Here is a 56,059-nt window from a genome sequence, read left to right as displayed (position 1 = left end):
CGATGTTCTGTATCTGGACACGGAGCCCGGCACCCTCGACGTTCGGCTGCGCGACGTCGACGAGCTGGCCGACGACGTTGGGCATCCGGACCTGCGCAGGCCCCGAACCGAGCGTGATGCGAACCTGCGAGTCGGCGTTCATGCTCACGCCCGAGGACGGGTTCTGCTCGATGACCTTGTCGAGGTTCTCCGGCGTCGACGGCGCACGGGCGACGGTGGGATCGAGTTCGAGGCCCACCTCGTTCAAGGCGTCTGCCGCCTCCTGTTGCGTTCGTCCGGTCAGTCGCGGCACCTGCACCTGCTGCGGGCCCGAGGAGACATCGAGCTGAATGTCTCCCGGTGATTCGGTCTGTGACCCTGCGGCCGGGTTGGTGCCTATCGCCGAACCCTCGGGGACCGACGCATCCGGCCTCTCCTGCACGGTGACGCGTAGTCCGACGTTCTCGAGTTCCCGCTGGGCCTCGTCCGCGACGAGTCCGGCGACGGACGGCACGGTGACGGACGTGGGCTCCGCTCCGGGACCGAGGGACCACAGGAATGCTCCGACGATCGCGACGACGATGATCGACGCCGCGGAAACGAGGGCGATCTTGAGTCCGCGACGGCTTTTGGGTTCGTCCTCGCGTTCGGCGTGCCTCGACGCACGGGGTGCGGCGGCTGCGGCCGGTTTGTCCGCGCCGGAGAAGTCTGCCTGCCGGGAGTCGACCGATCCGAGGATCGTGGTGCGGTCCTCGTCGTTCATGACCATCGGGGCGCTCGGGCGTTGACCTCCGAGGACACGGACCAGGTCGGTACGCATCTCGGCGGCGCTCTGGTAGCGGTTGGCGGGGTTCTTGGCCATCGCCTTGAGGATGATCGAGTCGAGTTCGCGCGGCACGGTGTCGTTGACCAACGACGGCAGCTGAGGATCCTCGCGCACGTGCTGGTAGGCGACGGCGACCGGTGAATCACCCTTGAACGGCGGTTCGCCGGTGAGGATCTCGAACAGCACACATCCGAGCGAGTAGACGTCCGATCGAGCGTCGACCTGTTCGCCGCGGGCCTGCTCGGGTGAGAGATATTGAGCGGTCCCGATGACGGCGGCGGTCTGGGTCATCGGCGACGACGAATCGGCGATGGCACGCGCGATGCCGAAGTCCATCACCTTCACGGCGCCCGCGTTGTTGATCATGATGTTCGCGGGTTTGACGTCGCGGTGCACGATTCCGTTGCGGTGGCTGAAATCGAGTGCAGCACAGACGTCGGCGATGACCTCCATGGCCCGACGCGGCGCCATGGGTCCCTCGGCGCGCACGATGTCGCGCAGGGTGTCGCCGTCGACGTACTCCATGACAATGAACGGGAGCGGTCCGGCCTCGGTCTCGGCCTCGCCGGTGTCGTACACGGCGACGATGGCGGGGTGGTTCAGGGCGGCCGCGTTCTGGGCTTCACGTCGGAAGCGTAGGTAGAACGTGGGGTCGCGAGCGAGATCGGCGCGCAGGACCTTGATGGCGACGTCGCGATCCAGCCGAGTGTCACGTGCCAGATGAACCTCGGACATGCCGCCGAAACCGAGTATCTCGCCCAGCTCGTAGCGAGAGGACAGCGTACGGGGAGTCGTCATTGTTGTCCTCGAGGATCTTGCTGGAATGGAATCTCGATCAGCGGCCGTCTCGTCGTCGTCTGCGTCGGCTCGGCCGTGGTCGTCGTGGTTTCCTCGGTGGTCGTCGGCGCCTCGGTGGTGGTCGTCGTCGTGGTCGTCGTGGTTTCTTCGGTGGTGGTTTCTTCCGTGGTCGTCGTCGGTTCGGTGGTTGTGGTCGTGGTGGTGGTCGGCTGCGTGGTCGTGGTGGTCGGCGGCACGAACGGAGTCGGCGTGTCGTCCCTGCCCCCGGTCAACAGCACGTAACCGCCGATGAGGATGGCCAGCAGCAGCAGTCCGGCGCCGCCCCAGGCGAGGGCCTTCTGCGCCGACGACATTCCGGTGGACTCGGGGACTGCGGCGGCTGCCGTTCCGGTGACCGGTCCGCGGTACTCGCGCTGCGATGTCGGCATCATCTGGGTGCTCGACGGCGGCGCCGCAGGGCTGGGTACGACGCCCGGCATCATGACCCGGCCGGTGCCCGTACCGCGGGAGTTTCCGGGTGCGGGCGGGCGACGACCTGCGCGGACCGCCGCGACGGCGTCGGCGAACTCGCCACCGTTGGCGTAGCGCGCGGCGGGGTCCTTGACCATCGTGATCTCGATGAGTTCGCGTACGGCAGGGGGCAGGTCGAGCGGCATGGGTGCCGGCGTCTCGCGGACGTGCTTCATGGCCACGGTCAGGGCGCCGTCGCCCACGAACGGCCGCGTGCCCGCGAGTACTTCGTATCCGACGACTCCGAGCGAGTAGACGTCGGAAGCCGAGGTGGCCTCTTCGCCGAGTGCCTGTTCGGGGGCGATGTACTGCGCTGTGCCCATGACCATTCCGGTCTTGGTGACCGGCGACGCGTCCACCGCTTTCGCGATGCCGAAGTCGGTGATCTTGACCTGCCCGGTGGGGGTGATCAGGATGTTGCCCGGCTTGACGTCGCGGTGGACGACGCCTGCGGTGTGCGCGATCTGCAGGGAGCGGCCGGTCTGCTCGAGCATGTCGAGGGCATGGCCGAGCGGCAACCGGGACATCCGGCCCAACACCGCGTTCAGCGGCTCACCGTTGACCAGTTCCATCACCAGGTAGGCCAGTGATTCGCCCGCGCCGTCGCGGGTCTCGCCGTAGTCGTAGACCCCGGCGATTCCGGGGTAGTTCAGCTGCGCGGTGGTGCGCGCCTCGAACCTGAAGCGCTGCAGGAATTCCGGGTCCTCGGAGAACTCCGCCTTGAGTACCTTGACCGCCACTCGGCGATCCAGGCGGTTGTCCATCGCCTCCCACACCTGACCCATACCGCCGGTGGCGATCAGGCGCAGCAGTCGGTAGCGCTGGGCGATGACAGCCCCGTTGCTCAATGGCACCGTACGTTCACCTCCCCTGCAATGCGGCTGCGATGACGGCTCGCCCGATGGGGGCGGCCACGGATCCACCGGTTGCGGCGAGAGCTCGGTCGCCGCCGTCCTCGACGATGACGGCGATGGCGACCTTGGGGTCGTCGGCAGGTGCGAATCCGATGTACCACGCGTGCGGTGGGGTGTTGCGCGGGTCGGAACCATGTTCTGCGGTACCGGTTTTCGACGCGATCTGGACGCCGGGGATCTTGCCTTCGCCGCTGGTGTTGTTCTCGGAGCCGATCATCAGATCGGTCAGCGTCGCCGCGGTCGCCGAGCTGATCGCCTCGCCCATGGCCTTGGGCTGGTAGCTCGAGAGGTCCGACAGGTCGGGAGATTGCAGCTGCTGCACCAGGTTCGGGGCCATACGCACGCCGCCGTTGGCGACGGTGGCGGCGATGACGGCGTCCTGCAGCGGGGTCAGCGCCACGTCGCGCTGGCCGATGCTGGATTGGCCGAGCGCGGCGTCGTCGTCGATGGGCCCGATGGTGCTGTCGGCGACGGTGAGCGGAATGGTCGAGTCCTCACCGATGCCGAATGCCGCGGAGGTCTCACGCATCCTGTCGACCCCGGTGTCGATGCCGAGCTCGACGAAGGCGGTGTTGCACGAGCGTGCGAACGCTTCGCGCAGGGTTGCCGTCTGGCCACCGCCGCACGTCGACCCGTTGTAGTTCTCCAGTGTCGTCGATGTCCCCGGCAACGTGATGTTCGACGCGGCCGTGAGTTGATCGTCCGGTGTCGCGCCCGCTTCGAGTGCGGCTGCGGTGGTGATCACCTTGAACGTCGATCCGGGTGGGTAGGTCTGCGAGATCGCCCGGTTGACCATCGGCTTCTCGGGATCGTTGCTCAGGTTCTCCCACGCTTCGGTGGTGGTGCTGCCGTCGTGGCTGGCCAACAGGTTCGGGTCGTAGCTGGGGGTGCTGGCCATGGCCAGGATGTTGCCGGTGGCGGGGTCGAGGGCCACTACCGAACCGGTGTATCCCTTGGCGGTCAGCTGGTCGTACGCGACCTGCTGAACGACGGGGTCGATGGTGGTGACGACGTTGCCGCCGCGGGGATCTCGGCCCGAGATGAGGTCGAACAGGCGTCCGCCGAAGAGCCGGTCGTCGGATCCGTTGAGGACGGGATCCTCGGCGCGTTCGAGGCCACTGCTCGAGTACAGCATCGAGTAGTAGCCGGTGATCGGCGCGTTGGCCTGCGGGCTGGCGGGGGAGATCGAATTCTGCGGGTAGGTGCGCAGGTACTTGTAGCGGTCGTCGGTCGGGACCGAGGACGCGAGTACCTGGCCGCCTGCCGAGATCTGACCGCGCTGGCGCGAGTACTCGTCGAGCAGTACTCGCGAATTCCTGGGGTCGGTGCGCAGATCGTCGGCCTTGATGACCTGGAGGTAGGTGGCGTTGGCGAGCAACGCAACGACCATGACCATCACGGCGATGGAGACGCGGCGCAGGGGAGTGTTCATGCGCGCTTCACCATCTCGGTGGGTGCCTCCGCGATGGGCGCTGCGGGAGCGGGCTTCTTCTTGGGCGTTGCCGGCTCACGGGCTGCGTCGGAGATCTTGATCAGCAGCGCGAGGAGCAGGTAGTTGGCGAGAAGCGACGATCCTCCGTAGGACAGATACGGCGTGGTGAGGCCGGTCAGTGGGATGAGTTTGGTGACGCCGCCGACGACGACGAACAGCTGGATGGCAATGGTGAACGACAGACCTGCGGCCAGCAGTTTGCCGAAGCTGTCGCGGACGGCCAGCGCGGTACGCAAGCCGCGAATGATGAACAGCAAGTACAGGATCAGGACCGCGGTCAGGCCGATGAGGCCGAGTTCCTCTCCGACCGTCGCGATGATGAAATCGGTCTTGGCGAACGGAACCTGGGACGGGCGACCGCTGCCGAGCCCGGTGCCGGCCAACCCGCCCGTGGCGAAGCTGAACATGGACTGGACGATCTGGTAGCCGGTGTCGTTGTAGTCGTCGAACGGGTGCAGCCAGGTGTCGGTGCGGATCTTGACGTGGCCGAACACCTGATACGCGAACAGGAATCCGACGAGCAACAGCCCGAATCCGATGATCAACCAGCCGACGCGTTCGGTGGCGATGTAGATCATCACCAGGACGGTTCCGAAGATCAGCAGCGACGTACCGAGGTCCTTCTCGAACACGAGTACGCCGACCGAGACGATCCAGACGACCAGGATCGGCCCCAGATCGCGTGCCCGTGGGAAGTCCATTCCGAGGAAGTGCTTGCCGGCGACGGTGAACAGTTCGCGCTTGGCCACCAGCAGTGAAGCGAAGAAGACGAGCAGCAGGATCTTCGCGAACTCACCGGGCTGAATGCTGAAGCCGGGTAGTCGGATCCAGATCTTCGATCCGTTGACCTCGGAGAATGCCGACGGCAGCATGGCCGGGATGGCCAGGAGCACCAGTCCGGCGAGTCCGACGGTGTAGCCGTAGCGAGCCAGGGTGCGGTAATCGCGCAGCAGCACCAGCAGAGCGACGAACCCGGCGATGGCCAGCGTCGTCCACAGCACCTGCTGGTTGGCATCGGGCGACGGAATGGGGTTGCCGAGATACTGGGCCTGCTGCTCGTCGGCCAGATCGAGGCGATGAATGAGCACCAGACCGAGTCCGTTGAGCAACGCCACGATCGGCAACAGCAACGGATCCGCGTAGGGAGCGAAACGGCGTACCGCCAGGTGCGCCACCGTCATCAGCGCGAGATACGCCACCGCGTACTTCGCCAGATCCCAGGTGATGGTCTGTTCCTGACTGGCTTCGACCAGAACCAAGGAGATCGTGGTGATCAGAACGGCAGCGCCGAGCAACAGCAGTTCGATGCCGCGTCGGTTGGATTGAACCGGCGCGGGCGCGAACCCTTCGGGCGGACTCGGAAAGGATCCTCCCGCGGACGGATTGGAACTCATCGAGTACCGGTCCTGCAGTTCTGACCGGGAATTTGCGGAACCGTCGGTGTCGGCACCGCTGTGGTGGTCGGTGCTGCCTCAGGAGTGGGTTCGACCGTGGGCGGCAGCGGGGCGGCGGGCGGCGGGATGATCGCCGTCGGAGTCGGTTCGACGGTCGTGGTCACGACCGGCTCGGTCTCGCAGACCTGAAGCAGGTCCCCGGAGGCCAACCGCTCGACCTGACCGCGCGCATCGTCGAGAGATCCCGACGGCAACCCGGCCGTGACCTGCTCACGTGCAGCAGGCAGAAGATCGTCGATCTCGAACGGAACACAGTCCGCCGGGGCGGCATCCGGCGCGGTCAACGTGACGGCTCCGTCGTCGTCGAGGCAGCCGATCAGTTCGACGCTCTGCAGCGAGTACCCCAGCACCGAGCCGGGCAGCCCGCGCAGCACGGTCACCTTGCTGTTGTCGGCACCGACGTAGTAATTGCCCTTGATGATCGAATTGGCCACCACTGCACCGATTCCGGCGAGAACGACCAGGGTCAGGGCAATGAGTGTCCAGCGCAGCTTGTGCGATTTCTTCTCCGGTGCGACAACCGGAGCGGTGACGCGCTTGGGCGTCGTACGGGGGGGACGCATCGCTGCGGCGCGCCCTGCTGCGGTGTTGGGCGGAGGGGCGTCCTCTTCGTCTTCGGTGCTGGCGGCACCGCCGAGGATGGGGTGGCTCTGTCCGTAGTCGAGGTCGATCACATCGGCGACGACGACCGTCACGTTGTCGGGCCCGCCACTGCGAAGCGCGAGTTCGATCAGTCGGTCGGCGCAGGGTCCCGTCTCGCCCTCGTTCAGAGTGTTCTCGATGGTTTCGTCGCTCACGACGTCCGAGAGGCCGTCGGAGCACAGCAGATATCGATCGCCTGCGCGCACTTCCCGAACGGTGAGCGTCGGCTCGATCTCGTTGCCGGTGAGGGCACGCATGATCAAGGACCGTTGCGGGTGTGTGTGCGCCTGCTCGGCGGTGATGCGGCCTTCGTCGACGAGAGACTGAACGAAGGTGTCGTCTCGGGTGATCTGGGTGAGCGAGCCGTCGCGCAGCATGTACGCGCGCGAATCGCCGATGTGTACCAGTCCGATTCGCTTGCCCGCGAACAGGATTGCGGTCAGTGTGGTCCCCATGCCGTCGAGCTCGGGTTCGTCCTCGACCTGATCTGCGATGGACGCGTTGCCTTCGCGGGTGGCCGCCTCGAGCTTGCCCAGCAGATCCTCGCCGGGCTCGTCGTCGTCGAGATGAGCCAATGCCGCGATCATCAACTGCGAGGCCACTTCACCGGCGGCGTGACCGCCCATGCCGTCGGCCAACGCCAGTAGGCGAGCCCCGGCGTACACGGAGTCCTCGTTGTTGGATCGAACCAGACCGCGATCACTGCGGGCGGCATAGCGAAGGACGAGGGTCACGGGCGCAACTCGATCACGGTCTTGCCGACGCGGACAGGGGTTCCCAGGGGGACGCGAACGGCGGTGGTCACCTTCGCGCGGTCGAGGTAGGTGCCGTTGGTCGAGCCGAGGTCTTCGACGTACCAATCTCCGCCGCGGGGCGAGATGCGCGCATGCCGCGTCGACGAGTAGTCGTCTGTCAGAACGAGAGTGGAGTCGTCCGCTCGCCCGATGAGGACGGGCTGCGTGCCCAGCGATATGCGCGTTCCGGCGAGACCGCCCTGGGTCACCACGAGGTACTTGGCCACCTTCTGCTTGTTGAACGACGGGAGAACTTTCGAGCCGCCGGAGTAGCGAGGAGGCACTCGCATGCCTGCGGCCGCATAGATGTCACTGCGCAAGGTGCGAAGGACGGCCCAGACGAAGAACCACAGCAAGAGCAGGAAGCCCGCCCTTGTCAGTTGCAGAATCAATCCCTGCACGACGATTCACCTCCTCCTTCGCAATCGACCCGTGTTCCGCACACGCGCAAAGTCGCGGCGCGGCAGACATGGTTGCCTCGCAGCATCATAGGGTGAAGCAGCTCGTGTCGACGACATACGGGTGGACGAGAGTGCGAGTCGAACCCCCACCCGAGCCCACGTCGATCGTCAGACGATCCGAACCAGAATTTCGGAGTGACCGGCCCGAATGACGTCGCCGTCGGCCAACTGCCAGTCCTGCACCGGAGCGCCGTTGACGGTGGTGCCGTTGGTGGAACCGAGGTCGGAGAGCATGGCCACGCGGCCGTCCCACCGGATCTCGATGTGTCGACGCGAGACACCGGTGTCGGGGAGCCGGAACTGTGCATCCTGGCCACGGCCGATGATGTTCTGACCGTCACGGAGCTGGAAGTAGCGGCCGCTGCCGTCCTCCAGTTGCAGCGTGGCGGCGAGCGCCTGGCTCCGCCCTGCGTACGAGGCGGGCTGGTCGTATCCGTAACCGTCCCCGCGGTCGCCCGCACCCTGCGGATAGCCACGGCCGTAGGCGGCCGGCGCAGGCGGGTAGTCGTAGCCGGGCTGCTGGTAGCCGGGCTGTTGATATCCGGCGGCCTGAGGCTCGGCATACCGGCCGGCCGGGTCGTTGTACGCCTGCTCCTGGTAGGGGGCCTCGGAGTACGCGGCACCCTGCTCGGCGGCGTTGTAGTCGTAGCCCTGGCCGTTGTAGCCCTGCGCGTTGTAGGCCTGCGCGTCGTATGCCTGGCCGTCGTACCCCTGCGCGTCGTAACCCTGGGCACCGTAACCCTGATCCTGGCCGCCGGGCGCGCCGTAGGCGTTGGGGTCGTAGCCCTGTTCCTGGCCGGCCGCGCTGTACGCCTGACCCTGCTCGGGGTACGACTGCTCGTCGTAGCCACCGTTGTACGGCTGCTGGTCGTAGCGCGGATCGTGATCGGCAGGCGCGTAAGCCTGGGCGTCGTACCCGTTCTGCTCACGTGCGGGGTAGCGCGGATCCTGGCCACCGGCGTAACCGTTGCGCGTGCGCGGATCGGGACGATGGCCGTCCGCGGGATCGCGCTGCGGGTCGTAGCCTGGGTTCTGCGTCATGTGGCCGGCTCCTGGTATCGACATCGGTGGGGCAGACGGTCGCTGCGTAGCTGAAGGGACGGGACTGGGTGCCGGCGGAGCCGATACGTTCTTCGGGGCCGAGGCACCCTGCTGCGCGTTGCGGCCAGCAGTCGCCGATCGTCCCACATCGGGATCGACCGAGCCACTGGCACGGAACTGTCCGGTGTGCAGGGTGGGCGACGGCTCGAATCGAACCACCACGTCGCCGTAGGTCTGCCAGCCTTGATCGCGGATGTAATCGCCGAGATGGCGTGAGAACGCCTTGACCGTGAGTTCTCGGTCGCCGGCGAGCTCGTCGTGGTCCGAGCTGTTGATGGTGATGACGTAGCTGTTGGGTGCCAGCAGATGCCCGCCGTCCAGGGGCCGAACCAGATCCGACGCTTCCTGCTGGAGCGCTGCCTCCACCTCCGCCGGTACGACGCCTCCGCCGAACACGCGGGCGAAGACGTCGCCGACAGCGCCTTGGAGCTTGCGTTCGAAACGTTGAACGATGCCCATCGTGACCCCTCCTCTCACTGTGTTCTTCCACCGTGTGGTGCCTGCTGGTGTGCAGGACGCGACGGCCGCGTGTCATCACGAAGTCGCGCTGCAAGCATGATATACGGTGCCGCCGACGGGGACTGCCCGCCGCGGTCGGCTCCCGGCTGCCCGACGCGGCGATTTTCGAGCGCGGCATGGTGCGTGTTAGTGTTCTCGCCGTTACCCGGGCGGGTGGCGGAATGGCAGACGCGCTGGCTTCAGGTGCCAGTGTCCTTCGGGACGTGGGGGTTCAAGTCCCCCTCCGCCCACCACACTGGCCGCAGCTGATTCGATCGCTGCGGCCAGTAGTTTCTTCCGGGTCGGTTTCTTCGCGGCCCGTTCCTCGAATCGTCCTACAGGCGTGTGATTCTCGGCCGATGTCGGCCGGGTGGTCCAGTACCCGGTCTCGATGGCGTCTCGTGTACGAGAATTCGCAGGTGAAAGCCCATAATAGGCTTACCTTATTTGCGGGGGCACCCAGGTGCTGACTTATCGTTCGTAGTTGGATCGGCCTCACCACGGCCGGATCCGTCGAGACCCTCACTTTTCTACCATGAGCTCACCCGCTCGTGCAGGGGAAAGCGTCGACGATCGACAGGTGCTGCTTCAACGGCGAGGACGCACCGCAGGCCGTTCGTGCAGCCGGTTACACCACACCGTCGCCGACGAGTATCAAGGCTGGACTTATCCGAAGGCTAGGTATGAAGCACACTCCGGGCCCGCAAGGCCTCTACGATCCCGTCAACGAACACGACTCCTGTGGTGTCGCGTTCGTGGTGGACATGCACGGTCGACGCAGTCGCGACATCGTCGAGAAGGCGATCACCGCACTGGTCAACCTCGAGCACCGCGGTGCTGCCGGCTCCGAACCGAACACCGGTGACGGTGCGGGCATTCTGATCCAGGTTCCGGACGCGTTCTTCCGCGCCGTCGTAGATTTCGAGCTCCCCGCTGCCGGCGCGTACGCGACCGGTGTCGCGTTCCTTCCCCAGGGCCGCAGCGATGCCGCGCGTGCCTGCGAGGGTGTCGAGCGCATCGTCGAGAGCGAGGGCCTGTCGGTTCTGGGTTGGCGTGAGGTCCCCACCGACGACTCCTCCCTCGGAGCTCTGGCGCGCGACGCGATGCCGACCTTCCGTCAGCTGTTCCTCGCGGCCCCCGACGCGTCGGTCACCGACCTCGACCTCGAGCGGCGCGCGTTCGTCATCCGCAAGCGCGTCGAGCACGAGCTGGGCGAAGAGGGCGCGGGCAAGGACGGCCCCGGCCGCGAAACCGTGTACTTCCCGTCGCTGTCCTCGCAGACGTTCGTCTACAAGGGCATGCTGACGACGCCTCAGCTCAAGGGCTTCTACTTGGACCTGCAGGACGAGCGTGTGGAAAGCGCACTGGGACTTGTGCATTCGCGCTTCTCCACCAACACGTTCCCGTCGTGGCCGCTGGCACATCCGTTCCGCCGCGTCGCCCACAACGGCGAGATCAACACCGCCACCGGCAACGAGAACTGGATGCGCGCCCGCGAGGCACTCATCACCTCCGACGTGTTCGGTGGCTCCGAGGCTCTCGAGAAGATCTTCCCCGTGGTCACCCACGGCGCAAGTGACACAGCACGTTTCGACGAGGTGCTCGAGCTGTTGCACCTCGGCGGCCGCAGCCTGCCCCACGCCGTGCTGATGATGATTCCCGAGGCCTGGGAGCGGCACGAGTCCATGGACCCCGCACGTCGGGCGTTCTACAAGTACCACTCCTCGTTGATGGAGCCCTGGGACGGACCGGCCTCGGTGTGCTTCACCGACGGCACCGTCATCGGCGCGGTTCTCGACCGCAACGGCCTGCGCCCGAGCCGGCTGTGGGTCACCGACGACGGTCTGGTCGTCATGGCCTCCGAGGTCGGCGTGCTCGACATCGATCCGTCGAAGGTCGTCCGCAAGGTTCGCCTGCAGCCGGGCCGCATGTTCCTGGTGGACACCGCGCAGGGCCGCATCGTCTCCGACGACGAGATCAAGGACGAGCTCGCCGCCGAGCATCCGTACCAGCAGTGGCTCGACGAGGGCCTGACCTCGATCGACGACCTGCCCGAGCGTCCGCACGTGCACATGCCGCACGACCGCGTGCTCATCCGTCAGCAGATCTTCGGGTACACCACCGAGGAATTGAACGTGCTGGTCTCGCCGATGGCGAAGTCCGGTGCCGAGGCCATCGGTTCCATGGGTACCGATACCCCGATCGCCGTGCTGTCGGCTCGCCCGCGGATGCTGTTCGACTACTTCTCGCAGCTGTTCGCGCAGGTCACCAACCCGCCACTCGACGCCATCCGCGAGGAGATCGTCACCAGCCTCGGCGGCACCATCGGACCCGAGGGCGATCTGCTCAACCCGGGTGCCGACGGCTGCAAGCAGATCGTGCTTCCGCAGCCCATCCTGCACAACGACGACCTCGCCAAGCTCGTCCACATCAACGACGAGGGCACGCAGGAAGAGCTGCGCTCGGTGGTCGTGCGCGGTCTCTACCCGGTGTCCGAGGGTGGTGAGGGCCTCCGAAAGTCGTTGGAGGCCATCCGCGCTCAGGTGTCCGCTGCCATCTCGGGCGGCGCGCGGATCATCGTGCTCTCGGACCGTGAGTCCAGCGAGAAGCTCGCTCCGATTCCGTCGCTGCTGCTCACCTCGGCAGTGCACCATCACCTCGTCCGCGAGAAGACCCGAACCAAGGTCGGTCTGATCATCGAGGCCGGTGACGCCCGCGAGGTGCACCACATGGCTCTGCTCATCGGATTCGGTGCGGCAGCGGTCAACCCGTACATGGCGTTCGAGTCGATCGAGGACATGATCGAGCGCGGTGCCCTCACCGACATCGAGTTCGACAAGGCCGTCGCCAACTACATCAAGGCCGCGGGCAAGGGTGTACTCAAGGTGATGTCCAAGATGGGCATCTCGACCCTCGCGTCGTACACCGGAGCCCAGCTGTTCCAGGTCATCGGCCTCTCGCAGGAACTGGTCGACGAGTACTTCACCGGCCTCAACAGCCACCTCGGCGGTATCGATCTCGATCAGGTCGCCGACGACGTCGCAGCGCGGCACGCGGTGGCGTACCTGGACAACCGTCAGGAGCGTGCGCACCGCGAGCTCGAAACCGGCGGTGAGTACCAGTGGCGTCGCGAAGGGGAGTACCACCTCTTCAACCCGGACACGGTGTTCAAGCTGCAGCACTCCACTCGCACCGGTCAGTACGACATCTTCAAGGAATACACGAAGATGGTCGACGACCAGTCCGAGCGCCTCGCGTCGCTGCGCGGTCTGTTCCGCTTCAAGACCGAAGAGCGACAGGCTATTTCGATCGACGAGGTCGAGCCGGCCAGCGAGATCGTCAAGCGTTTCTCGACCGGCGCGATGAGCTACGGCTCCATCTCGGCCGAGGCGCACGAGACCCTCGCCATCGCGATGAACCGTCTCGGCGGGCGCTCGAACTCAGGTGAGGGCGGCGAGGACGTCTCGCGGTTCGAGCCGGACGAGAACGGCGATTGGCGACGCAGTGCCATCAAGCAGGTCGCGTCGGGACGTTTCGGCGTCACCTCGCACTACCTGACCAACTGCACCGACATCCAGATCAAGATGGCGCAGGGAGCCAAGCCCGGTGAGGGTGGCCAGCTTCCGGCGCACAAGGTGTACCCGTGGGTCGCCGAGGTTCGGCATTCGACGCCCGGCGTCGGCCTGATCTCGCCGCCGCCGCACCACGACATCTACTCCATCGAGGATCTCGCGCAGCTGATCCACGACCTCAAGAACGCCAACCCGCAGGCCCGCATTCACGTGAAGCTGGTCTCCGAGGTCGGCGTCGGAACGGTCGCCGCCGGTGTGTCCAAGGCGCACGCCGACGTGGTGCTCATCTCGGGCCACGACGGCGGCACCGGCGCGACGCCGCTGACGTCGGTCAAGCACGCGGGTGGACCGTGGGAGCTCGGGTTGGCCGAAACGCAGCAGACGTTGCTGCTCAACGGGCTTCGCGATCGGATCGTCGTGCAGGTGGACGGTCAGCTCAAGACCGGCCGCGACGTCATGGTGGCCGCTCTGCTCGGCGGCGAGGAGTTCGGTTTCGCCACCGCTCCGCTCGTCGTCTCGGGCTGCATCATGATGCGCGTGTGCCACCTCGACACCTGCCCCGTCGGTGTTGCAACCCAGAATCCGTTGCTGCGCAAGCGTTTCGCGGGCAAGCCGGAGTTCGTCGAGAACTTCTTCATGTTCATCGCCGAAGAGGTTCGCGAGCTCATGGCCGAGCTCGGGTTCCGTACGCTCGACGAGGCCGTCGGTCAGGTGGGTCTGCTGGACACCACCGCGGCCAAGGAGCATTGGAAGGCGTCGAAGCTGGATCTGGCACCGATCCTCGAAGAGGTCGAGTCGGCGTTCATGAACCAGAATCTCTACAACACCGGCGTCCAGGATCACGGTCTCGACAAGGCGCTCGATCAGCAGCTCATCTCGGCCAGCCGCAATGCGTTGGACAGGGGTGAGAAGGTCGCGTTCGAGTCCAAGATCACCAACGTCAACCGCACCGTCGGCACGATGCTGGGGCACGAGGTCACCAAGGCGTACGGCGGCGTCGGTCTGCCGGACGACACCATCGAGATCACCTTCACCGGCTCGGCCGGCAACAGTTTCGGTGCGTTCGTGCCCTCCGGTATGACGCTCCGACTCAACGGCGATGCCAACGACTTCGTCGGCAAGGGACTCTCCGGTGGACATCTGGTGTTGCGTCCGTCGCTGAATGCTCCGAAGGGATTCGTCGCCGAGGACAACATCATCGGTGGCAACGTGTTCCTGTTCGGTGCCACCAGCGGTGAGGCTCTCATCCGCGGCGTCGTCGGCGAGCGTTTCGCCGTTCGTAACTCCGGTGCCGTCGCCGTCGTCGAAGGCGTCGGAGATCACGGCTGCGAGTACATGACCGGCGGCAAGGTCGTCATCCTCGGCTCGACGGGCCGCAACTTCGGTGCCGGTATGTCCGGCGGAGTCGCGTTCGTCTTCGATCCGAACAAGACGTTCGAGGCCAACCTCAATACCGAGCTGGTCGACATCGAGGAGCTCGAAGGTGACGAGTTCACCTGGCTGAAGGACATCGTCACCCGCCATCAGGAGCAGACCGGCTCCGAGGTGGCCGAGCGGATCCTCGCGGATTGGTCACAGCAGGTGAACCATTTCGTGAAGGTCATGCCTCGCGACTACAAGAAGGTACTGCTGGCCATTTCCGAAGCCGAGAAGAACGGCGCGGACGTGGACGAAGCGATCATGGAGGCAGCTCGTGGGTGACCCACAGGGATTTCTGAAGAACACGGTCCGCGAAGTGCCGAAGCGGCGCCCCGTCGACCTGCGCCTGATGGACTGGAAAGAGGTCTACGAGGACTTCTCGAAGGACACCTTGCGCACGCAGGCCAGTCGATGCATGGACTGCGGTATTCCGTTCTGCCACAACGGCTGCCCGCTGGGTAACCTGATTCCCGAGTGGAACGACCTGGTGTTCAAGGACCGCTGGCGCGACAGCATCGATCGACTGCACGCCACCAACAACTTCCCGGAATTCACCGGTCGGTTGTGCCCCGCCCCGTGCGAGGCAGCGTGTGTCCTGGGCATCAATCAGGATCCGGTCACCATCAAGCAGGTCGAGGTCGAGATCATCGACAAGGCCTTCGAAGAGGGCTGGGTCACGCCGGTCTACCCGACGCACCTGACCGGCAAGACCGTCGCCGTCGTCGGCTCCGGACCCGCGGGACTCGCTGCAGCGCAGCAGCTCACCCGCGCCGGGCACACCGTCACGGTGTTCGAGCGGGCAGATCGCATCGGCGGATTGCTGCGCTACGGCATCCCCGAGTTCAAGATGGAGAAGCGCCACATCGACCGTCGCCTGGCGCAGATGGAGGCCGAGGGCACCGTCTTCCGCACCGGTGTCGATGTGGGCGTCGACATCTCGGCCGACGAACTGCGGGAGCAGTTCGATGCCGTGGTCCTCTCCGGCGGTGCCACCGCATGGCGCGACCTGCCCATCGAGGGCCGCGAGCTCGACGGCATCTACCAGGCCATGGAGTTCCTGCCGCACGCCAACCGCGTCCAGCAGGGCGACTTCGCCGCGCCGCCGGTGAGCGCCGAGGGCAAGAAGGTCGTCATCATCGGCGGCGGCGACACCGGGGCCGACTGCCTCGGTACCTCGCACCGTCAGGGCGCAGAAAGCGTCCACCAGTTCGAGATCATGGCCCGCCCGCCCGAGGAGCGTGCGACGTCCACCCCGTGGCCGACGTACCCACTGATGTACCGGGTGGCCTCGGCCCACGAAGAGGGTGGCGAACGCGTCTTCTCGGTCAACACCGAGCGTTTCGTCGGCGAGGACGGCAAGGTCACCGCACTCGAGGCCTGTGAGGTCGAGTTCAAGGCGGGCAAGTTCGAGAAGGTCGAGGGCAGTGAATTCACCCTCGAAGCCGATCTGGTTCTGCTCGCCATGGGATTCGTCGGACCGGAGAAGGGCGGCCTGCTGACCGACCTGGGTGTCGACTTCAACCAGCGCGGCAACGTCGAGCGCACCAACGAGTGGGTCACCAACGTCCCCGGCGTGTTCGTGGCCGGCGACATGGGCCGCGGCCAGTCGCTCATCGTGTGGGCCATCGCCGAGGGCCGCTCCTGCGCGGCCGCCGTCGACACCTTCCTGCAGGGAGCAACGGCGCTGCCGGCGCCGATCGTGCCCACTCAGGCACCGCAGCGGTAAGTCGCGTTTCTCCGCCGAGCTCGAAGTTGTGGACGGATCGAGGTCCGATTCCGTCCACAACTTCGAGTTCGTCTGCTGTCCGCTGCCATTCGACACACGGTTACGTCCGTTAACCATGTAGGCATCTGATGGTCACAGGCCGCTGTCATTGTGGTGATCGAACAACGAAGCGCGTTCGACCACCAGTGAGGCCCCCTCCCATGAGTGTCAAGAAGATCTGCGCCGGTATCGGCGTCGCTGCAGCTGTTGCATCCGGAATCGTCGTCGGAACGGCATCGCCCGCCGCCGCAGACCCGGCCGATTGTCCGGCGATGTACGTCGTGGCCATTCCGGGCACCTGGGAGACCAGCTCGGGTGCGGCCCCCAAGCCGGGCATGCTGACCGACGTCACCGATCGTCTCGGTGGCGACATCCGCACCGACTACGTCTCGTATCCCGCGACCGCGTTCCCATGGGAGGGCGAGGTGTACGGGCAATCGCGTGCCGAAGCCGTCGCCAACGCGGGCGGCATGCTCGAGGCCATGGTGAATCGCTGTGGCGCAACAAAACTCGGCATCATCGGGTACAGCCAGGGTGCCGACGCGGCGGGCGATCTCGCCGCGGCCATCGGCACCGGAGTGGGCGTGGTGCCCGCGGACAAGGTGGTCGCCGTGGGGCTGATCTCCGACCCGAAGCGCTCCGATACCGACGCTCTCGTGGGACCCGCCGTGGTCGGAACCGGGGTCGGTGGACCCCGCGTCGGTGGATTCGGCTACGTCAGCCCCGTGGTGCGGACGTTCTGTGCCGTCGGCGACCTGTACTGCTCGACGCCCAAGGACGATTACGTCGCGCGGCTGGCCGGCTTCTTGGCCGTCTCGTCCAACCCCGCGCCGAACGTCGCCGATCAGTACTCGCAGGAAGCGCAGTCCCTGATCGCGGACCTCGCCGCGGCCGGTGGTCTGCCGGTGTTGCAGGGCCAGCTCACCGACCAGGCGAACGCTCAGCGTCAGCGTGAGATCGAGGCGTTCTACCGTTCGGGTATCCACCAGGAGTACCAGAGCTACGACGTCGGGGGCGGCCAGTCCGCGACTCGGTGGTTGGCGCGCTACCTCGCCGACGCGGTCTGACGGCGTAGCAGCACGAAAACCGCCACAGCGCTGACGGCCATCAGACCGGCGCTCCAGCCGGCCGCGAGGTTGAAGCCGTCGACGAACGACGAGTTCGCGACGGTGGTCAGTTGCGAGGCGAACGGCTCGGGCAGGTAGTCCGCGACGGCGACGGCACCGCCTATGGTTTCTCGTGCGGGGTCCGCTATCTCGGCAGGGGTGCCCGCGGGGATGGCGTCGTCCATGCGGTGCCGGTAGACGGTGCTGCCGATCGTGCCGAGGATCGCGATACCCACGGCGCCGCCCAGTTCGGCTCCGGTTTCCGAGAGTGCCGATGCGGCACCGGCCTTTTCGGGTGCCGCGGCGGTCAGGACGATGTCGGAGTTGAGCGTCGACGCCGCGCCGATGCCGAACGTCAGCAGAGCCATCCCGGTCAGGAGTAAGGGTAGGCCCGAGTTGCTGGTGACGAAGACCATTGCCACACAACCGAATCCGATGAAAGCCAGGCCGCAGGCGATGATGGTGCCCGTATGGATGACCTTACTCATCGTCGGTGCCAACACAGCTCCGGTCGCTGCAGCCGCGGCGGGAATCAACAACCACAATCCGGCCTCGAGCGGCCCGAGCCCGACTACCAGCTGGAGATACTGCGCGGCGAACAGGCTGAAGCCGGTCATCGCGAAGATCACCAGGAACTGCACGACGACGGCTGCACTGAAGGCACGTTCGGCGAACAGCGTGACGTCGATCAAAGGGTGTGCTGCCTTCCGTTGCCGGACGACGAACACTGCACCGAGCGTCAGCCCGACGAGCGCGGTGACGATCGTTGCCGCGTCGATCCCCTCCTGTGCGCCGTGTTTGATGGCGAACACGATCGAGAGCATCGAGGAGATAGCGAGAATCACGCTGATGGGATCGAACTTCCCGGGGTCGGAGTCCTTGAACTCGGGGACCAGAAACGGGGCGGCGACGAAAAGTACCACCATGATCGGAATGTTGATCAGGAACACCGAGCCCCACCAGAAGTGTTCGAGCAGAACACCGCCGATGACAGGGCCCACTGCTGCTCCACCGGCGAAGCCGGCAGTCCACAGGCCGATGGCTTCCTTTCGCTGAGTGGGGTCGTGAAACATGTTGCGGATCAACGACAGTGTGCTCGGCGCAATGGTGGCTCCGCCGATTCCCAGCAGAGCGCGCGCCGCGAGCAGCATCTCGGGAGAGGTGGAGAACGTCGCGGCCAGAGACGCCACTCCGAACACGATGGCACCGATCATGAGCAGGGTGCGCCTGCCGATGCGATCGCCCAGCGAGCCCATGGTGATCAGTAGGCCGGCAAGCAGAAATCCGTAGATGTCGAGAATCCACAACGACTGATTGCTGGTGGGTTCGAGATCGGCCGTCATGAACGGCAGGGCCAGGTACAACACCGACATGTCCATCGACACGACGAGAATCGGCACCACCAGCACTGCGAGGCCGAGCCACTCCTTACCGGTGGCGCGCTGGTCGGTTGCCGTCTGGCTCACTGTGGTTTCCCTTCCCGAATGGACACCTCAGCTTAGGGGGATCGAGAGTACGTTCGGTGAAGAAACATGTCTCTCGCCGAACGAAGGAAAAATCACCTCATGACCAACGATCTGAAGGTAGTCGCGACGATCATCGCCAAGCCGGATGCCATCGACGCCGTGCGCGACGGCCTCTCCGCTCTGGTTGCCGAATCGCGGAAGGAAGACGGCAACCTCTCGTACGAGCTGTTCGAGTCCGCGATCGAGCCGGGAACCTTCATCACCGTCGAGGTGTGGAAGTCGCAGGAGGACCTCGACGGTCACATGCAGACTCCGCACCTGCAGCAGGCGCTAAGCGAGTTCGGGGCCCACCTCGCGGCTGCGCCCGCCATTCATCCCCTCCGGCCGGTCGGCTGACTCACCCCGCACGCTTGCGTACACGAGTGCCGACACGATGAGCAGGGCCATCGTGGCACCGATCGCGAGCCAGCCGGTCCCGCTCATCTCGCCCGACGCGATGACGCGGGCTCCGGCGGCGGTGTAGCTCATGGGCATGAAGGCGGCGAGATCGCCCCAGATCGGTGCCGTCGACGCGTATGCGAAGCCACAGACGACGACCTGCACCGCGAGCACGGCGACGTTGACGATCTGGCCGATCACGGCACCGAGCACCCGTTGGATCGCTCCCGCTGCTGCGAGGTAGGCCGCAGCCGAGACGATCAGGAACGCACCCGCTCCCAGGACCGGCCCGAGGGCGGCGTCGGTGGCGAAAGCGAACGCAACGGCGGCGCTGATGCCCACTGCGGCGACCGCTGCGACGACGGCGAGCCAGCGAGGCTTGCTGTCCCTGCCCAGAACCCGCACGAGACTGACGCACCCGAGAGCACCGAGCGCGACCAGGGCAGCGATCAGATACGGGGTGGGACCGGTTCCGGTGCTCGACGACGTGGCCGCGATGTTCTGGTCCGACGCTGCGTCCTCGGTAGCGGCAGCGGTTCCCTGCGGAAGTGCCGCGGAGGCGTCGCGCACATTGGTGGCGATGCCGTTGACGATTCCCTCGACCGGTTCGACCGACGTCACGAGCTGATCGGTGCCGGCCTTGAGCTGCTGGCCGCCGTCGTCGAGTTGGCCCAGTCCGTCACGCAACTGCACGGTCGCGTCGCCGAGTTGGGCGGTGGCTCCGAGGAACTGACTGTTGGGGTCGTTGAGTTCGGAGGACAGCTGCTGAGCACCGCTCTTGAGGGTCTGCAGCTGGGCGAGGGTGTCGGGCCCGAAAGCCTGCGTGTTCAGAGTGTCGATGACCCCGCGGATCTCACCGGAGATGGCGTCCGATCCCGGGTGCGGGAATCGATCGACCTGGTCAGCGGTGGCGGCGAGTTTGGCGGTGAAATCGGCCTGCAGAGCGCCGAAGCCAGCGAGCTGATCGACGACCTGGTCGACGCCACCGCTGATCTGCGACGCGCCGTCCCCGAGCTGCCCGATGCCGTCGCGGTACTGCCCGAATCCATCGGCGAGCTGAATGGTTCCGTCGTGCGCCTGGGTGATGCCGTCGGCGAGCTGCCCGACGCCGTCGTTGAGCTGCGTTCCGCCGTCGGTCAGCTGGCCGATACCGCTGGAGAGGAACGTGATGGGCAGCGATGCGCTGTTGAGGCTGCTCCTGGCCGCGGCCAGGGGATCGGCCGTCTGCTGGTCCGCTGCCGGTGCCTGCTCGGTGTCGGCGACGACGGTGGTGGTTGCCGCGGACTCGCCACCGAGGTCGTAGCCGGTGCCCAGTGCAAATGCACCTACCGCTACCAGAGGAAACGCCAGCGCAGTGAGAGCAACGGCAGGACGTCGGAAGATACGCAATTCACCCATGATGAGTTCGAGGCTAACCGCACGGTGCAGCGTCGCCGACCAGTCGACGACCGGCGACGCGCTATTTTGTGCCCTCGACCTGGGAGTTTAAGAGGTCTCTGTGGATTACCGATTGCGGGGCAGCAGGTCCCACACGTGCTCGGTTTCGTTCACCGAGGAGACCGACCTCGCGCCGCTGCGCGAGAACAGCACCCGCGTCACCGAGCAGTAGTCGATCGGGAAGCCGAGCACCTTCGGGGTCTGCAGAATGTCCTGCAGCAGGATGTTGATCACGCCGCCGTGAGCGAACAGCGCCACGGTGTCGGTGTGTGCGCTCGCCGAGACGACATCGGCGACACCGTCCAGAACTCGCCGGCGAAACGCCTGCTCGTCGACCTGCTCCGGGAGATACCCGGCCTTGATGCGATCGAATGCCTCACGGAATTCGGTCTTGGCCGACTCGATCGGAACGTAGCCGCCGAAGTCGCGATCGTATTCGGTCAGGCGATCGTCGGGCTCGACGGTCAGACCGAGCCGATCGGCCAGAGGCTGCGCGGTCTGGACGGCGCGTAGCTGCGAGCTCGAGACGACTCGCGAGATCGGGAACCGGGCGACGGCACCCGGCACTCGCTGGGACTGTTCGACGCCGAGTTCGGCCAGAGCGGGATCGGCCGAGGTCTCCGACCGTTGCGGGAGGGCATGCCGCACCAGAACCAATTGCATCGACTCACCTAATCACGAGTGTTCTGCCGCTGCGCAGCACCATCGATCGAAATGCCGCCACCTGACGCGGCGAATCGGCCCGCGGATCCCACACCATGCCGATTCGCCTGCGCGCGGCCGGTTGGGTGAGTCCGATGTCCACGGTTCCGCCCTCACCGCCGTGCGCGCGTATTCGCGGCAGAATGGCGATACCGAGACCGGCCCCGACGAGTCCGCGCACCGTGTGGGTGTCCTGACCCTCGAAGGCGATGCGCGGGCTGAAGCCGGCGTCCGCCCACAACTCGTCGCAGATCGAGCGCATCCCGAAGCCGTGGCCCATCGCGATGTAGTTCTCGTCGGCCGTGTCGGCCAGATCGACCGACCTGCGCGTGGCCAGCCGATGATCGGCCGGAACCACCAGCATCAGCCGCTCGTCGTAGAGCTGGAACGAATTGTGCTCGGTGTGTTCGGCGCTGAGAGAGACGAACGCCAGGTCGGAGACCCCGTCGGCGAGACGGTCGAGGCAGCGTGCCCGGGCACCCTGGTCCAGATCGAACGTGACGGCCGGGTGGTCGACGCGGAACTGGCGGATCAGCGCCGGTACGACGTCCTCGCCCAGGGTGTTCTGAAACGCCACCGCGATACGGCCGCGGGCTCTGGCGTCGTGCTCGGTCATGGCGTCGATGCCGGCGTCGATGTCGCTCAACGCCCGCTGGAGATAAGGAATGAGCACTCGGCCGGTGCTGGTGAGCACGATCCCGCGGCCGCGTCGTTCCACGATGTCGACGCCCAGAATTGCCGAGGCGCGGGCGACCTGCCGACTGACGGTGGGCTGTGGGACGCCCAGCACGTGCGCGGCGTCGGTGATGTGTTCGGTGTCGGCCACTGCGACGAGAGTCGGTAGCAGCGGCAGGAGTTCGATCGTTTCACGACGCATTCCCGAATCATATCGCCGGTGTATCGGTTTGCCCGGTCTCATGCATTGGACGAATATCGTGAGCGCTTCTAACGTGATCTGCATGACCACGACGCAGCCCGAGGTGCTCGGATGGGAGGGACACCCCAGGGGATCGCGCGAATACCGCCGGCTCGTGCTGGCACTGCTGTTCGCCGGAGTCGCAACGTTCGCTCAGCTCTATTCGGTGCAGGGCATCCTGCCCCTCATCGCCGCCAATCTCGACATCACGCCGTCGCAGTCCTCGCTCGCGGTCGGGCTCGCGACGGTCGGCGTTGCGGTGTCCGTAATTCCCTGGTCGGTGGCGGCCGACCGCATCGGTCGTGTTCGGGCCATGACGGCGTCGATCCTCACCGCCACGACGTTGGGTCTGCTGGTTCCGCTCGCGCCGTCGCTCGAAGTGCTCTTGGTGATTCGATTCTTCGAAGGTGCTGCACTGGGCGGTCTTCCGGCCATCGCCATCGCGTACCTCAGCGAAGAGATCCATCACAAGCACACAGCCCTGGCCGCGGCGACCTACGTGTCCGGTACGACGCTCGGCGGACTGCTCGGCCGCATCGTCGCGGGACCCGTTGCGGAATACACCAACTGGCGGATCGGCACGTTGACCGTGTCGATGATCGCTGCGTTGGCCGCAGCACTGTTCGTCTGGCTCGCACCGAAGCCGCGAACGACGCTCGTGGACAGCCAAATTCGTGACCTACCCGGACGGCTGTGGGTGAACCTGCGCGAGCCGGGGATGGCGGCACTCTACGGCCAGGGATTTCTGCTGATGGGCGGCTTCGTCGCGATCTACAACTACCTCGGATTTCGTTTGGAGGCCGTGCCTTTCGGACTCCCGCAGTCTCTGATCAGCCTGATCTTCGTGGCGTACCTCAGCGGTACCGTGTCCTCACGGGTAGCGGGCAATCTCGCGACGAAGCACGGCAGATCGGTGGTGCTCGCCGGATCCACCGCCACGATGATCGCCGGAGTTGCCCTGACGATGGCGTCGAATCTCGCCGTCATTCTGACCGGCTTGGTGATCCTGACCATGGGATTCTTTGCCGCCCACGCCATCGCGTCGGGATGGACCGGACAACGAGCCGTCCACGGCCGAGCCCAGGCGACATCGCTGTACAACCTCTTCTACTACGGCGGATCCTCCGTCGTCGGCTGGATCGGCGGCGTCGTCTTCCAATCCCAGGGATGGAACGCGTTGGCGCTGTTCGTCATTGCGTTGGCAGTGATCGCAGGCGTATGGGCCGCGTGCATGAACGGCCGATTGGCGAAGCCGGTATCAGTAGGTTGACGTGTTTGCGGCAGCGAGGGCAAAAATGACGATCGCACCCACGATGACGACGAAGAGCGCGATCGAGACGTAACCCACGATCAGGCCCGCCGTCGCAAAACCCGATCCGCCTTCGCCGGTGCGCTTGATCTGACCGCGCGAGATGTGGCCACACACCACCGCGCACACCGACGCAATCAACGGAATGAACGTCAGACCGAGAATCGCCAACACGAGTGACACGATCGCCAACGTGTTGGTGGACGCCGGAGCCTGATACCCGCCGGCATACGGCGCATTCCCGTACTGCGAATACTGTTGCTGCGGGTTCGGGTACTGGGGGTTCGGGTTCTGATAGGGCGGGTACTGCTGCCCGCCGTACGGCTGATCCTTGTTCGCTGCGTCGAACGGATCGTTGCTCTCACCCTGCGGATAGCCCATGGCGGGAGTGTGGCACCTGGAGACAGCAGTCCGCAACCGCTCTCCCTCGGCGCTACGTGCCGAGCTTGCCCCACCCCACATAGGCGTCGACAGTGACGTATCCGGTCACGCGCGGCTGATCCCGAACCGGATACGGATCGCCGGTGTAATGCGTCGAGATGCGGTCGATGTCGACCAGATCGGGATCGTCCTGCAACTCGATCGAACCGTGCACCGTCACATGGGTGTACCAACTGGCCTCGTCCAACACCGAAATCGAGACCTTCGGATTCGCCTTGATGTGCTCGAGACGCTTCCGCGACGCATCGAAATTGAGCACGACCTTCCCGTCCTCCCACAGATACCACGTGGGTGCGGTGATCGGCGTTCCATCTGCACGAACCACCGCCATGACCGCGGGATTGGCCTTCTTCAGCAATTCGACAGCGGCATCGGGCAACGGAGGCTTGGGCATACGACAACAGTACGACTCGACCCCCGCCTTGGGTCCCGAATCGCCCCACAGCGTCCCCCGGAGTCCACTCGATGTGCCATTGACTGCCGAAAAGGCCACTCAATGTCACATCGAGTGCACTGGGGTGAAGGGTGTGCACTCGAGAATCGGGTGCATCCGGTGTGGATCGGCGGGCGACTACAGGTTGGGGAGTTTGACTACCTGTCCGGCGTAGGAGAGTCCGGCACCGAAGGCGAGCAGCAGTGCTGTGTCTCCTGCTTTTGCTTTGCCGGTGCGCAGTAGTTCTTCCATGGCCAGGGGGATCGAGGCTGCCGAGGTGTTGCCGGTTTCGGCGATGTCGTTGGCGACGGGTGTGTCCTCGTTCAGGTTCAGGCTCTTGGCGAGGAGTTCGGTGATGCGGCTGTTGGCCTGGTGGGGGATGAAGGCGTGCAATTCGTCGGTTTTGATGCCCGCGACGTCGAGGACGCGCTGCGCGGCTTTGCCCATCTCGAAGGCGGCCCAGCGGAAGACGGAGATTCCGTTCATCCGGATCCAGGGGCGCTCGAGGCCTTCTTCGGTGATGTAGTCGTACCAGTCGGTGGTCTGGACGATGGCGTCGGATTGCGAGCCGTCGGAGCCCCAGACGGCGGGTCCGATCTCGGTTTCGTCGCTCTGGCCGACGACCACGGCACCGGCGCCGTCGGCGAAGATGAAGCGGGTGGTGCGGTCGTAGGGGTCGGTGGTGACGCTGAGCTGTTCTGCACCGATGACGAGGACGTACTTGGACGTTCCGGCCTTGACCAGGTCCGATGCGACGGCGAGGGAGTAGCAGAAGCCTGCGCAGCCGGCGCAGATGTCGAATGCGGCCGGCCCCTTGGTGCCGAGTCCGTGCGCTACTTTTGCAGCTGCTTGGGGTGTGAGTTCGAGATGCGTCGAGGTGGCGACGATGACGGTGTCGACTTGGTCGGCGGTGATTCCGCTGGCTTCGAGGGCCTTACGACCTGCCGCGATGGACATCTCGACGACGTTTTCCTTGGGATCGGCGAAGCGCCGGTTCTTGATTCCGGACCGCGTCTGGATCCACTCGTCGCTCGAGTCGATGAATTCACAGATCTCGTCGTTGGTCACGACTCTCTCGGGGCGGTGAACGCCGAGTCCGAGTAGTTTCGACTGTCGTCCCTGCGTCGTGCTGATCGCACCCATCTTCAATTTCCTCTCGTGCTACCGCGCCATCGCCGAGCTTCGGCTCGGGTCTTGGGCTACGGGCTCGGTGACACACGTTACGTGCGTCGCCTCGAGGAGTTCACACCAGTTCGGTGATGAGGGCTGCGACCTCGGCGGGCTTGTCGATCATGGCGTGGTGGTGGGCGGGCATGACGACAGTGAAGTCGGCCCGCAGATACGCGGCCAGCTTGCGTTGAGTCTTGATCCATCGCTTGCCCCACGGGGAGGGTCGTCCGGTGTGGGCTGCGGCGACGATGACCGGAACGACGAGGGGCGAACGCTTCCGCATTCTGTTCAGTTCGGCGGCGAGGTCCGGGTAGACGACGTCCTCCACCAGGGCGGCGGCGAGGTAGGTGGGTCGTCGATAGATGTCGTCGACCCAGTCGAACGTCTCCTGCGGTGTGCCGTCGGGCGGTGTCGCCTGATTGAGGACGCGTCGCACACGCGGTCCGACCAGCTTCTGCAGGCCGGTCTTGCTGAGCGCGGTGGCGATGACGTGGGCAGCCTCGACGCGCACGACGGTCGGGACGAAGCGTCTGGGGTCGGATTCGGCGCTGGAATCGAGCAACAGAATTCCGCGGGTGCGCGACGGGTACAGCCGGGCCACAGCTTCTGCGTAGAAGCCGGCTATCGAATGACCTACCACGACGGCCGGGTCGGTGACTCCGAGTGCGTCGAGGACACCGATGATTCGGTCTGCCTCCCCGCGGACGGTGGGTGTGGCACCGGCGGGCAAGGGGTCGCTGAGTCCGAAGCCGGGGCGGTCGAGAACGACCACGTGATGGTGGGCGCTCAGGATGTCGACGGTGTCGTTCCAGTCGAACCAGTTACTGCCGAGGCCTCCGCACAGGACGACCGTGGGGCCGGTTCCGCGTACGAACAGATGCAGACGTTGCCCGTCCACCTCGACGTACTGACCGGGAGGATGTTTCACGGGAAACAACGCACTGCGTTCGGCTCGATCCCCGCTGTCCATGTTTGGTACTCCACGATGCTCTACCGACCTGTCGACTGTTTCACGCTCCAGTTTCCATCATTTTCCCCGTTTTGCACACTCGTGTGCGTGGATCGGTCACGAGGGAAGGTCATTGACGCGGCTTGGCCAGGGGGAACGCGAGCGTTTCCCGAATGCTGCCACCGGTGATGAGCATGACGACCCGGTCGACTCCCATGCCGAGACCGCCGGTCGGCGGCATCCCGTGCTCGAGTGCTTGCAGAAAATCCTCGTCCAGGCTCATCGCTTCCTCGTCACCGCCGGCCGCCAACAGCGACTGTTCGGTGAGGCGCTGTCGCTGATCGACAGGGTCGGTCAGCTCGCTGTACGCGGTACCCAGCTCCACACCCCACGCGACGAGATCCCACTTCTCGGCGACGCCCGGAATGCTCCGATGCGGCCTCGTCAACGGCGACATCGACGTCGGGAAGTCCTTGTAGAAAGTGGGGAATTCGGTGTAGTCCTCGACGAGATGTTCGTACATTCCCTGCGCGACGGCCCCAGCATCCCAGGTCTTCTCGTACGGAATGTCGTTCTCGTCGCACAGGCGTTGCAGCTCCTCCAGAGGAGTCGCCGGTTCGACGGGCACTCCCAACTTCTCGGCGACGGCACCGTGCAACGTCTTGACCGGCCATTCGCCGGAGATGTCGATCTCGATCATTTCTCCGTTCGGGCCGTCCGGGCGCAGGATGATCTCGCGTCCGTGCGCGGCAACGGCTGCTCGCTGAATCAGCTCGCGGCACAACACCATTGCGCGTTCGTAGTCGCTGTGGGCCTCGTAGGCCTCGAGGATCGTGAACTCGGGGTTGTGCTTGAAGTCCGCGCCTTCGTTGCGGAACACGCGGCCGATCTCGAACACCTTCTCCATGCCTCCGACACACAGGCGTTTGAGATAGAGCTCCGGTGCGATCCGCAGGTAGAGGTCGAGGTTGTAGGCATTGATGTGGGTGACGAACGGTGCTGCGTTGGCACCGCCGTGAACCTGCTGCAGAATCGGTGTCTCGACCTCCATGTATCCGCGCTCGCCGAGCGAATCACGAAGTGACTTCACGACATTGGATCGGGCGATCATCAGTGCACGAGCATCGCGATTGATCGCCAGATCGACGTAGCGTTGCCGCACCCGAGCTTCCGGGTCGGTGAGTCCGCGATACTTGTCCGGCAGTGGATGCAAGCACTTGGCATTCATTCGCCAGTCCGTCGCGAGCAGCGACAGCTCCCCACGCTTGCTGCGGCCGATCGCGCCACTGACCTCGATGAGATCGCCGAGGTCGAAATCGGCGTCGAAGTTCTCGATCGAATCCCCGACGCGATCGCGGTCGAAGAGAACCTGGATATCGGCCGACCAGTCACGCACCACAGCGAATACGACACCGCCGTAGTCGCGAATCCGCAGGATGCGTCCGGCAATTCGTACCGTTGTGCCCTGCGGCGAGGCCACCGCCGCCTCGACCGTATGCGTCGGGGGATAGGCGACGGGATAGCCCTCGGTGCCCTCGCGTTCGAGACGATCGAGTTTCGACATGCGTACGCGCACCTGGTCGGGACGCTTACGGCCCGGTGTCGGCTCGTCCGGGACGCTGTCGGGGCCGCTGCCGTCGGGATGAATGTCGTCGGCGTCGGCCAGAGCCGCGGGCACCGCAACGTGAGAACCGGTGTGCTTCGAGGCGCGTCGGAACGTCGGCAGGGTCAAGAAGCCCTCGGCGATGGCCGACGCCACGCCGACCTTGGGCAACACCCGATTGTCGGCGAAGCAGAGGTAGCGCGGCTCCCATTCCGGAAGGTACTTCACGTTCGAGCGATACAGGGCCTCGAGCTGCCACCACCGAGAGAAGAACACCAGCACGCTGCGCCAGATTCGCAACACCGGCCCGGCACCGATCCGGCTGCCCTCCTCGAACGCCGCGCGGAACACCGCGAAGTTCAGCGAGATCTTGCCGACCCCGAAATGATCGGCGCTGGTGGCGAGCTCGGTCACCATCAGTTCGATCACCCCGTTGGGCGACGCCGGATCACGACGCATCAGATCCAAGGACACACCGGTGCGACCCCACGGCACCAGCGAGAGAACGCCGATCACCTTCTCGCCCTGAACTGCCTGCACCAGAAGACAATCGCCGTCGAGCGGATCACCCAGTCGACCCAACGCCATCGAGAACCCACGCTCGGTTTCGGTATCGCGCCACGCATCCGCGCAGGCAATGATCTCCGACATCTCCTCCGACGAAATGTCACGATGACGACGCACGGTGACCACGACACCCGCTTTACGAGCCCGGTTGACCGCCTGACGCACGGGGCGCATCTCGCGTCCATTGAGGTTGAAATCCTTGGTTTTCAGGATTGCTTCGTCGCCGAGTTCGAGGACACTAAGTCCGGCCCGCTTGTACGCGGTCGCGCCGATCTCGCTGGCGCCCATGACAGCTGGGGTCCAGCCGTATTTCTCGGCCAGGTCCAACCATTCCGAGATCGCATGCGGCCACGCCTCGGGATTTCCGATCGGGTCACCACTGGCCAGACACACGCCGACCTCGACTCGATACGTCACCGCCGCCTTACCGCTGGTGGCGAAGATGACGCCCTTGTCGCGCCGAGTGGCGAAGTAGCCGAGGGAATCGTCGGCACCCCATTTGTCGAGCAGGCCACGCAGCGCGGACTCGTCGCGACCGGTGAGCGCGTTGCTCGACCGCTGCGACCGAAACAACGTGACGACAGCCCCCAACAACGCCAACGCTCCGAACAGCCCGAGGGCCGTGTTCACGATGCCGTTCGGCCTGCCGTCGAACTGCTCGTTGTCCACCGTCGCCAACGCCGTCACGCGATTGAACGCCCACAGGAACGTCTGACTCTCCGGCAACGATCCGGGGAACAGCGCAACCAGCGCCCACCCGACCACCGTCCCGACGGCCGCGCCGAGCACGAGCACCCCGAGTGCCTTCCACACCGCACCACGACGCACCCGCGTGTAGAACTCCTTGCGCGCGGCGATCAACACCCCCGTCACCACAACATGGACAGCCAGCGCAATCCACGAACTGACGCTCTTGTCCGTGATCCCCTCGACCACATTGGTGATCGCCAACAACACCAGATAGATCGTCAGCAACCACCACGCAATGCGCTTACGACTCGCCAACGCCGCCGCCAACAAACCGACCACCAGCGCCCACGACAAACTCGTATCGGGAGCATCGAAGTAATAGCTGTCGACGTACTCACGCGGAACGTGAATCAGGAAACGAAGAGTCGGCGACAGACTCCACAGAAACAACAACACCGCGAACACACCGAGCACCAGCCCCGCAATATGCGGAACCTCACTCAAACGACCGCGCTCGGGTGGCACGAACGACCGCGGAACCATGGACCCGGACCGCTCCGAGGAAACTGCTGTCGCCGTCATATCTCACTCCCGAAGTCAGAATGCACTTGCACCGTAGACGGTATCCCCGCCAAGGCGAGTCAGGTGCCCATTGCCCGCACCCCCGCCCACTCAATGTGACGTTCAGTGGCCTTTTCGACAGTCGATGTCACATCGAGTGGACATCGGGTCGGTTGCGGGCGGCGGATCTTCGGGTGCGTTGGATCTCGATACGACGTCGCCTCGGCGGCGCGTGGGTGAAAAGTTCGTCCACAGGGCGTGAGTTATCCACAGGGCAGTTCGTTTCCCGTCGTCGCGGCGGATTCGGGGTGCGCGGACTGTGCATCATCATGGCCATGAAGCGGGGTGGAGCACGAGTCGATGCGAAGGTGATCGCGGCTGCGTCGGATCGCGGCTTCATGAGGACAGCGCACTTACTCGAGCTCGGGGTGGCGTCGAAGACCATCGTTCGACGCACCCAGCCGGACGGCAGCTGGTCACGGGCGTTACCTGGGTTGGTGTTCTTGAAGAATCGTTCGCTGACGCCGATTGAACGAGCCACCGCGGTTGCGATCTACTGCGGAAAGGATGCTCTCATCAGCGGTCGGGCAGGGCTGGCGTTGCATGGATTGGGCACGTCGGGTTCGTTGGAGGAGACGTTCGCACTGATTCCCGAGCCGCAACATCGCAAGTCCGTGGGCTTCGCTGTCGTGGAGCGGACGTGGCGAATGCCGACGGCGGAAATCAAGTCGGGACTTCGCGTCGCCCCGATCGTTCGGTGTCTGTGCGATGCAGTTCGACGGATGAAGAATGCCGAGCAGTGCATGGCGTTGATTGCCGGTGTCGTGCAGCGAGGTGCGGCCACCGTGGACGCGATCATGAAGGAACTGAACGCCGGTAGTACGCGGGGAACTGCGATGCCACGTCGAGTTCTGAGGGAACTGGCTGCAGGTGCGCACTCGGTGGCGGAGGCTCAGGCCCAGAAGCTGTACGCGCGCAGCGGACTTCCGACGATGCAGCACAACGTGGCTGTCCACGACGAGCAGGGCAGGTTCCTGCTGATAGCCGACAACTGGCTCGACGATGTCGCGTTGGATTGGGAGATCGATTCGCTCGAATACCATCTCTCGCCCGCGGCGCACAGGGCGACGGTGGCGCGTCGGGAACGAGCGCAGAATGCCGGCCTCATCGTGGTGACACATCTGCCGAGCGATATTCGGGAGGACCCGGAACGCGTTCTGTCCGACCTTCGTGCGCGTTACGAGCAGGCCAAGGCGCGACCGCGACCGAATGTCACGGTCCGACCGCGAGCGGATCAGGCTCGTAGTCGCTCGGGTTGATACACCCACACCATGTGCTTGCCGGTCTCGGACGTAGCTGCGATCGGCCGATGCTCGATCCTGTCCAGCACGAATCCAAGCCTCTTGGGTACGGCCTGGCTCCGGAGATTCGCTGCGTCACACTGAATTTCGACTCGATTGATTCCGTCCAGCCTTGAGGCCTCCCGTATGAGGGCGGCGACGGCCTCGCTGATCATCCCACGTCCCTCGGCCCGGGCGTCGAGCCAGTAACCCAATTCGATGCCGTGCGGGCCGATCCGGCGATGCATCCCGATCTTGCCCAGAAACGCACCGCCGTCACGCTCGAAAATTCCGTAATCGAACATCTCCCCGGCATTCCACTGCTCGACGGCCTCCGCAATGCGAGCCGATTGCACCGAAGGCTGGGCAGCTTCTTCAGTCGCCCACCCCATCCACGGCGCAAGGCGCGCGAGATTGCGACCGATCACGTCGGCAACGGCGTCGGCATCGCCGGCCGACTCGCGACGAATGAGAAGTCGGCCGGTGACAATCCGATCGGGAGGTACATCCAGCATGGCCAGCAGTGTGTCAACAGTGCACCCGATCTGCCAACGAATTTCGTTGCACTGTCACCCGCTCGCAGTCCACTCGATGTGCCATCGACGGGCGAAAAGGCCACCGAAGGTCACATTGAGTGGACAAGGGGCAGCGGCAAGGGCGGGGTTCAGGAAGCCGACCAGGATCTCCAGGACAGTTTGTCGATGATGATGACCGGACCTTCGGGTCTGTTGTTTTTGTATTGACTGTATTTCGCGACCAGGGCGTCGGTGGCCGATGTGCCTTCGGCGCTGGAGGTTTCGACGATGTGGGCGGATCCGTCCGCGCGGATCCACCAGAGTTGGGACCAATCGTCGGTGTAGTGGTCGACGATGAGGCTGACGGCGGGGTCGGCGCGGATGTTGTCGAGTCGCTGGAGTTTCTGCGTTGTCTTGGGTTTCCAGTCGATGGCGGTGAAGATTCGGTCGCCGGTGGGGGCGACGGCGAAGACGATCGGGACCAGGTGTGGTGTGCCGTCGGGGTTGATGGTGGAGAGTTGGGCTCGGGGTGCGTCGGTGAAGCGTTGGACTTCGTTGTCGATCTTCACGTTCGGTTCCTCGGGTTATGCGGATTCGCTGTGGGTGCTGTGTCGGGTGATGAATTGTTCGAGTGCCGCAACGGACATGGGGCGTCCGAGTAGGTGTCCTTGGCCGAAGGTTACGCCCATGTCGGTGCAGATCTGGAGTTGTTCCGGTGTCTCGATTCCCTCGATGACGGTGTCTTTGCCGAGAGTGGTGGTGACGTCGACGAGGGCTGTGCAGAGCGTGGTCATGGCGCGGCGTCGGTGCAGGTTGTCGCTGTCGAGGTGTTGGGTGAGGGATTTGTCGATCTTGAGGGTGTCGACGGGGAGGGTGGCGAGTCGTTCGAGGGAGGAGAAGCCGGAGCCGAAGTCGTCGATGGCGATGAGGACGCCGTGGCGTTGGACGTCGCGGAGTTGGTAGTGGACTGCGTCGAGGTCGTGGAGTGTCTGTGATTCGGAGAGTTCGAGGGCGAGTCGTCCGGGTTCTATGCCGTAGGTGTCGACGGTGTCGATGACGTCGGTTGCGAGGGTTCCGGTGGCGAAGTGGGCTGGGCTGATGTTGACGCCCACTTGGAGGTGGATGTTGCGGGTCTGCCAGTCCGCGATCGTGTGTGCGACCTCGGCGAGAATCCACATGCTCAGCGGGACGATGAGGTCGGCGTCCTCGGCGAGGGGGATGAAGGTGTCGGGCATCAGCAGGCCGAGTTCGGGGTGGTTCCATCGGATGAGTGCTTCGGCTCCGACGACCGTTCCCGTCGCGAGTTCCACGATGGGTTGGTAGACCATCGTCAGTTCGCGCTCGACCATGGCGGTGCCGCGTAGTCGTTCGATGAGTTCGAGTCGGGTGCGGTTGGTGTGGTGGAGCTCGTCGGTGAAGACGTGGTGTTCGTTGCGTCCGACGGCTTTGGCGGCGTGCATGGCTGCGGTGGCGTTGTGGACCAGTTGGGTGGCGCTGATGTCGGTGGTGGTACTCGAGGCGACTCCGACGCTGGCGGTGAGGGTGAGTTGGCGGCCGGAGAGCTCGAAGGCGGGCTCGAAGATGCTCGCGAATCCGGCAGCCAGGGCGCGCGCGGCTATGGAGTGGCAGCCCCGTGCGATGACGACGAATTCATCGCCGGTGAGTCGGCCGATGGTGTCGCCGGGGCGGGTGGAGGCGAGCAGTCGCTCGGCGACCATGCACAGCAGGCTGTCGCCCTGGGCGGGGCCGAGGGCGTCGTTGAACTCTCGGAATCCGTCGATGTCGACCAGCAGGACGCTGAACTGACGATCCGGGGTGCGTCGGTCGAGCTCGTCGGTGATGAGGGCAAGGATCTCGACGCGGTTCGGAAGACCGGTCAGCGCGTCGCGTTGGGCAGCTGTTCCGCCTACGGCAGCGGCTGAGGTGACCGCGGCGACATGACGGGGCGGCGCGTCGTGCTCTCGGCTCACTGTTCCCCCTCATGGCCGGACAGCCATGGATGATACTAGCCGAAGAGTCTGCTTGAACGCTATAAACAGGGAGCATCCCCTTTTTTAGGACTATTAGATCACGGTGTCCTTGGTTTGTGGGCCGTTTGCGCGTCCTGTCGATGCTCGTTCTTCGACGCTCCAGATCGCGTCGTCCACGCTGTCGCTGAGTCCGAGCACCCACCGAGCCGCCGACCGGCCCTGATCGAACAGCGACTGCGCAACGGTGGTCAATCCGGCCTCGGCCGCGGCAGGGGAGTCGTCCCACCCGGTCACGGCCAGTCGCCCCGGAACGTCGATTCCGGCCGTGGCCGCAGCATCGAGCACCCCGAGGGCAAGTTCGTCGCTCATCACGAGCAATGTGTCGATAGCGTTGTCCTGCAACAACACCTGCGCTGCCCGGTCCCCTTCGGGGCGGGCGTTGTTGGTGGTGAACAGTGTCGGTACCGTCGACCATTCGATCCCCGATTGCAGGCATGCGTCTCGGTAACCCTCGAGTCGAGCTCGGGTCACCGGCATCGAGATGTCCGACGCGTCCGCGCCACGCACGATCGTCGATTCGCGTCGGGTATCGGGCCTGAGAGCGACGATGGCAGGTCGAGATCGGCTGTGCAATGCGGCGGTGGCCACTGCGTCGGCTGCCGCCCTGTCGTCGATGGCGATCGAGTTCAGGCCGGGGTGGTCGGGCCCACCCTGGATGCACGTGGGGCGGCCGGTCTCGACGAGCACGTCGAGCAAGGGGTCGTCGATCTCCGTGGTCCACACCACGTACCCGTCGACCTGTGCGTCTCGGATGCGAGCGTTGTCGGTGTCGCGGTGCAGGTTCGGCAGCATCACCAGCGCGGTGTCGGCGTCGAGACACGCTTCGGCGATGCCGGACAGAAACCGTCGAGCCTGGGGATCCTCGAAGGCGTAGGTGAGCTTCTCGCCGAGGACGACGCCGATGCTGTCGTGCCTGCCGCTGCGCAACGACCGCGCGGTGCGGTTGGGACCGGCGTATCCGAGGGCCGCTGCTGCCTCGTGCACGCGATCGCGGGTGGCCGCGGAAACTCGGCTCGGTCGGTTGTAGGTGTACGAGACGCTCATGGTGGAAACGCCTGCGGACGCTGCGACGTCGGCCATGGTCACCCGAGTGTTCACCGGCCCACTGTAGCGCGCGGCACCGATGATGTGTAACGATACACAGCATGTCGTCGCCGCTACCGAAGCTGCTGGTGCTCGCCGCAGCCGCATTCATCTACGTCACGGCGGAAACGCTGCCCGTGGGGTTGCTCCCCGAGATATCCGGGGACCTCGGCGTCGGCGAATCCGCCGTGGGTCTCCTACTGACCTTCTACGCGTACGGCGTCGCCGCGATGACGATGCCGTTGATCCGGTTCGTGCGGCAGTGGCCCCGACGACGCGTCGTGGTCATCACCGTTGCCGCACTGGCACTCTCGCAACTCCTCTCGGCGGTATCGGTCGGATATCCGATGTTGGTGATCTCTCGAATGCTCTGCGCGGCAACGCACGGAGTCTTCTGGGCCGTCGTCGCTCCGGTCGCGGCATCGCTGGCTCTACCCGGTAAGCAGGGCAAGGCCATCGCGACGGTGTATGCCGGTACCTCGTTGGCGTTGGTTGCCGGCAACCCGCTCACGGCAGCACTGGGGCAGTGGCTGGGATGGCGCACCGCAGCAACGATTCTCGGCATCGTCGCCGCAGCCATCGCGGTGGCGCTGTACTTCGTCCTCCCAGCACTACCGGTTACCCGAGCGGTCTCGGAAACGAAGAAGACACCGCGGGTGCTCGACGGCTCCCTGGCCATTCTGTGCTGCGTGACGTTCCTGGCCGTCCTCGGTCATTTTGCCGCGTACACATACTTCTCGGTGATCGTCGACCGTGCCATCGGATCGGCGGGAACCACCCTGACCTTGATGCTGATGCTGTACGGACTGTTCGGGGTGGTCGGCATCTGGGTGATCGGGAGAACCTACGACCGGTGGCCCCGGCACTCGACCATCGCGGCCCTCGGTGCGGTCGCAGCGGCAGTGGCAATTCTCTGGTGCACTCTGAGCGGGGCTCCGGGCAGCTGGGCCGTGTTCGCCGTCGGTGCCATCGCGTTGTGGGGGCTGGCCTTCACCACGCTTCCGGTGTGTATTCAATCGGCCGTGGTCAGAGCCGCCCCGGCCGATGCGGACAAGGCGTCGGCGATCTACGTCGTTTCCTTCCAGTTGGCGATCGCGACGGGCGCACTGCTGGGCGGTGTGGTGATCGACCTGAGCGGCATCGGGGCCGTCACCGCTGCTGCAACAGCCCTGGTCGCCGCAGCGCTGGCCGTGGTCGTGGTGGCGCGCAGAACCTTTCCGAGTCGCTACGCACAGGAGCCGGTGACAGCAACGGCACGCTGACCGTTGAGGTACCCCGCACGATAGGGTCAGCACGCGACGAACGAGGGAATCCGGTGCAATTCCGGAGCTGGCGCGCAACGGTGACGAGTGAGAGCTCGAAGTCCGAATGCTCGGACGTCGCGATCCACCTCCAACCGCGGCTCCGCGACACGAGCCCTCAGCAGGAAGCTCTTCACGATGCGCACCACCCTCGCCGTACTAGGCGCTGTCTCGTTCCTCGTTCTCGCCGGCTGTTCGTCCACGGCGACGACCGACGCGGCCACCCCGACCACAGGAAACTATCCGCTGACCATCGACAATTGCGGTCGCGACGTCGTCGTCGACGCCCCGCCGCAACGTGCGGTCTCGTTGAATCAGGGTTCGACGGAAATCCTTCTCTCGCTCGGCCTCTCCGACCGTATGGTCGGCACCGCCACCTGGACCGACCCCGTCCGTGCGAACCTCGAGTCGGAGAACGCGAAGGTGCCCAGGTTGGCGGACAACAAACCTTCCCTCGAGGTGGTGTTGGACGCCGAGCCCGACTTCGTCACCGCGTCGTTCGGCGGCACCCTCGGACCGGGAGGCGTCGCCGACAGAGACCAGTTCGAGCAGCTCGGTGTGCCGAGCTACCTCTCTCCCACCGACTGCAACGGCAAGACCGACGACAGCGTCAACTCCGACGGCGCGCGTACCTCGCCACTCGAGATCGAGACCGTCTACCAGGAGATTCGCGACCTCGCGGCCATCTTCGACGTGCGTGATCGCGGTGAACGCTTCATCGCCGAACTGCAGGATCGCTTCGCGAAGGCATCGGGAGCCGTCGACGCCTCCGGTGTGTCGCTGGCGTACTGGTTCGCCGACACCGACACCCCCTACATGGCCGGATGCTGTGGATCGTCGGGCATCATCACCGAATCCGTCGGTGCCGAGAACATCTACGCCGACACCACCGACGAATGGCCACAGGTCAATTGGGAGAGTGTTCTCGATCGTGATCCCACCGCGCTCGTGCTCGCGGACCTGAGCCGACGGAGCATCGCCGGTGATGCTCTCGACAGCAAGATCGCCTTCCTGGAATCGAATCCCGTCACGAGTCGGCTCACCGCCGTCGAGAGCAAGCGGTACATCGTCGTCAACGGCGCCGACCTCAACCCGTCGATCCGTACGATCGACGGGGTCGAAAAAGTTGCTGCTGCTCTGCAGAACTGGGGATCGACCACCCCATGAGCCGGACCGATCGCGGGTTGCTGATCCCGCTTCTGCTCGGTGGCTTCGTGGTGTTGGTGCTCTCGATCGGCGTGGCCGTGACCATCGGTCCGGCCAGCGTGTCGGTATCCGATGTGTATCGAGTGATACTGGGGCACATCGGGATCGGTACGGCCGAAGTGAGCCGCATCGAGGACGGCATCGTCTGGCAGTTGCGATTGCCCCGAACGCTGCTCGCCGCCGTCTGCGGTGCAGGCCTCGCGCTGTGCGGAGCCATCATGCAATCGCTGCTGCGCAATCCCCTCGCCGATCCGTTCGTACTGGGTATCTCGTCGGGCGCATCCACCGGTGCCGTCGTCGTCGCGGTGCTCGGCGTCGGTGGCGGTGCACTGTCGCTGTCCACCGGAGCCTTCGCCGGAGCGCTGCTGTCGTTCGTGCTGGTCATGCTGCTCGCCGCAGGTGCGGGCGGCGGCAACGACCGTGTCGTGCTGGCGGGAGTGGCAGGTACACAACTGTTCTCGGCTCTGACGTCGTTCATCGTCATATCTTCGGCCGACGCCGAGCAAACCCGAGGAGTCTTGTTCTGGCTGCTCGGTTCCTTGAGCGGCGCCGACTGGACGGACGTGGCACTGTGCGGCACTGTGGCACTGCTGGGCATGGCGGTGTGCCTGTTCAACACCTCGGCCCTCGATGCCTTCACTTTCGGGCACGACGCGGCCGCATCCCTCGGCGTTCCGGTGAAGTACGTGCGAATCCTGTTGCTGGTCATGACCGCATTGATCACGGCCGCCCTCGTCAGCGCCGCCGGTGCCATCGGATTCGTAGGGCTGGTGCTACCGCACGCTGCTCGTTTCCTCGTGGGGTCGCGCCATCGAAGACTGCTTCCGACGACGGTGGTGATGGGGGCAATATTCATGGTCTGGGTCGACACCATCGCTCGAACGGTGTTCGCACCACAGGAAATTCCGGTCGGAGTGGTCACGGCCCTTATCGGCGTTCCGGCCTTCGCCCTGATTCTCTTTCGGCTCAGGAGATCTCGATGACACTGCACGCCAGAGACATTCGATGGACCCGGAGTGGACACCCGATCCTCGACGGCGTCAGCTTCGCGCCCGAACCGGGAGAGACCATCGGCCTGATCGGCCCCAACGGCTCGGGCAAATCCTCCCTGTTGCGCATTCTTGCCGGCATCGTCGCACCCGACAGTGGCGACGTGCTGCTCGACGGAGACAACCTGCGAACACTGCGCCGACGTCGCGTCGCCAGACGGGTGGCCATGGTCGACCAACACTCCGACACCGACGTCGACATCAGCGTCCGCGACGTCGTCCGCCTCGGCCGCATCCCACATCACGGCATCCTCGGCGGCGACGCATCGGACGACGACGCCGCCATCGCACGAGCACTCACCGACACCGCCATGGCATCGAAAGCCACCCGACGCTGGCACACCCTCTCCGGCGGCGAACGCCAACGAGTCCAGATCGCCCGAGCCCTCGCCCAGCAACCCACCGAACTACTGCTCGACGAGCCGACCAATCACCTCGACATCCAACATCAACTCGACATCCTCACCCTCGTCGCAGGCCTACCCCTGAGCAGCTACATCGCCCTGCACGACCTCAACCTCGCCGCCATGTTCTGCGACCGAATCATCGTCCTCGATCAAGGCACCATCGTTGCATCGGGAACCCCGAACGAAGTGATCACCGAACACCTCGTGCGCACGGTATACAACGTGAACGCCAGCGTCACGAATGCCGACAACTACCCCCAGGTGACCTATCGCCGCCCCACCCCTTCCGACCCTGGAGTCCACTCGATGTGACATTGACTGCCGAAAAGGCCACTGGATGTCACATTGTGTACCGGCGGATGGCACACAGTGTGACGCCGGGCCGGGTGATCTAGAGTTGCCGCAGTTTCTTCTCGAGTGCGTCGATGCGTGTGGTGTCCTCGAAGAAGTCTTCTTGCGAGATGATTTTCCCCCAGCTCGTGCGGACCAGGAGCACGGTGCGGTTGTTGTAGATCTGGGTGCCGTCGGCTGCGTGGGCTCGGTCGTCGAACCGCACGAGCAGGGTCATTCGCCAGGGTGCGCCGCCACTGTAGATTTCGCTGATCTGTCCTTGTATCCCGGCTGCGACGAAGTCCTGGAAGAATCTTTCGATGGCTGCGCGGCCGCGATGGGTGCCCGACCAGCGGCTGTCTCCGTCGGCGAACTTGAGCACTGCGTCTCGGTGGAACGACGCGAGCAGGGGACGGTAGTCGCCGTTGTTCAGCGCTTCGATGTCTCGCTGCAGCTTGAGTGTCAGCGCTCGCATCAGCAGAAGCTTGAATGCGAAGGCCGTCGAGATGCCGGCCAGAAATCTCAGTTGCATGCCCATACGTTTGCCTACCGTTCATCGACGTGTCAATCGAGTCGGCGGTACGTTCTGTCGATGATTCATCATGTGCAGGTCGCGTGTCCGGCGGGCGGCGAGGATCTCGAGCGAGCGTTCTTCTCAGGAGCCTTGGGCTGGGAGGAGGTCCCGAAGCCGCCGTTGTTGGCCGTTCGCGGGGGCTGTTGGTTCCGGGTGCCGGGTGTGGGTGGTCCCGACGGTGAGTTGCATGTCTGCGTCGACGACGACTTTCGTCCGGCAGTGAAGGCGCACCCGGCTTTCGTTGCCGACGTCGATGCAGCCGCTGCGGCGTTGACGTCTGCCGGCTATCCGGTGAATTGGGCAGACCCTGAGGAGATCGAGGGTCGACGACGGTTCCATACCCGCGACGGAGTGGGCAATCGAATCGAATTCGTGGCAGCACAATAGGTCACAGACCCACCGAGATGGCTCCGGTGAGAATCGCGAACACGATGTACATCAGCGACGCGGCCAACACCCACAGGAATGCGAAGCGTTGGAAGTCGCCCAGTGACGCGCGGACCAGGCCGAGAAGAACCCACAACGGTGCCGACGCCGGTCCGATCGAGTGAGCCATCTGGCCGATCACGGCGGCACGCGCCATCTCTTCGGGTGGGATGGAGTACTGCGCAGCCGATTCCGCGAGTACCGGCACTATCCCGAAGAAGTAGGCGTCGTTGGCCATGAAGAAGCTCAGCGGTATGCCGATCAGCGCGGCTGCGGCGGGAATCATGCCCTCGGCACCGTCCGGAATCAGCGATATCAGCACGTCGGCCATGGCTGTTGTCATACCGGTTTCGGTGAGGATGCCGGTGAACACGCCGGCACCGAGGACCAATATGACGACGGGGACGGCGTTGGCAGCGTGCGATCGGATCACCTCGCCCTGATCGGAGGGCTTGGGGTGGTTGACGACGAGCACGATGATGAATCCCAGCATGAACAGCACCAGTAGGTCCGCGACTCCCAGCACCAGCAGCACCAGCAAGGTGACCGTCAGTGCTGCGTTCACCCACGTTCGCCAGGTTGCCTTCGTCAGAAGTGTTCCCTCCGAGCCCTCTTCGTGCCCGTCAGCAGACACGTGCGCGGTGACTTCGGCGATGCGCTCAGGGGAGATCTTGTTACGTGCGCTGCGCCCCAACAGGTACGCGAGGCCGACGATCGCCGCGGACATCAGCAGCATCGCCGGCAGCATGTGTACGAAGTACTCCGTGGCATCGATCTGCAGCACGCTGATCGCTCGGGTCGCGGCTCCGCCCCACGGCGTAGTACCGGATATGGTCCCGAGAGCCATGGTCGCGATCGTGGCGATCACCAGGGGGTTGATTCCGAGCTTGCGATAGATGGGGAGAAACGCGGAGCAGATGATCATGTATGACGTGGTGCCGTCGCCGTCGAGTGCGACCAGGAGTGCGAGAACCGCTGTGCCGACGCAGATCTTGACTGGGTCTCCGCCGGACAGTCGGATGATGCCGCGCGATACGGGGTCGAACAGTTTGGCGTCCATCATGATCCCGAAGTACAGCACCGCGAAGAGCAGCAAAATTGCTGTGGGAGCAACGGTTTCGATGCCTTTCGCGACCATGTCCGGTAGCGCTGCACCCTGTCCACTGATCAACAGAACAACGATGGGGATGGTGACGACGGCAACCAGTGCCGTCGCCCACTTCTTGATCACCACCAGCATGAAGGATGCGAGTGAGACGAATCCGAGCACTGCCAACATGATTCAGCGCTCCGATTCGAGGTGCTCGATTACTGCGAGCGTGAAGCGCTCGGTGGTTGCGGTTCCGTGGAGGTCCGCCGTGCGGGTCTCGGGCATACCCACGGCCGTGTCGATGGCTCGATGAATCGATCTGCCCGCTGCAGTCAGTCTTTCGTCGCCGCGCTGCTGTCCGATCCAGTCCAGGAGCATTGCGGCAGAACCGATCAACGACGCGGGATTGGCGATTCCTTGCCCTGCTATGTCGGGTGCCGATCCATGTTGTGCTTGCGCGACGGCGTGCTTGTCACCGACATTCAGTGACGCAGCCAATCCCAAGCTGCCGGAGAGCTCGGTGGCCTCGTCCGAGAGGATGTCCCCGAACATGTTGGTGGTTGCGATCACGTCGAAGGACTCCGGTCGACGTATCAGCAGCGCGGCGACAGCGTCGACCAATAGCTCCTCGTAGGAGACGTCGGGAAAGTCCTGCCGGACGGCTCTGGCCGCCTCGAGGAACAGCCCGTCGCTCAGCCTGAGGACGTTGGCCTTGTGCACCACGGTGACTTTCGATCTACGCGTCCGTGCCAGCTCGAACGCTCGGCGCACGATGCGTTCGGAACCGTGACGAGTCACCTTTCGAATGGCCAGTGCGAGGTCCTCTGTGGGCATGAACTCGCCACCACCGGCGAACATCGTCCGATCGGCATAGAAGCCTTCGGTGTTCTCTCTGGCAATCACGAGGTCGAAGTTCTTGCCGAGAGGATTCGGGAGAGCCGGGACAGTCCTGGCGGGCCGAATGTTGGCGTACAGGTCCAACTTTCGCCGCAGTATTCCCGACGGGTTGACGCCGCCTTCGGAGGTCGGTGGGTAGTCCAGGTGCGACACCGGGCCCAGAACGACGCCGTCTGCTGCACGCGAGAGATCGACGATGGCGTCGGGCATGGTTGTCCGCGAGGCGGCGAGCGCATCGAAACCGATGGTTCCATCGGTGAACCTGGCGGTGATTCCGTTGTGCGCGAGCGCACTTTCGACCACCGAGGCAGTCGCCGCGCTGATCTCGGGACCGATGCCGTCGCCGGCGAGAACCACCAGTTCGACTGTGTTGTCTGGGGCTGGCGCTGGGTGTCCGGTAGTCACGATGTCTCCAGGTGTTCACGTCCGCACTGTTGCGGACTAGGTCACCGATGTGACCTGTGGCATACCTTGCCGCCTACGCAGCGTGAAGACCAGAGATCGTTTCTTACATCTGACTCAAGCAGAATTCATAGCTTCGAAGAGCGTGACGAGCACCGATGTCATGGCATTCGATGCAGGGGACGGCGCCCGCTGCTCGAGGCGGCACAGCAGGATTCGCCGCCTCGAGAGTTCGTCCAAGGCAATCGACTCGACGCCCTCGCGAAGGTAGCGAGTAGTCATCGCGGGTGCCACAGTGAGTCCCAGTCCGGCAGCAACCATCGCCTGAGATTCCATGTAGTCGTTGGACTCGATCAGGATCTGAGGCTCGAAACCGGCTTTGAGACAGGCTGTTCGGAACATCGTGGTGATGGAGTGCTGCGACGCGCGAACGATCCACTGTTCGCCTTCGAGCGATTGGAGTGGAACGGGGCCTCTCCGAGACCAACCCGCGGGAACGAGAAGGACCGTGGCGTCCTCGGCGATGACTTCGGTCTCGACGTCGTCGACCACCATCGGCAATTCCGGGTAGTCCCATGCCAAGGACAGATCTACTTCTCGGCCCAGCAGCATCGCGTGCAGGTCGCGCAGCCGCGACGACCGTATGCCCAAATCGATCCCTGGATGCGCAGAGCGAAATGCGCTCATGACGTCCGGCAGAAGAGATGCAGCGAAGGAAGGGAAGACGCCCAGGGTGACGTGGCCGCTGCGGGCGTCGAGCAGATCGTCGAGGTCGGCGCGCAGGGCAGACAGTTGCGTGTCGATCGCCGCCGCTCTCCCCGCAACGAGCCGACCGGCCTCGGTGAGGCGCACTCCGCGTGCGTGTCGCTCGAGGACCGGGGTTCCGACGACGGCCTCGAGTCTCTTGACCTGCTGGGACACAGCTGAGGGGGTGAACATGAGCCGTTCGGCAGCGGCCGTCATCGACCCGCTGCGGTCGATTTCCACCAGCAACTTGAGCAGGGACAGTTCCACATCCATCTGTCGAGACTAAGCGGTGTCTGCGACGATGGAGCGCGTGATGACAGGGGGAGGCAATGTGGACCCGCTAGTGGCGTTCTGGCGTGAAGCGGATGACACCGACCCCGTCCGTATGCGTGTCGAGATGGCGGACTTGCTCTCGGCCGCATCTTATTCGGATGCTCGTACTCTGTTCGAGCGCGCATCGCTGGAAGACTTCTTGGGCGACGGTGCGGCCGCAGTCCCGTTGTATGAAGCCTCCCTGTCGGCTGGTCTCGAGGGCGACCGGGAAAATCAGGCCCGGATCCAATTGGCGAGTTCGTTGCGCAATGTCGGGCGACCGCACGATGCATTGCATGTGCTCCGAGAGTTCGAGTTCGCGAACGAATACATCTCCGCACGTGACGCATTCGTGGCGCTGACCCTGTGGGATATCGGGGATGTAGCGCAGGCGCTTCGGAGTGCGCTTCAGGCAGCGAACCCTGCAATGGGGAAATATCGTCGAGCAATCGGGGCCTATGCGGCCGAGTTGTCCACACGACCTGAGGGGAATCCATGACCGACAGCGCATTCGATCCACACCACCTTCTCGAACAGAGCCGAATCGGAGTGTTGGCGACCATCAAGGCCAGCGGAGTTCCGCAGCTCTCGCCTGTGACGCCGTTCTACGATCGCGCTGCCGAGACAATCCGAATCTCGGTGACCGATGGACGAGCAAAAACGGCCAACTTGCGTCGAGATCCACGCGCCGCACTGGAAGTGACCAGTCCCGACGGTAGGGCATGGGCGACGGCGGAAGGAACCGTCACCCTCACCGGCCCGGGTACGTCACCGAACAGCCCCGAAGTCGATGCCCTGGTGGACTACTTCCGCGCTGCGGCCGGTGAGCACCCCGATTGGAACGAATACCGAGCAGTCATGGTCGCTGACCGACGAGTTCTTGTGACTATCTCCGTGACCCACGTCTACGGCCAATCGATGGCCTGACACCCCTCCCCGTCCACTCAACGTGACATTGACTGCCCGAAAGACCACCGAACGTCACATTGACTGCGCGGAATAACGTCGGTCAGGTGATCTGATAGATGTCCAGTTCGATCGAGTTCGGTAGTCGTTTGCCGGATCCGAGAAACAGTCGTTCGTTCATCCATGCGAGGCGGCTTGCGGCGGAGGACAGGCGCGGTTGGCTTCGGAAGTAGACGCGATCGGCGGGCACATCTTCGCCGCGGACAAGTGCGTCGATGTCCTCTTCGGCACCACTTCGTATGCCCATGTTGTGTACGGCGACTCGTTCGCCCGCATCGGTCTCGAGGGCGTATCGGGCGTCCAGTTCTGTGAGTGTGGGTGTGCGGAGAATCTGGTGATCCGCTCCGCCGGGCAGGACTCGGCCGCGCAGTAGGGGGCCCTCGACGGTCCCGCCGAGGATCGGCACGATGCGGCGGTGACCATCGACCACCTCGCCCAAGTCGATCGGTTCGCCCACGGTTACCGACAGATGTGCGACGAAGATCAGATCGGGGCGCACGTCAGTTCGTTCGGTCGGCGAATCCGTCGGGCAGATCGCTGGGCGCGAGCGACACGATCGTCTCGTCGTCGATGCCGACGTGCTCGAACAAAGTGATTCGGGCGAATTCGGGGACCACGTAAATGGGGTAGGTCGGTCCGGCATCACGGTAGGCGCGCATCTCGTCGAGATGATCATTTTGGTACAGAACAGTTTTCGTACCGTCCAGCTCGATCCACTGAGGGAAGAAGATCGTGCCGTGCAGACGCCGCTTGCCGGGAATGACGTTGACGACGACGGATGTTCCGGTGGGTTCGTTCCATGAGATCTTGTAGACGTCGTCATCGAGTTGGACCAGATCGACTTCCTGGTCCTTGACCCATCGACCACCGACCATGCCGGTGTGGATGCGGTAGTCGATCGTCGTAGCGTTCTTGACGTACATCTCGTACTGCCAGTTGTTCGCGTACGTGTAGATAAAGCGGTGCCCGACGATGCCGCTGAGGTCCTGATTCGGGACCGGATTCTGAACCGAGGTCTCTATATCCATAAGGACATTTTGTCACAAAACTATGTTTGCGGCAAAACTACATGTGCGATCATCGAACGATGCACTCCTCCGCAATCGAGCTCGCGCGACAACTGGGGCCGCTGCGACGCTCGCTGCTCCGCGCGACCCGCGAGGCCGCGGATTTGCCTGACCTCCCCGACTCGCACGTCGAGGTGATGAGGGCGCTGGTCGACAAGCCGTCGATGAGCCCCGGCGTCCTCGCGGCACATCTGAACCTCGCTCGCTCCACCGTGAGCAACCTGATCAAGGCAATGGTCGACGCGGGTCTCGTCGAACGATCGATCTCGTCGAACGACCTCCGGGGAGCGACCCTGACGGCGTCGACCAAGGCCCTCCGCCTCCTCGCCGAATACGACGCAGTCAGCTCGCAGGTCCTTTCCGACGCACTCGACGAGCTGACCGTGGACAGCCGTCGAGCACTCTCTGCGGCAATCCCTGCTCTGGCCGACATCACGGAAATCCTGGCTCGTCGATCGTCCTGAGCGTTTCGCCCAGTCGACCGCAGTCCACTCGATGTGACATTGACTGCCGAAAAGTCCACTGAATGTCACATCGAGTGTCTACCGGGTACGCCGACGGTGGAGTCAGGCAACAGTGTTCATGTCGCGAACCAATCGAGGAGTGCGCAGCTGACGAACAGTCGACAGCCAATGGCGTACGGGATAGGAAAGCCGGACGACGAAGTAGTTGACGAACTCGATGACTCCGAAGAGCCATACCGCGACGACGGCGAGAGCCGCACCGATCCCGGCGGGAAGCCATACGATGATGCCCACCAACCCGGCAGCGAGCAACGCGACGTCGACGATTCGACACACCCGGTAGGTCCCGCGTAGGAAGACGGGCATCGGGTGGTTTTCGACCCAGGAACGCGCCAGCAGCCAGTAGACCCCCGCTTGTACGAGCACGACGAGCAACGGAACAAGGGCGGACCACAACGCGAGACGGTCTTGTCGGTCGTCGAGCCGCGGTATCGCCATGGTGAGGGCAAGCGTCAGGAAGACTACGGCTGCGACCAGCTCGCCGATCCCCAGCGACAGATATCGCCGACGCAACCCCTCTCGTCGGCCGGCCAACATGTCGTCAGACTACCGAGCACGGCGGCCGAGACCGATTGGCCGTGCGCTGGGCTCCCTCCAGCAGTCCACTCGATGTGACATTGACCCCCGAAAAGGCCACTGAACGTCACATTGAGTGGTCAACGGGGGGGCAGCGCCGGGAGGGGAGGAGATGAGGACGGCTATGGATTTCGTTGGATGGGGAGCCATAGTTCTCCCGCTCCCGAGGTCCAGTCGGGGGAGGCTTCGGTGACGGTCAGGATTTCCGGTCCCGGGATTGTTTCGTAGGGGTTGGAGGGGAACCATTCGCTGAAGGCGTCGGCCCAGAGTTGTTGGAGTGCGGGGGCGAGTGCGGTGTTGCTGCTCGTCTCGAATACCGCCCAGGTCGATGCGGGCACGGCGAGGGTGTCCCAGTCGGGTGTTCCGGCCGACGTGCTTGCAACTGCGAAGTAGTAGTCGAAGAGACTGCCGTCCTCGCGTTCGGGTTCGAAGCCGTCGCTGACGAAGAGGATGTCGGGGAGTTCGGGCAGGTCGGCAAGTTCACGTAATTCGTCGCCGGTTCCGGGGGCCAGGTTTCGGTGGAATTCGGTCATGGCGGTGTTCTCGCCGTGAAATCGGAGTGGGATTCGGGTGGTTTTGCCGACGATGTGGAATGCAGGCAGGTCGGTGATGCGGTATCGCATGGTGCTTCGTCCTTCGATGGTCAGGTGAAATGTCACTGCTTGTCTGGAACGAAGGATGGCTCCGGGGCGGCGTGCTCGAGATGGTGTGATGCCGTGTAGGTCTCGGAAGGCGCGGGTGAACGCGTCCGCGGTGTATCCGTATTTGGTCGCGACGTCGAGCACACCCTGTCCGTCGAGAATGTCGGCTGCTGCCAGCGTCATTCGGCGTTGTCGGATGTAGTGCGACAGTGGTAGTCCGGCGAGCGCCGAGAACACGCGTCGAAAGTGATATTCCGATGTGCGGGTGATCCGAGCGAGTTCGGTCGGATCGATCTCGCGGTCGAGGTTCTTCTCGATGTAGTCGAGTGCTGCGTTCCATCGTTCGAGCATGTGCCGGTGACCTTCCTTCGTTCTGCCCGAAACGATAGGAGCACGGGACCGATGGAGTCTCGACTTTCGGTGCCGCGAAAGGTCGGATTCAGATCGTGCGCAGGTGCCGCTGCTTTCGATGAGAGCGTAACCGGCCGAGTTCGTCCAGCGCAGAACGAGATTGCGCATCGACAGGCCGGTAGACGATCAATCGTAGATCAGGGTCGCCGAGTGGAGTGAGGACATCGAACGTCACGGTCACCGGTCCGACGAGCGGATGTCGCATCGGTTTGTCACCGCGGCTGCGCACCGACACTTCACGGGACTGCCAGTAGCGGGCGAATTCTGCGCTGCCTCGTTCGAGTTCGTCGATCGAGGCGGCGAGCTCCTGGTCGTGAGAGTGGTTCACCCATGCGGCACGCAGGTCTGCCACCGCGCCTCGGACGACGTCGTCGCGTGCCTCGTAGAATCCGTCGAATCGGCTGTCCAGGAAACACATTCGTAGAACATTGCGCTCCGACACCGGGCGTTCGTCGATGTCGAGGAGGAGTGCGGCCATGGTGTCGTTCGCGGCGAGGATGTCGAGTCGGTGGTTGAGTACCATCGCTGGCAACGGACCGATGTCGTCGATCAACGCTCGGATGCCGTCGGGCACCTGCTGGACGGCGGGTCGGTCGGGTGCGCGATGGCCGGCGAGCGTGAACAGGTAGCCCGTCTGATCAGCAGACAACTTCAGCGCATTCGACAGTGACTGCACCACGTGGGCGGACGGCCTGACATCACGTGCCTGTTCGAGACGAACGAGGTAATCCACGCTCACACCGGCCAACGCAGCGACCTCCTCACGCCGCAGACCGGGCGTACGTGATGCCCCTATCCGAGGTGGTAGACCGACGTCCGACGGGATCAGCGCCTCGCGCCTGGCGCGCAGAAATGCCGCCAGTTCGTCTCGACCCAGCTGCCCGCTCACCCGATCCACGGTAGGGCACTCGGGCGCGATCGGCCTGGTATCGCTCTTCCCAGGATGATCTGGTCCTTTCCGTTCCCCCTCGGTGCCAGGACGGTGAGTGGGACCGGACACGAAGGAGACATGACCGATGACACGTTTGGACGACTACCGACTGCTGGGCCGCTCTGGTCTGCGAGTTTCACCTCTGTCGCTGGGAACCATGACATTCGGCGATGCGTGGGGTTGGGGTGCGGACGAGGAAGACTCGAGGAAAATCTTCGACGCCTACCTCGACGCCGGCGGAAACATGGTCGACACCGCCAACATCTATACCGACGGACAGTCGGAGCGGTACCTGGGTACATTTCTCCGGGGCCGCCGCGATTCGGTCGTCGTCGCGACGAAATATGCGGCGACGCGTGATCCGTCGGATCCGAACGCAGGTGGGGGCGGTAGAAAGAGTCTCCGCGGGTCCGTCGAGGCAAGCCTGAGGAATCTCGGTACCGACTACATCGACCTGCTGTATGTGCATGCGTGGGACCGTATGACGCCGAGTGACGAGATCATCGCTTCGCTCGGTGAGCTGGTCCGTTCGGGAAAGGTTCTGTACATAGGAATTTCGGACACACCGGCATGGGAAGTCGCGCGAATGCAGACCACCGCGGAGTTGCGCGGGTGGCCGCCGTTCGCGGCACTTCAGGTGGAGTACAGCTTGATGGAGAGAACAACCGAGCGGGAATTGTTGCCGATGGCAGCGAGTTTGGGCCTCGGTGTGATTCCTTGGGCTCCCCTCGGCGGTGGCGTGTTGACGGGCAAATACTCTGCCGCAGACCTTGCGACGGCGGGCTCGGACAGCCCAGTGGGAACCCGTCGTGATCACGCCAAGGCGAACGGAACGCTGACCACGCGGGGGCTCGCAGTCGCGGACGTCGTCGTTGGTGTCGCACGCGAACTCGGGGCGTCCGCGGCTCAGGTGGCGCTGGCATGGACGCTCAGGCATCCGTCGGTCGTCAGCTCGCTGATCGGCGCGCGTACTCCGGAACAGTTGCAGGAGAACATCTCTGCGCTCGATGTCACCCTCGACGACTCCCACCTCGATGCACTGCACGCAGCCAGCGTTATCGACCTGGGGTTTCCGCACGAATTCCTGATGCGACCGATGGTGCGCGGCGTCACCACCGGCCGCACCTCGGTTCGGCCCCGTCCCATCAGAACCTGGTGAACCGGAGAATCCTTACGTCGGAGGACATCGAAAGATCATGGGATCACCGTCGTCGACGAGTGTGAACCCGGCACGCTCGAGCACCCGACGTGAGGCACTGTTGGCCGGATACACCTGCGCGGCCATCGGGAGACCATCCGTGTGATCCCGCGCGAGGTCGATCAGTTCGCCGGCGTAGCCACGACCCCATTGGGTCGGATGCACCCAGTACCCGACTTCGATGTGATCCGATCGTCGAGTCAGGCTGAGCAAGCCGACGGGGTGTCGATCCTCGGCGGTGCCGATGAACCATCTCGGCACGTCCGGCGTTCGGGTGTCCTCGGCGTTCAGGGAACGTGAGAAACGACCATCGAAATAGTCTCTACTCCAGGGTTTTCCATCACCGACCCATCGGACGACCTCCGGGTCCGACGCCATCGAGAAGAGAAAATCGGCGTCGGACGGGACAGCAGCGCGCAGCTTCAGTCGAGTCACAACTCGTGGACCTGCGAAGTCATCTCTCCGCCAACATCCCCGGTGTTGACGGTGCCCGCCCTCTCGAACAGCAACGCCGACACCTCCTCGACGGCCTTGGGACAGTGCTCGACGCCTGCCGGGACGACGAAGACATCACCAGGTCCGAGAACGACGTCCCGGTCGCGCAGCTGGATGATCAGTTCCCCACTGTGGACGAAGAACATCTCGTCGGTGTCCGGGTGTGTGTGCCAGACGAATTCGCCGAGCAGCTTGACGACCTTCACGTCGTAGTCGTTGACGCTGACGAGTCGGTGAGGCTGCCAGGGCTTGTCGATCTTGTTCAGTGCGTCGTCGACATTGCGCTTGTTGCTGTCGGCACTGTCGCGGTCGATGCTCACAGGGCTGCCCTTCGTCGTCGATCGAGTCGGCTCGATGAAATTCTACCTGCGTCGTGACCCGGCGACGGTCCGCACGGATCGCTGCGAACGAGCTCACCCCGCCCGACACTTTCCCGGACGGGACCACGGTGAACAACCCGATACATCTGCTGCGCAACACGTTTGATCTCGAGTCGGTCGACATCCGGTCCGGCGGTCGCAGCGACGGTCGGACGCTCGAGAACAGACGAAGAGCAGTAGGCTGCTGGTGACGTGAACACGGTATCGGCACGAACAGTCGGCCGTCATCGAATTGTCGCAAGGAGGACCGGCCGCATGAATCTCGCCGACTACGACGTCCTGAGCTTCGATTGCTACGGAACGCTGATCGATTGGGAAGCGGGCATACTCGAGGTGCTCAGACCATGGGCGCAGCAGGCCGGTTCTCCGCTGTCCGACGACGAGCTTCTCGAGATGCACGGCGTCAACGAATCTCAGGCGCAGCGGGATTCACCCTCTGCGCTGTACCCCCGGATACTCGCCGATGCTTTCGCACAGACCGGGCGCGCATTGGGAATACCTGTATCGGCCGAGTGGGCGGACAAGCTCGGGGCCTCCGTTTCGGACTGGCCGGCATTCGAGGACTCCGGCGCCGCCTTGGCGTCTCTCGGTGAGAGCTACAAGCTCGTCATACTGTCCAATGTGCACCGCGACGGTTTCGCAGGTAGCAACCGCCGGCTCGGCGTGCAGTTCGATGCCATCGTGACCGCGGAGGACGTCAAGGCCTACAAACCGGCCGACAACCACTTCGACGCGCTCGATGGAGTCCTCGAGACGCTGGGTGTTCCACGATCACGGCTACTCCATGTTGCGCAGAGCCTGTTCCACGATCACGTACCGGCGAAACGGCACGGCATCGCCTCGGTGTGGATCGATCGGCGACACGATCGCCCCGGATGGGGCGCAACACCGGAGCCGTCCGAGGAATACAGCGTCGACATGAAATTCCCGAGCATGGCCGCATTCGCAGCAGCGGCCCGCGAAGCCCGCTCGGATGCGTAAGGTCTCCGCACTGATCGGATTCTCACTCGGGCTCATTGCGTCGATCGGTATCGTCCTGTGGACCGGCGCACCGCGTCGAGTGAATTACGCGTTCGTCGCAGGCCATTCGCAGTACTCGGAGTTCCTGGGTATGCCTGGGCCGCTGGGCGCACTCGTAGTCGGTTTGCCTGTTCTGGGAGCAGTCGTCGGCTTAGTTGTAGGCGTGCTGATGTCGAGGGCTCGAGGGTAACCCGATCCCGCGCGAGGTGGCCCGCACTGCCTGATCGTCACCAATGCCAGGCGTTGCCTCCGACGTTCTCGATCGTTCGTTGCAGGACTTCGATGGTGGTCACGAAGTCGGCCTCACTGATGCCCCTCATGCGCTCCTCCTGCAGCATGTTCTGGAGATCGGCTGCGCGCCGGAACACGTCGCGACCGTCCGGGGTGAACGTCAGACGTGAATTCGATTCCACGATCCAACCTTTGGACTCCGCGGAGTCGATGGCCTCGACGATGACCTCCGGGGTGTCGTTGTGACCGATCTTCTCGATCGTCTCGGCGCGCTCGGCTCCTGCGGGATGCAGCGAGATCTGATGTAGGAGCCACCATTCGGGTTGTGTGACGCCTATTTCGTGGAGTGCGCCGCGGGTTCGTGCTCGAATGGCTTCCCCGGCTCGCGCGGTCCAGAACCCGATGGGCTGACGCTCTGGCGGCTGCATCGGTCTGCTGGTTGTCGTTGTCATGAGGCTGACCCTAAAACCTGAACCGAACTTCAGGTCAAGGGTAGAGTCCCGCCCGTGGACAGCCCATCAGGGAAGAAGCTGGTTGCAATGCTCGCGGCAGTCGGGGCCTCGACGGGCGCAGCCGCAGCGGTGGTCTGGCATGTCGCCGTTGTCGATCCGCAGGACCTGGGAGTGACCTACGCCCGTCCTAGTTGGTTCCCGGTGTCGCTCTATCTCGTCGCTGCGGGACTGGCGGCCGGCTTGGTGGTGGCCTCGTTTCTCGTCGATGCGGGTCTGCGAATCGTCCAGGATCGTCGGCGCAGCCGCGTCCACCTGTTCGTGGTGTTGATCGTGGTCGGCGTGGCGCTGGGAGCGGGCAGCGCACTCGCCTGGACGCATTGGCCACCGCAACCAACTGAAGTCGCGTCGAATTGGTGGTGGGAGAATCCGTTGAGTATCGAGATCCACTCGCCTCCTGCCGCCGATTTCGGCTGGACGTCAATGGGTAGTTCAGTGTCGGACACTTACGTCTCCGACACGTCGTACATCGCACGAGTCGACGACGCCTCGTCTTTCACCCCCACCATCGGCGATCCGTGGTCGGTGTTTCCGGCCGGCGGCGTGCTCGTTGCAGCGTTGGCGGCATTCTCTCTGTCGCTGAGGGATTTTCGACTGGTCGTCGTGTCTCGTTCCGAGTCCGAGTGAATCGGGGTGTAACGAGTTAGCCCCCCGAACCGACCAGCTGGTATGACCATATCGAAGCGTCTTCGGCACCTGGCCTTCATATCGACTGCTCTTGTCGCGTCCGCGTGTTGGGCTGCCCCAGCGGCGTCGGCGGACGTCGTGAGCCTCGACATCCTGCCCGGGCTCAGTGCCGGTGCCACAACGCAGTTCGGGGTGGGATGCACATATCTGGTCGTGGCTCGGACCGACACACCGAGTGGCCCGAGGGTCGATATCCAGGACTACACGAACGAGTCGGTCATGTTCCCCGAGGAACTGGCATGGAACGTCGATCCGTACTTCAGCACGCCGGTAGTTCTCGGCCACAAGCTCACGCTGTGGACCCCGACTGCACCGGGTGAACACTCGTTGATGGCCTACGAAACGTCCGCGGGCGGTCCGGTTCGCACCGTCACCGTCAACCCGGCCACTCCGCTCGGCCCGGGCTGCATCGTCGCGCCCTGAAGCCTTATTCGTCGGTGCGCAGGTCGTCGACCAAGGTGAACAGTCGGCCCAGGTAGTCGCTGTGGAAGACCTCTGTCGCGCGGATTTTGGCGTCTCCGTCGAGACCGAATTGAAGATTGACGAGTTCGACCCCGATGGCGACGCGTCGAGCATCGAGTTGCTCGAGTTCGGCGGCGAGAGCGTCGACCTTGGCAACCGGAGACAGTTCGTCAGTCATCCCAGAATCGTAGAGGTCAGCCGACGGCGGCGAGGAACTCGCTGTAGAACAACCCGAGCCCCAGTGCCGACGCGATGGCAGCGAACAGCCACAGTCGGATGATGACCGTTGTTTCCGCCCAGCCGGCCAGCTCGAAATGGTGGTGGATGGGTGCCATGCGGAACGGTCGCTTTCCGGTGCTCTTGAACGACGCGACCTGGATGACGACGGAGGCGCTCTCGGCGACGAACAGGGCTCCGAAGACGAGGGCGATCAGTTCGGTCTTGCTCACGATCGACAGGCCTGCGAGCAGTCCGCCGAGGGCGAGTGAGCCGGTGTCGCCCATGAAGATCTTCGCCGGAGCTGCGTTCCACCAGAGGAATCCGATGCAGGCACCCGCGGCAGCCGCGCAGACGACGGCGAGGTCGAGTGGATCGCGCACCTGGTAGCACCCGGCCACGGAGTTGGTGGCGCAGGATTGCCGGTACTGCCAGAACGTCATCACCGTGTACGCGCCGAGGACGAGTGTCATCGATCCTGCGGCCAAGCCGTCGAGACCGTCGGTGAGGTTGACCGCGTTGGACCAGGCGACGACCAGGAAGACACAGAACAGCACGAAGACGATCGGGGCCATGGTGAAGAACGTGGATTGGCGTACCAGCGACAGTTCGACATTGCCCGGAGTCAGCCCGTTCCCATTGCGGAACTGCAGCGCCAGCACGGCGAAGATCACCGCTGCACTGATCTGCCCGACGTACTTGCCGGTCGCCTTGAGTCCGAGGCTCCGCTTCATGCGGAGCTTGATGTAGTCGTCGAGGAATCCGACAACGCCGAGTGCCGTCGCAAGAGCGAGTATCAACAGCGCCGAAGCCGACGGTCCGTCGCCGCCCATCGTCACCAGGTGGGAGCCGAGGTAACCGGCCCACAGGCCGACGATGATCGCGACGCCGCCCATCGTCGGCGTTCCTCGCTTGGCGTGGTGACTTGCCGGACCCTCGACACGGATCTCCTGGCCGAATCCCTGCCGGGTGAACAGCGCGATGAGAAATGGAGTCAACAGAATCGAGACCGCCAACGCGATTCCACCGGCGATGAGAATGTTGATCATGCGTTGAAGCCCACTCTTCCTCTGTGCTGCTGTTCCTCACCGAGATGCTCGTCGAGCACCGCGGGATACTGTGCCAAACGAATCCGCAAAAGTCGCATTGCGTGACGAAGGCGTTACTCAGGGTTGGTAGGCGCTCGGCGGCATTCCGACCAGTTCGGTGAACTCCCGAGTGAAGTGAGCCTGGTCGAACCAGCCGTATCGCGCGGCCAGGTCTGCCAGCGGACCCGAGTAGCCGTTGTCGAGTTCACTGACAGCGTCGTGAATCCGATACCGCCCGAGCACCCACTTGGGCGTCGCACCGACGTAGCGCTCGAACAGCCGTTGCAATCGACGAGTGCCGATTGCGCACCGCTGTTCCACCTGTGCGACGCGAACCAGCGTCCGGTCGCGCAGCATCGTCGTGATGATGTCCAGGACGGTCCGGTACTCCGGTTCCACGTCACGGGCATAGGGCGCGAGAACCGAGTCGACGACGGTTCGGCAGTGGTCGGCATTGAGATGTCCTCCCAGCTCGGCCAGTGCAGCAACGGTCTCGGCTCGGAACGGGGTCGGCGGCGCGACCGAGACGTCGCGCAGATTTCGGGCCACGGTTCCGGTGAAACTCGCGTAGCCGCCGGGACGGAACTTGACCCCGAACACCCAACCGGATTCGGCGAGCACGACGTCGAAGCGACGGGTGAGCACGCCTGTCACGACCACCGGTTCGACGACGCCTTCCCGGGTCCAGCCGTGCTCGACGCTCAACGTGCAGGCCGGGTGTGGGAGCGTCGAGCTGCGATACGAGATGTCCGACGGCAGATCCCATCGCAGCTGCCAGTAGTTCTCGACCCACGGTTCCAACGCCGCTGCACACGGCAGCCTTGTCAGATCGACATACCGAGCCAGCTGATCCGGCCGCAGGACGCCGGACTGGGTGGCTGTCGCGTTTTTCCTATCCGGCACGCGCGTCAGTGTAGGAGCCTGGTCCGACACGA

At 64.4% G+C, this 56,059-nt stretch carries 54 protein-coding genes and 1 tRNA gene (1 of these 55 only partly in view); 20 read left to right on the top strand and 35 right to left on the bottom strand.

The genetic code is table 11. The annotated features are described in order from the left end of the window. From pknB to CH276_RS09505, 7 genes are all read right to left on the bottom strand, one after another. Positions 1–1,603 carry the 5' portion of a Stk1 family PASTA domain-containing Ser/Thr kinase gene (gene pknB / locus CH276_RS09535; protein WP_094629002.1) on the bottom strand. Its footprint begins 335 nt before the window's first position, so the window shows 1,603 of its 1,938 coding nt (coding positions 1–1,603); it begins with the start codon at positions 1,601–1,603; its stop codon lies off the left edge, out of view. Beyond that, positions 1,600–2,967, bottom strand: coding sequence for a serine/threonine-protein kinase (locus tag CH276_RS09530; protein WP_032397001.1), 1,368 nt, complete (start codon positions 2,965–2,967; stop codon positions 1,600–1,602). Before CH276_RS09530 ends, pknB begins: the two co-directional genes overlap by 4 nt. Before the next feature lie 7 nt (positions 2,968–2,974). After that, positions 2,975–4,459: a peptidoglycan D,D-transpeptidase FtsI family protein gene (locus CH276_RS09525; protein WP_032397002.1), complete on the bottom strand. Its 1,485-nt coding sequence runs from the start codon at positions 4,457–4,459 to the stop codon at positions 2,975–2,977. Continuing rightward, positions 4,456–5,913 (bottom strand): FtsW/RodA/SpoVE family cell cycle protein, encoded by a 1,458-nt coding sequence (locus CH276_RS09520; protein WP_094629000.1) that lies wholly within the window; start codon positions 5,911–5,913, stop codon positions 4,456–4,458. The genes CH276_RS09525 and CH276_RS09520 overlap by 4 nt, the downstream gene beginning before the upstream one ends. Beyond that, complete coding sequence (locus CH276_RS09515) at positions 5,910–7,349, bottom strand: PP2C family protein-serine/threonine phosphatase (RefSeq protein ID WP_045197786.1); 1,440 nt, start codon at positions 7,347–7,349, stop codon at positions 5,910–5,912. The genes CH276_RS09520 and CH276_RS09515 overlap by 4 nt, the downstream gene beginning before the upstream one ends. After that, positions 7,346–7,810 carry an FHA domain-containing protein FhaB/FipA gene (locus CH276_RS09510; RefSeq protein WP_032397005.1) on the bottom strand — a complete coding sequence of 155 codons (465 nt, stop codon included), beginning with the start codon at positions 7,808–7,810 and terminating at the stop codon, positions 7,346–7,348. Before CH276_RS09510 ends, CH276_RS09515 begins: the two co-directional genes overlap by 4 nt. 168 nt (positions 7,811–7,978) lie before the next feature. Continuing rightward, a complete protein-coding gene (locus tag CH276_RS09505) occupies positions 7,979–9,430 on the bottom strand; it encodes a DUF3662 and FHA domain-containing protein (RefSeq protein WP_094628998.1) in 1,452 nt (483 codons plus the stop codon). Between the two features lie 207 nt (positions 9,431–9,637). Here CH276_RS09505 and CH276_RS09500 point away from each other — a divergent pair. The 4 genes from CH276_RS09500 to CH276_RS09485 all read left to right on the top strand — a co-directional run bounded on the left by CH276_RS09500 (position 9,638) and on the right by CH276_RS09485 (position 17,292). Further along, positions 9,638–9,723, top strand: a tRNA-Leu gene (locus tag CH276_RS09500). Positions 9,724–10,152: 429 nt separating this feature from the next. Further along, positions 10,153–14,742 carry a glutamate synthase large subunit gene (gene gltB / locus CH276_RS09495; protein ID WP_032397007.1) on the top strand — a complete coding sequence of 1,530 codons (4,590 nt, stop codon included), beginning with the start codon at positions 10,153–10,155 and terminating at the stop codon, positions 14,740–14,742. Further along, positions 14,735–16,186, top strand: coding sequence for a glutamate synthase subunit beta (locus CH276_RS09490; RefSeq protein WP_045197790.1), 1,452 nt, complete (start codon positions 14,735–14,737; stop codon positions 16,184–16,186). The genes gltB and CH276_RS09490 overlap by 8 nt, the downstream gene beginning before the upstream one ends. 200 nt (positions 16,187–16,386) lie before the next feature. Continuing rightward, positions 16,387–17,292, top strand: coding sequence for a cutinase family protein (locus CH276_RS09485; protein ID WP_032397009.1), 906 nt, complete (start codon positions 16,387–16,389; stop codon positions 17,290–17,292). Here CH276_RS09485 and CH276_RS09480 read toward each other — a convergent pair. Further along, a complete protein-coding gene (locus CH276_RS09480) occupies positions 17,271–18,797 on the bottom strand; it encodes an MFS transporter (protein WP_094628996.1) in 1,527 nt (508 codons plus the stop codon). The genes CH276_RS09485 and CH276_RS09480 overlap by 22 nt on opposite strands. Before the next feature lie 99 nt (positions 18,798–18,896). Between CH276_RS09480 and CH276_RS09475 the strand changes: the two genes are divergently transcribed. Next, positions 18,897–19,193 carry a putative quinol monooxygenase gene (locus tag CH276_RS09475; protein ID WP_045197796.1) on the top strand — a complete coding sequence of 99 codons (297 nt, stop codon included), beginning with the start codon at positions 18,897–18,899 and terminating at the stop codon, positions 19,191–19,193. Here CH276_RS09475 and CH276_RS09470 read toward each other — a convergent pair. The 3 genes from CH276_RS09470 to CH276_RS09460 all read right to left on the bottom strand — a co-directional run bounded on the left by CH276_RS09470 (position 19,128) and on the right by CH276_RS09460 (position 22,251). Beyond that, positions 19,128–20,633: a phage infection protein gene (locus tag CH276_RS09470; RefSeq protein WP_094628994.1), complete on the bottom strand. Its 1,506-nt coding sequence runs from the start codon at positions 20,631–20,633 to the stop codon at positions 19,128–19,130. The genes CH276_RS09475 and CH276_RS09470 overlap by 66 nt on opposite strands. 105 nt (positions 20,634–20,738) lie before the next feature. Continuing rightward, positions 20,739–21,335 carry a histidine phosphatase family protein gene (locus CH276_RS09465; protein ID WP_032397013.1) on the bottom strand — a complete coding sequence of 199 codons (597 nt, stop codon included), beginning with the start codon at positions 21,333–21,335 and terminating at the stop codon, positions 20,739–20,741. Positions 21,336–21,339: 4 nt separating this feature from the next. Continuing rightward, positions 21,340–22,251 carry a LysR family transcriptional regulator gene (locus tag CH276_RS09460; RefSeq protein ID WP_235386947.1) on the bottom strand — a complete coding sequence of 304 codons (912 nt, stop codon included), beginning with the start codon at positions 22,249–22,251 and terminating at the stop codon, positions 21,340–21,342. An 82-nt stretch (positions 22,252–22,333) separates the two neighbouring features. Between CH276_RS09460 and CH276_RS09455 the strand changes: the two genes are divergently transcribed. Next, positions 22,334–23,560 (top strand): MFS transporter, encoded by a 1,227-nt coding sequence (locus CH276_RS09455; protein ID WP_094628990.1) that lies wholly within the window; start codon positions 22,334–22,336, stop codon positions 23,558–23,560. Here CH276_RS09455 and CH276_RS09450 read toward each other — a convergent pair. The 5 genes from CH276_RS09450 to lysX form a co-directional block, all read right to left on the bottom strand. Beyond that, a complete protein-coding gene (locus CH276_RS09450; protein ID WP_052049965.1) occupies positions 23,549–23,980 on the bottom strand; it encodes a DUF4190 domain-containing protein in 432 nt (143 codons plus the stop codon). The two genes, CH276_RS09455 and CH276_RS09450, sit on opposite strands and share 12 nt — an antisense overlap. Before the next feature lie 52 nt (positions 23,981–24,032). Continuing rightward, positions 24,033–24,434 (bottom strand): PPOX class F420-dependent oxidoreductase, encoded by a 402-nt coding sequence (locus CH276_RS09445; RefSeq protein WP_094628988.1) that lies wholly within the window; start codon positions 24,432–24,434, stop codon positions 24,033–24,035. A 177-nt stretch (positions 24,435–24,611) separates the two neighbouring features. Continuing rightward, on the bottom strand, positions 24,612–25,616 hold the full coding sequence (locus tag CH276_RS09440) for a beta-ketoacyl-ACP synthase III (RefSeq protein ID WP_032397016.1): 1,005 nt from the start codon (positions 25,614–25,616) through the stop codon (positions 24,612–24,614). Between the two features lie 100 nt (positions 25,617–25,716). Continuing rightward, on the bottom strand, positions 25,717–26,613 hold the full coding sequence (locus CH276_RS09435) for an alpha/beta fold hydrolase (RefSeq protein ID WP_176459181.1): 897 nt from the start codon (positions 26,611–26,613) through the stop codon (positions 25,717–25,719). 109 nt (positions 26,614–26,722) lie between these two features. Next, the gene (gene lysX, locus CH276_RS09430; protein WP_094628986.1) at positions 26,723–30,034 is read right to left on the bottom strand and encodes a bifunctional lysylphosphatidylglycerol synthetase/lysine--tRNA ligase LysX; all 3,312 of its coding nucleotides are present in this window, start codon (positions 30,032–30,034) and stop codon (positions 26,723–26,725) included. Positions 30,035–30,342: 308 nt separating this feature from the next. On the opposite strand from lysX, the gene CH276_RS09425 reads away from it, so the two are divergent. Continuing rightward, positions 30,343–31,332, top strand: a complete 990-nt coding sequence (locus CH276_RS09425) for a hypothetical protein (protein WP_230596959.1) — start codon at positions 30,343–30,345, stop codon at positions 31,330–31,332. On the opposite strand, the gene CH276_RS09420 is transcribed toward CH276_RS09425, so the two are convergent. The 4 genes from CH276_RS09420 to CH276_RS09405 all read right to left on the bottom strand — a co-directional run bounded on the left by CH276_RS09420 (position 31,308) and on the right by CH276_RS09405 (position 34,996). After that, the gene (locus tag CH276_RS09420; RefSeq protein ID WP_094628984.1) at positions 31,308–31,868 is read right to left on the bottom strand and encodes a GNAT family N-acetyltransferase; all 561 of its coding nucleotides are present in this window, start codon (positions 31,866–31,868) and stop codon (positions 31,308–31,310) included. The genes CH276_RS09425 and CH276_RS09420 overlap by 25 nt on opposite strands. A gap of 149 nt (positions 31,869–32,017) precedes the next feature. Further along, positions 32,018–32,437 (bottom strand): TIGR03668 family PPOX class F420-dependent oxidoreductase, encoded by a 420-nt coding sequence (locus tag CH276_RS09415; RefSeq protein WP_032397019.1) that lies wholly within the window; start codon positions 32,435–32,437, stop codon positions 32,018–32,020. 15 nt (positions 32,438–32,452) lie between these two features. After that, positions 32,453–33,838: a putative bifunctional diguanylate cyclase/phosphodiesterase gene (locus CH276_RS09410; protein ID WP_094628982.1), complete on the bottom strand. Its 1,386-nt coding sequence runs from the start codon at positions 33,836–33,838 to the stop codon at positions 32,453–32,455. A 93-nt stretch (positions 33,839–33,931) separates the two neighbouring features. Then, entirely contained in the window at positions 33,932–34,996 is a 1,065-nt protein-coding gene (locus tag CH276_RS09405) for a substrate-binding domain-containing protein (protein ID WP_032397020.1), read from the bottom strand. A 47-nt stretch (positions 34,997–35,043) separates the two neighbouring features. On the opposite strand from CH276_RS09405, the gene CH276_RS09400 reads away from it, so the two are divergent. The 4 genes from CH276_RS09400 to CH276_RS09385 all read left to right on the top strand — a co-directional run bounded on the left by CH276_RS09400 (position 35,044) and on the right by CH276_RS09385 (position 39,256). After that, positions 35,044–36,243 (top strand): MFS transporter, encoded by a 1,200-nt coding sequence (locus CH276_RS09400; RefSeq protein WP_094628980.1) that lies wholly within the window; start codon positions 35,044–35,046, stop codon positions 36,241–36,243. Positions 36,244–36,420: 177 nt separating this feature from the next. Next, positions 36,421–37,449 (top strand): ABC transporter substrate-binding protein, encoded by a 1,029-nt coding sequence (locus tag CH276_RS09395; protein ID WP_094628978.1) that lies wholly within the window; start codon positions 36,421–36,423, stop codon positions 37,447–37,449. After that, positions 37,446–38,471, top strand: coding sequence for a FecCD family ABC transporter permease (locus CH276_RS09390; protein WP_094628976.1), 1,026 nt, complete (start codon positions 37,446–37,448; stop codon positions 38,469–38,471). Before CH276_RS09395 ends, CH276_RS09390 begins: the two co-directional genes overlap by 4 nt. Continuing rightward, the gene (locus CH276_RS09385; RefSeq protein ID WP_094628974.1) at positions 38,468–39,256 is read left to right on the top strand and encodes an ABC transporter ATP-binding protein; all 789 of its coding nucleotides are present in this window, start codon (positions 38,468–38,470) and stop codon (positions 39,254–39,256) included. Before CH276_RS09390 ends, CH276_RS09385 begins: the two co-directional genes overlap by 4 nt. A gap of 79 nt (positions 39,257–39,335) precedes the next feature. Here the strand turns inward: CH276_RS09385 and CH276_RS09380 are convergent, their stop codons facing one another. Next, complete coding sequence (locus CH276_RS09380) at positions 39,336–39,806, bottom strand: nuclear transport factor 2 family protein (RefSeq protein ID WP_094629206.1); 471 nt, start codon at positions 39,804–39,806, stop codon at positions 39,336–39,338. Positions 39,807–39,866: 60 nt separating this feature from the next. Between CH276_RS09380 and CH276_RS09375 the strand changes: the two genes are divergently transcribed. Continuing rightward, on the top strand, positions 39,867–40,235 hold the full coding sequence (locus CH276_RS09375) for a glyoxalase (protein WP_094628972.1): 369 nt from the start codon (positions 39,867–39,869) through the stop codon (positions 40,233–40,235). 1 nt (position 40,236) lies between these two features. Here the strand turns inward: CH276_RS09375 and CH276_RS09370 are convergent, their stop codons facing one another. The 3 genes from CH276_RS09370 to CH276_RS09360 all read right to left on the bottom strand — a co-directional run bounded on the left by CH276_RS09370 (position 40,237) and on the right by CH276_RS09360 (position 43,683). Beyond that, complete coding sequence (locus CH276_RS09370) at positions 40,237–41,553, bottom strand: CitMHS family transporter (RefSeq protein ID WP_094628970.1); 1,317 nt, start codon at positions 41,551–41,553, stop codon at positions 40,237–40,239. Positions 41,554–41,556: 3 nt separating this feature from the next. After that, positions 41,557–42,618, bottom strand: coding sequence for an isocitrate/isopropylmalate dehydrogenase family protein (locus CH276_RS09365; RefSeq protein ID WP_230596961.1), 1,062 nt, complete (start codon positions 42,616–42,618; stop codon positions 41,557–41,559). Between the two features lie 162 nt (positions 42,619–42,780). After that, positions 42,781–43,683 (bottom strand): LysR family transcriptional regulator, encoded by a 903-nt coding sequence (locus CH276_RS09360; RefSeq protein WP_094628968.1) that lies wholly within the window; start codon positions 43,681–43,683, stop codon positions 42,781–42,783. A gap of 28 nt (positions 43,684–43,711) precedes the next feature. On the opposite strand from CH276_RS09360, the gene CH276_RS09355 reads away from it, so the two are divergent. Together CH276_RS09355 and CH276_RS09350 are read left to right on the top strand one after the other, a co-directional pair. Beyond that, positions 43,712–44,221, top strand: a complete 510-nt coding sequence (locus CH276_RS09355) for a tetratricopeptide repeat protein (RefSeq protein ID WP_094628966.1) — start codon at positions 43,712–43,714, stop codon at positions 44,219–44,221. Continuing rightward, positions 44,218–44,649 (top strand): PPOX class F420-dependent oxidoreductase, encoded by a 432-nt coding sequence (locus CH276_RS09350; RefSeq protein WP_094628964.1) that lies wholly within the window; start codon positions 44,218–44,220, stop codon positions 44,647–44,649. Before CH276_RS09355 ends, CH276_RS09350 begins: the two co-directional genes overlap by 4 nt. A gap of 82 nt (positions 44,650–44,731) precedes the next feature. Here CH276_RS09350 and CH276_RS09345 read toward each other — a convergent pair whose 3' ends face one another. Next, positions 44,732–45,187, bottom strand: coding sequence for a DUF3237 domain-containing protein (locus tag CH276_RS09345; protein ID WP_094628962.1), 456 nt, complete (start codon positions 45,185–45,187; stop codon positions 44,732–44,734). A gap of 1 nt (position 45,188) precedes the next feature. Continuing rightward, entirely contained in the window at positions 45,189–45,716 is a 528-nt protein-coding gene (locus CH276_RS09340; RefSeq protein WP_094628960.1) for a phenolic acid decarboxylase, read from the bottom strand. Positions 45,717–45,775: 59 nt separating this feature from the next. Here CH276_RS09340 and CH276_RS09335 point away from each other — a divergent pair, with 59 nt between their 5' ends. Next, positions 45,776–46,219: a MarR family winged helix-turn-helix transcriptional regulator gene (locus CH276_RS09335; protein ID WP_217901355.1), complete on the top strand. Its 444-nt coding sequence runs from the start codon at positions 45,776–45,778 to the stop codon at positions 46,217–46,219. Positions 46,220–46,321: 102 nt separating this feature from the next. On the opposite strand, the gene CH276_RS09330 is transcribed toward CH276_RS09335, so the two are convergent. The 3 genes from CH276_RS09330 to CH276_RS09320 all read right to left on the bottom strand — a co-directional run bounded on the left by CH276_RS09330 (position 46,322) and on the right by CH276_RS09320 (position 48,796). After that, entirely contained in the window at positions 46,322–46,816 is a 495-nt protein-coding gene (locus CH276_RS09330; protein WP_045197834.1) for a hypothetical protein, read from the bottom strand. 161 nt (positions 46,817–46,977) lie between these two features. Next, positions 46,978–47,847: an AraC family transcriptional regulator gene (locus tag CH276_RS09325; protein ID WP_094628956.1), complete on the bottom strand. Its 870-nt coding sequence runs from the start codon at positions 47,845–47,847 to the stop codon at positions 46,978–46,980. Between the two features lie 88 nt (positions 47,848–47,935). Further along, a complete protein-coding gene (locus CH276_RS09320) occupies positions 47,936–48,796 on the bottom strand; it encodes a helix-turn-helix transcriptional regulator (protein WP_094629205.1) in 861 nt (286 codons plus the stop codon). Between the two features lie 127 nt (positions 48,797–48,923). Here CH276_RS09320 and CH276_RS09315 point away from each other — a divergent pair, with 127 nt between their 5' ends. Next, positions 48,924–49,997: an aldo/keto reductase gene (locus tag CH276_RS09315; RefSeq protein ID WP_094628954.1), complete on the top strand. Its 1,074-nt coding sequence runs from the start codon at positions 48,924–48,926 to the stop codon at positions 49,995–49,997. Between the two features lie 12 nt (positions 49,998–50,009). Here CH276_RS09315 and CH276_RS09310 read toward each other — a convergent pair whose 3' ends face one another. Both CH276_RS09310 and CH276_RS09305 read right to left on the bottom strand, forming a co-directional pair. After that, a complete protein-coding gene (locus CH276_RS09310) occupies positions 50,010–50,471 on the bottom strand; it encodes a GNAT family N-acetyltransferase (RefSeq protein ID WP_176459179.1) in 462 nt (153 codons plus the stop codon). Further along, positions 50,468–50,797 carry a cupin domain-containing protein gene (locus CH276_RS09305; protein WP_217901362.1) on the bottom strand — a complete coding sequence of 110 codons (330 nt, stop codon included), beginning with the start codon at positions 50,795–50,797 and terminating at the stop codon, positions 50,468–50,470. Before CH276_RS09305 ends, CH276_RS09310 begins: the two co-directional genes overlap by 4 nt. 369 nt (positions 50,798–51,166) lie before the next feature. On the opposite strand from CH276_RS09305, the gene CH276_RS09295 reads away from it, so the two are divergent. After that, positions 51,167–51,892 (top strand): HAD-IA family hydrolase, encoded by a 726-nt coding sequence (locus tag CH276_RS09295; protein ID WP_094628950.1) that lies wholly within the window; start codon positions 51,167–51,169, stop codon positions 51,890–51,892. Then, positions 51,885–52,121 (top strand): hypothetical protein, encoded by a 237-nt coding sequence (locus CH276_RS28430; protein ID WP_094628948.1) that lies wholly within the window; start codon positions 51,885–51,887, stop codon positions 52,119–52,121. The genes CH276_RS09295 and CH276_RS28430 overlap by 8 nt, the downstream gene beginning before the upstream one ends. Positions 52,122–52,158: 37 nt before the next feature. Here the strand turns inward: CH276_RS28430 and CH276_RS09285 are convergent, their stop codons facing one another. Further along, entirely contained in the window at positions 52,159–52,614 is a 456-nt protein-coding gene (locus CH276_RS09285) for a MarR family winged helix-turn-helix transcriptional regulator (protein WP_045197847.1), read from the bottom strand. A gap of 54 nt (positions 52,615–52,668) precedes the next feature. On the opposite strand from CH276_RS09285, the gene CH276_RS09280 reads away from it, so the two are divergent. Both CH276_RS09280 and CH276_RS09275 read left to right on the top strand, forming a co-directional pair. Then, positions 52,669–53,298 carry a hypothetical protein gene (locus CH276_RS09280; RefSeq protein ID WP_094628946.1) on the top strand — a complete coding sequence of 210 codons (630 nt, stop codon included), beginning with the start codon at positions 52,669–52,671 and terminating at the stop codon, positions 53,296–53,298. A gap of 42 nt (positions 53,299–53,340) precedes the next feature. Then, positions 53,341–53,781 (top strand): hypothetical protein, encoded by a 441-nt coding sequence (locus CH276_RS09275; RefSeq protein WP_094628944.1) that lies wholly within the window; start codon positions 53,341–53,343, stop codon positions 53,779–53,781. Positions 53,782–53,785: 4 nt separating this feature from the next. Here CH276_RS09275 and CH276_RS09270 read toward each other — a convergent pair whose 3' ends face one another. The 3 genes from CH276_RS09270 to CH276_RS09260 form a co-directional block, all read right to left on the bottom strand. Beyond that, the gene (locus CH276_RS09270; protein ID WP_094628942.1) at positions 53,786–53,998 is read right to left on the bottom strand and encodes an oxidoreductase; all 213 of its coding nucleotides are present in this window, start codon (positions 53,996–53,998) and stop codon (positions 53,786–53,788) included. Between the two features lie 16 nt (positions 53,999–54,014). Beyond that, positions 54,015–55,085 (bottom strand): phospho-N-acetylmuramoyl-pentapeptide-transferase, encoded by a 1,071-nt coding sequence (mraY, locus tag CH276_RS09265; protein ID WP_032397044.1) that lies wholly within the window; start codon positions 55,083–55,085, stop codon positions 54,015–54,017. 117 nt (positions 55,086–55,202) lie between these two features. Further along, a complete protein-coding gene (locus CH276_RS09260; protein ID WP_254923854.1) occupies positions 55,203–56,027 on the bottom strand; it encodes a helix-turn-helix transcriptional regulator in 825 nt (274 codons plus the stop codon). Positions 56,028–56,059 lie beyond the last annotated feature (32 nt).

The organism is Rhodococcus sp. 06-470-2 (assembly GCF_002258235.1).
Taxonomy (GTDB): domain Bacteria; phylum Actinomycetota; class Actinomycetes; order Mycobacteriales; family Mycobacteriaceae; genus Rhodococcoides.
Note: the sequence above shows the minus strand (reverse complement) of the source record. Positions and strands in the feature narration are given on the sequence as shown.

What these genes read in the sequence shown, in the direction of transcription:
- CH276_RS09525 (WP_032397002.1), bottom strand. Translation starts at nt 4,459, where the DNA reads ATGAACACTCCCCTGCGCCGCGTCTCCATCGCCGTGATGGTCATGGTC.
- CH276_RS09520 (WP_094629000.1), bottom strand. Translation starts at nt 5,913, where the DNA reads ATGAGTTCCAATCCGTCCGCGGGAGGATCCTTTCCGAGTCCGCCCGAA.
- CH276_RS09505 (WP_094628998.1), bottom strand. Translation starts at nt 9,430, where the DNA reads ATGGGCATCGTTCAACGTTTCGAACGCAAGCTCCAAGGCGCTGTCGGC.
- gltB (WP_032397007.1), top strand. Translation starts at nt 10,153, where the DNA reads ATGAAGCACACTCCGGGCCCGCAAGGCCTCTACGATCCCGTCAACGAA.
- CH276_RS09485 (WP_032397009.1), top strand. Translation starts at nt 16,387, where the DNA reads ATGAGTGTCAAGAAGATCTGCGCCGGTATCGGCGTCGCTGCAGCTGTT.
- CH276_RS09475 (WP_045197796.1), top strand. Translation starts at nt 18,897, where the DNA reads ATGACCAACGATCTGAAGGTAGTCGCGACGATCATCGCCAAGCCGGAT.
- CH276_RS09470 (WP_094628994.1), bottom strand. Translation starts at nt 20,633, where the DNA reads ATGGGTGAATTGCGTATCTTCCGACGTCCTGCCGTTGCTCTCACTGCG.
- CH276_RS09465 (WP_032397013.1), bottom strand. Translation starts at nt 21,335, where the DNA reads ATGCAATTGGTTCTGGTGCGGCATGCCCTCCCGCAACGGTCGGAGACC.
- CH276_RS09460 (WP_235386947.1), bottom strand. Translation starts at nt 22,251, where the DNA reads ATGCGTCGTGAAACGATCGAACTCCTGCCGCTGCTACCGACTCTCGTC.
- CH276_RS09455 (WP_094628990.1), top strand. Translation starts at nt 22,334, where the DNA reads ATGACCACGACGCAGCCCGAGGTGCTCGGATGGGAGGGACACCCCAGG.
- CH276_RS09450 (WP_052049965.1), bottom strand. Translation starts at nt 23,980, where the DNA reads ATGGGCTATCCGCAGGGTGAGAGCAACGATCCGTTCGACGCAGCGAAC.
- CH276_RS09445 (WP_094628988.1), bottom strand. Translation starts at nt 24,434, where the DNA reads ATGCCCAAGCCTCCGTTGCCCGATGCCGCTGTCGAATTGCTGAAGAAG.
- CH276_RS09440 (WP_032397016.1), bottom strand. Translation starts at nt 25,616, where the DNA reads ATGGGTGCGATCAGCACGACGCAGGGACGACAGTCGAAACTACTCGGA.
- CH276_RS09435 (WP_176459181.1), bottom strand. Translation starts at nt 26,613, where the DNA reads ATGGACAGCGGGGATCGAGCCGAACGCAGTGCGTTGTTTCCCGTGAAA.
- lysX (WP_094628986.1), bottom strand. Translation starts at nt 30,034, where the DNA reads ATGACGGCGACAGCAGTTTCCTCGGAGCGGTCCGGGTCCATGGTTCCG.
- CH276_RS09425 (WP_230596959.1), top strand. Translation starts at nt 30,343, where the DNA reads ATGGCCATGAAGCGGGGTGGAGCACGAGTCGATGCGAAGGTGATCGCG.
- CH276_RS09420 (WP_094628984.1), bottom strand. Translation starts at nt 31,868, where the DNA reads ATGCTGGATGTACCTCCCGATCGGATTGTCACCGGCCGACTTCTCATT.
- CH276_RS09400 (WP_094628980.1), top strand. Translation starts at nt 35,044, where the DNA reads ATGTCGTCGCCGCTACCGAAGCTGCTGGTGCTCGCCGCAGCCGCATTC.
- CH276_RS09395 (WP_094628978.1), top strand. Translation starts at nt 36,421, where the DNA reads ATGCGCACCACCCTCGCCGTACTAGGCGCTGTCTCGTTCCTCGTTCTC.
- CH276_RS09390 (WP_094628976.1), top strand. Translation starts at nt 37,446, where the DNA reads ATGAGCCGGACCGATCGCGGGTTGCTGATCCCGCTTCTGCTCGGTGGC.
- CH276_RS09385 (WP_094628974.1), top strand. Translation starts at nt 38,468, where the DNA reads ATGACACTGCACGCCAGAGACATTCGATGGACCCGGAGTGGACACCCG.
- CH276_RS09380 (WP_094629206.1), bottom strand. Translation starts at nt 39,806, where the DNA reads ATGCAACTGAGATTTCTGGCCGGCATCTCGACGGCCTTCGCATTCAAG.
- CH276_RS09375 (WP_094628972.1), top strand. Translation starts at nt 39,867, where the DNA reads ATGATTCATCATGTGCAGGTCGCGTGTCCGGCGGGCGGCGAGGATCTC.
- CH276_RS09370 (WP_094628970.1), bottom strand. Translation starts at nt 41,553, where the DNA reads ATGTTGGCAGTGCTCGGATTCGTCTCACTCGCATCCTTCATGCTGGTG.
- CH276_RS09360 (WP_094628968.1), bottom strand. Translation starts at nt 43,683, where the DNA reads ATGGATGTGGAACTGTCCCTGCTCAAGTTGCTGGTGGAAATCGACCGC.
- CH276_RS09355 (WP_094628966.1), top strand. Translation starts at nt 43,712, where the DNA reads ATGGAGCGCGTGATGACAGGGGGAGGCAATGTGGACCCGCTAGTGGCG.
- CH276_RS09350 (WP_094628964.1), top strand. Translation starts at nt 44,218, where the DNA reads ATGACCGACAGCGCATTCGATCCACACCACCTTCTCGAACAGAGCCGA.
- CH276_RS09340 (WP_094628960.1), bottom strand. Translation starts at nt 45,716, where the DNA reads ATGGATATAGAGACCTCGGTTCAGAATCCGGTCCCGAATCAGGACCTC.
- CH276_RS09335 (WP_217901355.1), top strand. Translation starts at nt 45,776, where the DNA reads ATGCACTCCTCCGCAATCGAGCTCGCGCGACAACTGGGGCCGCTGCGA.
- CH276_RS09330 (WP_045197834.1), bottom strand. Translation starts at nt 46,816, where the DNA reads ATGTTGGCCGGCCGACGAGAGGGGTTGCGTCGGCGATATCTGTCGCTG.
- CH276_RS09325 (WP_094628956.1), bottom strand. Translation starts at nt 47,847, where the DNA reads ATGCTCGAACGATGGAACGCAGCACTCGACTACATCGAGAAGAACCTC.
- CH276_RS09315 (WP_094628954.1), top strand. Translation starts at nt 48,924, where the DNA reads ATGACACGTTTGGACGACTACCGACTGCTGGGCCGCTCTGGTCTGCGA.
- CH276_RS09295 (WP_094628950.1), top strand. Translation starts at nt 51,167, where the DNA reads ATGAATCTCGCCGACTACGACGTCCTGAGCTTCGATTGCTACGGAACG.
- CH276_RS28430 (WP_094628948.1), top strand. Translation starts at nt 51,885, where the DNA reads ATGCGTAAGGTCTCCGCACTGATCGGATTCTCACTCGGGCTCATTGCG.
- CH276_RS09285 (WP_045197847.1), bottom strand. Translation starts at nt 52,614, where the DNA reads ATGACAACGACAACCAGCAGACCGATGCAGCCGCCAGAGCGTCAGCCC.
- CH276_RS09275 (WP_094628944.1), top strand. Translation starts at nt 53,341, where the DNA reads ATGACCATATCGAAGCGTCTTCGGCACCTGGCCTTCATATCGACTGCT.
- CH276_RS09270 (WP_094628942.1), bottom strand. Translation starts at nt 53,998, where the DNA reads ATGACTGACGAACTGTCTCCGGTTGCCAAGGTCGACGCTCTCGCCGCC.
- mraY (WP_032397044.1), bottom strand. Translation starts at nt 55,085, where the DNA reads ATGATCAACATTCTCATCGCCGGTGGAATCGCGTTGGCGGTCTCGATT.